Origin of the sequence: Enterobacter asburiae (assembly GCF_008080435.1) — a bacterium.
GTDB classification, from domain to species: domain Bacteria; phylum Pseudomonadota; class Gammaproteobacteria; order Enterobacterales; family Enterobacteriaceae; genus Enterobacter; species Enterobacter asburiae_C.
Genome location: NZ_VRKN01000006.1, coordinates 230,687 through 287,738 on the forward strand (window position 1 = coordinate 230,687; position 57,052 = coordinate 287,738).

Annotated in this window: 57 protein-coding genes and 3 tRNA genes (1 of these 60 only partly in view); 37 read left to right on the forward strand and 23 right to left on the reverse strand. The window is 56.4% G+C overall.

Translation table 11 applies throughout. The features are described from left to right. Positions 1-142 precede the first annotated feature (142 nt). Positions 143-1,810 carry an energy-dependent translational throttle protein EttA gene (ettA, locus tag FU672_RS14120; protein WP_148243690.1) on the forward strand — a complete coding sequence of 556 codons (1,668 nt, stop codon included), beginning with the start codon at positions 143-145 and terminating at the stop codon, positions 1,808-1,810. Between the two features lie 91 nt (positions 1,811-1,901). Here the strand turns inward: ettA and FU672_RS14125 are convergent, their stop codons facing one another. After that, positions 1,902-2,801, reverse strand: coding sequence for a LysR family transcriptional regulator (locus tag FU672_RS14125; RefSeq protein ID WP_148243691.1), 900 nt, complete (start codon positions 2,799-2,801; stop codon positions 1,902-1,904). A gap of 108 nt (positions 2,802-2,909) precedes the next feature. Between FU672_RS14125 and FU672_RS14130 the strand changes: the two genes are divergently transcribed. Beyond that, positions 2,910-3,911, forward strand: a complete 1,002-nt coding sequence (locus tag FU672_RS14130; protein WP_148243692.1) for a zinc-binding alcohol dehydrogenase family protein — start codon at positions 2,910-2,912, stop codon at positions 3,909-3,911. A gap of 100 nt (positions 3,912-4,011) precedes the next feature. Here the strand turns inward: FU672_RS14130 and nadR are convergent, their stop codons facing one another. From nadR to serB, 3 genes are all read right to left on the reverse strand, one after another. Continuing rightward, positions 4,012-5,244 carry a multifunctional transcriptional regulator/nicotinamide-nucleotide adenylyltransferase/ribosylnicotinamide kinase NadR gene (gene nadR, locus FU672_RS14135; RefSeq protein ID WP_148243693.1) on the reverse strand — a complete coding sequence of 411 codons (1,233 nt, stop codon included), beginning with the start codon at positions 5,242-5,244 and terminating at the stop codon, positions 4,012-4,014. 35 nt (positions 5,245-5,279) lie between these two features. Beyond that, the gene (radA, locus tag FU672_RS14140) at positions 5,280-6,665 is read right to left on the reverse strand and encodes a DNA repair protein RadA (protein ID WP_126816009.1); all 1,386 of its coding nucleotides are present in this window, start codon (positions 6,663-6,665) and stop codon (positions 5,280-5,282) included. Between the two features lie 74 nt (positions 6,666-6,739). Then, positions 6,740-7,708, reverse strand: coding sequence for a phosphoserine phosphatase (serB, locus tag FU672_RS14145; protein WP_148243694.1), 969 nt, complete (start codon positions 7,706-7,708; stop codon positions 6,740-6,742). A 117-nt stretch (positions 7,709-7,825) separates the two neighbouring features. Between serB and FU672_RS14150 the strand changes: the two genes are divergently transcribed. After that, positions 7,826-8,470 (forward strand): YtjB family periplasmic protein, encoded by a 645-nt coding sequence (locus tag FU672_RS14150; RefSeq protein WP_032643995.1) that lies wholly within the window; start codon positions 7,826-7,828, stop codon positions 8,468-8,470. A gap of 39 nt (positions 8,471-8,509) precedes the next feature. Next, positions 8,510-9,526, forward strand: a complete 1,017-nt coding sequence (gene lplA, locus FU672_RS14155) for a lipoate--protein ligase (protein ID WP_148243695.1) — start codon at positions 8,510-8,512, stop codon at positions 9,524-9,526. Positions 9,527-9,611: 85 nt separating this feature from the next. Here lplA and deoD read toward each other — a convergent pair whose 3' ends face one another. The 4 genes from deoD to deoC form a co-directional block, all read right to left on the reverse strand. Beyond that, on the reverse strand, positions 9,612-10,334 hold the full coding sequence (gene deoD / locus FU672_RS14160; RefSeq protein WP_010427122.1) for a purine-nucleoside phosphorylase: 723 nt from the start codon (positions 10,332-10,334) through the stop codon (positions 9,612-9,614). Between the two features lie 125 nt (positions 10,335-10,459). Continuing rightward, positions 10,460-11,683 (reverse strand): phosphopentomutase, encoded by a 1,224-nt coding sequence (gene deoB, locus FU672_RS14165; protein WP_148243696.1) that lies wholly within the window; start codon positions 11,681-11,683, stop codon positions 10,460-10,462. Positions 11,684-11,736: 53 nt separating this feature from the next. Further along, positions 11,737-13,059 carry a thymidine phosphorylase gene (gene deoA, locus FU672_RS14170; protein ID WP_148243697.1) on the reverse strand — a complete coding sequence of 441 codons (1,323 nt, stop codon included), beginning with the start codon at positions 13,057-13,059 and terminating at the stop codon, positions 11,737-11,739. A 109-nt stretch (positions 13,060-13,168) separates the two neighbouring features. After that, complete coding sequence (gene deoC / locus FU672_RS14175; protein ID WP_023310320.1) at positions 13,169-13,948, reverse strand: deoxyribose-phosphate aldolase; 780 nt, start codon at positions 13,946-13,948, stop codon at positions 13,169-13,171. Between the two features lie 262 nt (positions 13,949-14,210). Here deoC and FU672_RS14180 point away from each other — a divergent pair, with 262 nt between their 5' ends. Next, positions 14,211-15,758, forward strand: a complete 1,548-nt coding sequence (locus FU672_RS14180; RefSeq protein ID WP_148243698.1) for a YjjI family glycine radical enzyme — start codon at positions 14,211-14,213, stop codon at positions 15,756-15,758. After that, positions 15,733-16,593, forward strand: coding sequence for a YjjW family glycine radical enzyme activase (locus tag FU672_RS14185; RefSeq protein WP_148243699.1), 861 nt, complete (start codon positions 15,733-15,735; stop codon positions 16,591-16,593). Before FU672_RS14180 ends, FU672_RS14185 begins: the two co-directional genes overlap by 26 nt. Here FU672_RS14185 and FU672_RS14190 read toward each other — a convergent pair. The 8 genes from FU672_RS14190 to FU672_RS14225 all read right to left on the reverse strand — a co-directional run bounded on the left by FU672_RS14190 (position 16,588) and on the right by FU672_RS14225 (position 22,950). Beyond that, positions 16,588-17,370, reverse strand: a complete 783-nt coding sequence (locus FU672_RS14190; protein WP_148243700.1) for a TatD family hydrolase — start codon at positions 17,368-17,370, stop codon at positions 16,588-16,590. The genes FU672_RS14185 and FU672_RS14190 overlap by 6 nt on opposite strands. After that, positions 17,367-18,419, reverse strand: coding sequence for a patatin-like phospholipase family protein (locus FU672_RS14195; protein WP_134349587.1), 1,053 nt, complete (start codon positions 18,417-18,419; stop codon positions 17,367-17,369). The genes FU672_RS14190 and FU672_RS14195 overlap by 4 nt, the downstream gene beginning before the upstream one ends. Positions 18,420-18,539: 120 nt before the next feature. Continuing rightward, positions 18,540-18,701: a DUF1328 domain-containing protein gene (locus FU672_RS14200; RefSeq protein WP_003856556.1), complete on the reverse strand. Its 162-nt coding sequence runs from the start codon at positions 18,699-18,701 to the stop codon at positions 18,540-18,542. Between the two features lie 127 nt (positions 18,702-18,828). Next, a complete protein-coding gene (gene osmY, locus FU672_RS14205; RefSeq protein ID WP_028016591.1) occupies positions 18,829-19,446 on the reverse strand; it encodes a molecular chaperone OsmY in 618 nt (205 codons plus the stop codon). A gap of 299 nt (positions 19,447-19,745) precedes the next feature. Then, on the reverse strand, positions 19,746-21,335 hold the full coding sequence (gene prfC, locus FU672_RS14210; RefSeq protein ID WP_148243701.1) for a peptide chain release factor 3: 1,590 nt from the start codon (positions 21,333-21,335) through the stop codon (positions 19,746-19,748). A 91-nt stretch (positions 21,336-21,426) separates the two neighbouring features. Next, positions 21,427-22,104: a pyrimidine 5'-nucleotidase gene (gene yjjG, locus FU672_RS14215; protein ID WP_148243702.1), complete on the reverse strand. Its 678-nt coding sequence runs from the start codon at positions 22,102-22,104 to the stop codon at positions 21,427-21,429. A gap of 20 nt (positions 22,105-22,124) precedes the next feature. Next, positions 22,125-22,568: a ribosomal protein S18-alanine N-acetyltransferase gene (rimI, locus tag FU672_RS14220; RefSeq protein ID WP_125914397.1), complete on the reverse strand. Its 444-nt coding sequence runs from the start codon at positions 22,566-22,568 to the stop codon at positions 22,125-22,127. Next, positions 22,537-22,950, reverse strand: coding sequence for a DNA polymerase III subunit psi (locus FU672_RS14225; RefSeq protein WP_029740017.1), 414 nt, complete (start codon positions 22,948-22,950; stop codon positions 22,537-22,539). Before FU672_RS14225 ends, rimI begins: the two co-directional genes overlap by 32 nt. Positions 22,951-23,052: 102 nt before the next feature. Between FU672_RS14225 and rsmC the strand changes: the two genes are divergently transcribed. The 4 genes from rsmC (at position 23,053) to FU672_RS14245 (ending at position 24,575) form a co-directional block, all read left to right on the forward strand. Next, complete coding sequence (gene rsmC / locus FU672_RS14230) at positions 23,053-24,081, forward strand: 16S rRNA (guanine(1207)-N(2))-methyltransferase RsmC (protein WP_032660827.1); 1,029 nt, start codon at positions 23,053-23,055, stop codon at positions 24,079-24,081. A 174-nt stretch (positions 24,082-24,255) separates the two neighbouring features. Beyond that, a tRNA-Leu gene (locus FU672_RS14235) sits at positions 24,256-24,341 on the forward strand. A gap of 28 nt (positions 24,342-24,369) precedes the next feature. Further along, positions 24,370-24,456: transfer RNA gene (locus FU672_RS14240), tRNA-Leu, on the forward strand. Between the two features lie 33 nt (positions 24,457-24,489). Next, positions 24,490-24,575 (forward strand) — tRNA-Leu (locus FU672_RS14245). A gap of 41 nt (positions 24,576-24,616) precedes the next feature. Here the strand turns inward: FU672_RS14245 and FU672_RS14250 are convergent. After that, complete coding sequence (locus tag FU672_RS14250; RefSeq protein ID WP_187360817.1) at positions 24,617-24,886, reverse strand: DUF1435 domain-containing protein; 270 nt, start codon at positions 24,884-24,886, stop codon at positions 24,617-24,619. A 215-nt stretch (positions 24,887-25,101) separates the two neighbouring features. On the opposite strand from FU672_RS14250, the gene FU672_RS14255 reads away from it, so the two are divergent. Then, complete coding sequence (locus tag FU672_RS14255; RefSeq protein ID WP_148243703.1) at positions 25,102-26,166, forward strand: GGDEF domain-containing protein; 1,065 nt, start codon at positions 25,102-25,104, stop codon at positions 26,164-26,166. A gap of 95 nt (positions 26,167-26,261) precedes the next feature. After that, positions 26,262-27,050: a siderophore-iron reductase FhuF gene (gene fhuF / locus FU672_RS14260; RefSeq protein ID WP_148243704.1), complete on the forward strand. Its 789-nt coding sequence runs from the start codon at positions 26,262-26,264 to the stop codon at positions 27,048-27,050. A gap of 83 nt (positions 27,051-27,133) precedes the next feature. Here fhuF and FU672_RS14265 read toward each other — a convergent pair whose 3' ends face one another. Beyond that, a complete protein-coding gene (locus FU672_RS14265; protein WP_148243705.1) occupies positions 27,134-28,480 on the reverse strand; it encodes a PTS sugar transporter subunit IIC in 1,347 nt (448 codons plus the stop codon). Between the two features lie 328 nt (positions 28,481-28,808). Here FU672_RS14265 and FU672_RS14270 point away from each other — a divergent pair, with 328 nt between their 5' ends. Then, positions 28,809-29,267 carry a YbaK/EbsC family protein gene (locus FU672_RS14270; protein ID WP_148243706.1) on the forward strand — a complete coding sequence of 153 codons (459 nt, stop codon included), beginning with the start codon at positions 28,809-28,811 and terminating at the stop codon, positions 29,265-29,267. Positions 29,268-29,305: 38 nt separating this feature from the next. On the opposite strand, the gene bglJ is transcribed toward FU672_RS14270, so the two are convergent. Together bglJ and FU672_RS14280 are read right to left on the reverse strand one after the other, a co-directional pair. Beyond that, on the reverse strand, positions 29,306-29,941 hold the full coding sequence (gene bglJ / locus FU672_RS14275; RefSeq protein WP_148243746.1) for a DNA-binding transcriptional activator BglJ: 636 nt from the start codon (positions 29,939-29,941) through the stop codon (positions 29,306-29,308). Then, the gene (locus FU672_RS14280) at positions 29,938-30,675 is read right to left on the reverse strand and encodes a helix-turn-helix transcriptional regulator (RefSeq protein ID WP_148243707.1); all 738 of its coding nucleotides are present in this window, start codon (positions 30,673-30,675) and stop codon (positions 29,938-29,940) included. Before FU672_RS14280 ends, bglJ begins: the two co-directional genes overlap by 4 nt. A 410-nt stretch (positions 30,676-31,085) precedes the next feature. Here FU672_RS14280 and FU672_RS14285 point away from each other — a divergent pair, with 410 nt between their 5' ends. From FU672_RS14285 to FU672_RS14330, 10 genes are all read left to right on the forward strand, one after another. Continuing rightward, positions 31,086-31,862: a threonine/serine exporter family protein gene (locus FU672_RS14285; RefSeq protein WP_148243708.1), complete on the forward strand. Its 777-nt coding sequence runs from the start codon at positions 31,086-31,088 to the stop codon at positions 31,860-31,862. Beyond that, positions 31,853-32,326, forward strand: a complete 474-nt coding sequence (locus tag FU672_RS14290) for a threonine/serine exporter (protein ID WP_020885295.1) — start codon at positions 31,853-31,855, stop codon at positions 32,324-32,326. The genes FU672_RS14285 and FU672_RS14290 overlap by 10 nt, the downstream gene beginning before the upstream one ends. A 67-nt stretch (positions 32,327-32,393) precedes the next feature. Continuing rightward, positions 32,394-33,035: a TetR/AcrR family transcriptional regulator gene (locus FU672_RS14295; RefSeq protein WP_029740024.1), complete on the forward strand. Its 642-nt coding sequence runs from the start codon at positions 32,394-32,396 to the stop codon at positions 33,033-33,035. 41 nt (positions 33,036-33,076) lie between these two features. After that, the gene (locus tag FU672_RS14300; protein WP_148243709.1) at positions 33,077-33,529 is read left to right on the forward strand and encodes a MarR family winged helix-turn-helix transcriptional regulator; all 453 of its coding nucleotides are present in this window, start codon (positions 33,077-33,079) and stop codon (positions 33,527-33,529) included. Positions 33,530-33,612: 83 nt separating this feature from the next. Beyond that, positions 33,613-34,041, forward strand: a complete 429-nt coding sequence (locus FU672_RS14305; protein ID WP_023310299.1) for an organic hydroperoxide resistance protein — start codon at positions 33,613-33,615, stop codon at positions 34,039-34,041. 148 nt (positions 34,042-34,189) lie between these two features. After that, positions 34,190-34,735 (forward strand): primosomal protein DnaT, encoded by a 546-nt coding sequence (gene dnaT / locus FU672_RS14310; RefSeq protein ID WP_148243710.1) that lies wholly within the window; start codon positions 34,190-34,192, stop codon positions 34,733-34,735. Then, the gene (gene dnaC / locus FU672_RS14315; RefSeq protein WP_023334409.1) at positions 34,732-35,469 is read left to right on the forward strand and encodes a replicative helicase loader DnaC; all 738 of its coding nucleotides are present in this window, start codon (positions 34,732-34,734) and stop codon (positions 35,467-35,469) included. The genes dnaT and dnaC overlap by 4 nt, the downstream gene beginning before the upstream one ends. A gap of 83 nt (positions 35,470-35,552) precedes the next feature. After that, positions 35,553-36,035 (forward strand): YjjA family protein, encoded by a 483-nt coding sequence (locus FU672_RS14320; RefSeq protein WP_148243711.1) that lies wholly within the window; start codon positions 35,553-35,555, stop codon positions 36,033-36,035. A gap of 270 nt (positions 36,036-36,305) precedes the next feature. Beyond that, positions 36,306-38,597 carry a phosphatidylglycerol--membrane-oligosaccharide glycerophosphotransferase gene (opgB, locus tag FU672_RS14325; protein ID WP_148243712.1) on the forward strand — a complete coding sequence of 764 codons (2,292 nt, stop codon included), beginning with the start codon at positions 36,306-36,308 and terminating at the stop codon, positions 38,595-38,597. Further along, positions 38,597-39,112, forward strand: coding sequence for a GNAT family N-acetyltransferase (locus FU672_RS14330; RefSeq protein WP_148243713.1), 516 nt, complete (start codon positions 38,597-38,599; stop codon positions 39,110-39,112). Before opgB ends, FU672_RS14330 begins: the two co-directional genes overlap by 1 nt. Positions 39,113-39,204: 92 nt before the next feature. Here FU672_RS14330 and tsr read toward each other — a convergent pair whose 3' ends face one another. Beyond that, the gene (gene tsr, locus FU672_RS14335) at positions 39,205-40,869 is read right to left on the reverse strand and encodes a methyl-accepting chemotaxis protein (RefSeq protein ID WP_148243714.1); all 1,665 of its coding nucleotides are present in this window, start codon (positions 40,867-40,869) and stop codon (positions 39,205-39,207) included. 83 nt (positions 40,870-40,952) lie between these two features. Continuing rightward, on the reverse strand, positions 40,953-41,393 hold the full coding sequence (gene hpaR, locus FU672_RS14340; protein ID WP_148243715.1) for a homoprotocatechuate degradation operon regulator HpaR: 441 nt from the start codon (positions 41,391-41,393) through the stop codon (positions 40,953-40,955). Positions 41,394-41,664: 271 nt separating this feature from the next. On the opposite strand from hpaR, the gene hpaG reads away from it, so the two are divergent. The 14 genes from hpaG to yjiA all read left to right on the forward strand — a co-directional run bounded on the left by hpaG (position 41,665) and on the right by yjiA (position 56,613). After that, the gene (hpaG, locus tag FU672_RS14345; protein WP_148243716.1) at positions 41,665-42,942 is read left to right on the forward strand and encodes a 4-hydroxyphenylacetate degradation bifunctional isomerase/decarboxylase; all 1,278 of its coding nucleotides are present in this window, start codon (positions 41,665-41,667) and stop codon (positions 42,940-42,942) included. Beyond that, the gene (gene hpaE, locus FU672_RS14350; protein WP_148243717.1) at positions 42,939-44,405 is read left to right on the forward strand and encodes a 5-carboxymethyl-2-hydroxymuconate semialdehyde dehydrogenase; all 1,467 of its coding nucleotides are present in this window, start codon (positions 42,939-42,941) and stop codon (positions 44,403-44,405) included. Before hpaG ends, hpaE begins: the two co-directional genes overlap by 4 nt. A 2-nt stretch (positions 44,406-44,407) precedes the next feature. After that, the gene (gene hpaD, locus FU672_RS14355; RefSeq protein WP_148243718.1) at positions 44,408-45,259 is read left to right on the forward strand and encodes a 3,4-dihydroxyphenylacetate 2,3-dioxygenase; all 852 of its coding nucleotides are present in this window, start codon (positions 44,408-44,410) and stop codon (positions 45,257-45,259) included. A 9-nt stretch (positions 45,260-45,268) separates the two neighbouring features. Then, positions 45,269-45,649, forward strand: a complete 381-nt coding sequence (locus tag FU672_RS14360) for a 5-carboxymethyl-2-hydroxymuconate Delta-isomerase (protein WP_148243719.1) — start codon at positions 45,269-45,271, stop codon at positions 45,647-45,649. A 122-nt stretch (positions 45,650-45,771) separates the two neighbouring features. Beyond that, positions 45,772-46,575, forward strand: coding sequence for a 2-oxo-hept-4-ene-1,7-dioate hydratase (gene hpaH, locus FU672_RS14365; RefSeq protein ID WP_039262280.1), 804 nt, complete (start codon positions 45,772-45,774; stop codon positions 46,573-46,575). 9 nt (positions 46,576-46,584) lie between these two features. Then, on the forward strand, positions 46,585-47,382 hold the full coding sequence (gene hpaI / locus FU672_RS14370) for a 4-hydroxy-2-oxoheptanedioate aldolase (RefSeq protein WP_148243720.1): 798 nt from the start codon (positions 46,585-46,587) through the stop codon (positions 47,380-47,382). A 21-nt stretch (positions 47,383-47,403) separates the two neighbouring features. Further along, positions 47,404-48,756 (forward strand): 4-hydroxyphenylacetate permease, encoded by a 1,353-nt coding sequence (gene hpaX / locus FU672_RS14375; protein ID WP_148243721.1) that lies wholly within the window; start codon positions 47,404-47,406, stop codon positions 48,754-48,756. Continuing rightward, on the forward strand, positions 48,728-49,618 hold the full coding sequence (gene hpaA / locus FU672_RS14380; protein ID WP_148243722.1) for a 4-hydroxyphenylacetate catabolism regulatory protein HpaA: 891 nt from the start codon (positions 48,728-48,730) through the stop codon (positions 49,616-49,618). Before hpaX ends, hpaA begins: the two co-directional genes overlap by 29 nt. Before the next feature lie 195 nt (positions 49,619-49,813). Next, positions 49,814-51,376: a 4-hydroxyphenylacetate 3-monooxygenase, oxygenase component gene (gene hpaB, locus FU672_RS14385; RefSeq protein ID WP_014168483.1), complete on the forward strand. Its 1,563-nt coding sequence runs from the start codon at positions 49,814-49,816 to the stop codon at positions 51,374-51,376. A gap of 17 nt (positions 51,377-51,393) precedes the next feature. Next, positions 51,394-51,906, forward strand: a complete 513-nt coding sequence (locus FU672_RS14390) for a 4-hydroxyphenylacetate 3-monooxygenase reductase subunit (protein ID WP_148243723.1) — start codon at positions 51,394-51,396, stop codon at positions 51,904-51,906. A 180-nt stretch (positions 51,907-52,086) separates the two neighbouring features. After that, complete coding sequence (locus FU672_RS14395) at positions 52,087-53,004, forward strand: helix-turn-helix transcriptional regulator (RefSeq protein ID WP_148243724.1); 918 nt, start codon at positions 52,087-52,089, stop codon at positions 53,002-53,004. Positions 53,005-53,195: 191 nt separating this feature from the next. Continuing rightward, on the forward strand, positions 53,196-55,349 hold the full coding sequence (locus FU672_RS14400; protein WP_023334384.1) for a carbon starvation CstA family protein: 2,154 nt from the start codon (positions 53,196-53,198) through the stop codon (positions 55,347-55,349). A 96-nt stretch (positions 55,350-55,445) separates the two neighbouring features. After that, positions 55,446-55,649, forward strand: a complete 204-nt coding sequence (locus tag FU672_RS14405) for a YbdD/YjiX family protein (protein ID WP_003856610.1) — start codon at positions 55,446-55,448, stop codon at positions 55,647-55,649. A 10-nt stretch (positions 55,650-55,659) separates the two neighbouring features. After that, entirely contained in the window at positions 55,660-56,613 is a 954-nt protein-coding gene (gene yjiA / locus FU672_RS14410; RefSeq protein WP_148243725.1) for a GTPase, read from the forward strand. A gap of 60 nt (positions 56,614-56,673) precedes the next feature. Here the strand turns inward: yjiA and FU672_RS14415 are convergent, their stop codons facing one another. Next, positions 56,674-57,052, reverse strand: partial view of an esterase-like activity of phytase family protein gene (locus tag FU672_RS14415; protein WP_148243726.1) — the 3' end only. Its footprint extends 980 nt past the window's final position; the window shows 379 of its 1,359 coding nt (coding positions 981-1,359); the start codon falls outside the window, past its right edge; its stop codon occupies positions 56,674-56,676.

The following is a 57,052-nucleotide window of genomic DNA, read 5'->3' on the forward strand; positions in this document are numbered from 1 at the left end:
ACGCGCCACGTCATGGACACTTTTTTACCTTTCTTGCGCGTTTTAACACTCCCAACGTTCCTGGCTGGGATTAGGACGTGAAAAAGGCTACACTTCGAGGCTGAAATTCCTTCTCATTACGATAAAAGAGGCGAAGTCCAACGTGGCTCAATTCGTTTATACCATGCATCGTGTCGGCAAAGTTGTCCCGCCGAAACGTCATATTCTTAAAAATATCTCGCTGAGCTTCTTCCCGGGCGCAAAAATCGGTGTTCTGGGTCTCAACGGTGCCGGTAAGTCCACCCTGCTGCGCATCATGGCCGGGATTGATACAGACATCGAAGGTGAAGCCCGTCCGCAGCCTGGCATCAAGATTGGTTACCTGCCGCAGGAACCTCAGCTGAACCCGGAACACACCGTTCGCGAATCCGTTGAAGAAGCGGTTTCCGAAGTGGTTAACGCCCTGAAAGGTCTGGATGAAGTGTATGCCAAATACGCCGAGCCGGATGCGGACTTCGACAAGCTGGCCGCGCAACAGGGCAAGTATGAAGAGATCATCCAGGCGCACGACGGTCACAACCTGAACGTGCAGCTGGAGCGCGCGGCTGATGCCCTGCGTCTGCCGGACTGGGATGCGAAAGTTGAGAAGCTCTCCGGGGGTGAACGCCGCCGCGTGGCGCTGTGCCGCCTGCTGCTGGAAAAACCAGACATGCTGCTGCTCGACGAACCGACCAACCACCTGGATGCGGAATCCGTGGCGTGGCTGGAGCGCTTCCTGCACGACTTCGAAGGCACCGTGGTGGCGATTACCCACGACCGTTACTTCCTCGACAACGTCGCAGGCTGGATCCTGGAGCTGGACCGCGGTGAAGGTATTCCGTGGGAAGGCAACTACTCCTCCTGGCTGGAGCAGAAAGATCAGCGTCTGGCGCAGGAAGCTTCTCAGGAAGCGGCGCGTCGTAAGTCTATCGAGAAAGAGCTGGAGTGGGTTCGTCAGGGCGCGAAAGGCCGTCAGTCTAAGGGCAAAGCCCGTCTGGCACGCTTCGAAGAGCTGAACAACACCGAATACCAGAAACGTAACGAGACCAACGAACTGTTTATTCCACCTGGAGCACGTCTGGGGGATAAAGTGGTTGAAGTTACTAACCTGCGTAAGTCCTACGGCGACCGTCTGCTGATTGACGACCTGAGCTTCTCCGTACCGAAAGGCGCTATCGTTGGCATCATCGGTCCGAACGGCGCGGGTAAATCGACCCTGTTCCGCATGATGTCCGGTCAGGAACAGCCTGACAGCGGCTCTATCACCCTGGGTGAAACCGTGAAGCTGGCCTCCGTTGACCAGTTCCGTGACGCAATGGATAACAGCAAAACCGTATGGGAAGAAGTCTCCGGCGGTCTGGATATCATGCGTATCGGCAACACCGAGATGCCAAGCCGCGCCTACGTTGGCCGCTTTAACTTCAAAGGCACCGACCAGGGCAAACGCGTGGGCGAGCTGTCCGGCGGTGAGCGCGGTCGTCTGCACCTGGCGAAGCTGCTGCAGGTGGGCGGTAACGTTCTGCTGCTCGATGAACCAACCAACGACCTGGATATCGAAACCCTGCGCGCGCTGGAAAACGCTCTGCTGGAGTTCCCGGGCTGCGCGATGGTTATCTCGCACGACCGCTGGTTCCTGGACCGTATCGCGACCCACATTCTGGACTACCAGGATGAAGGTAAGGTGGAGTTCTTCGAAGGTAACTTCACCGAATACGAAGAGTACAAGAAACGCACGCTGGGCGCCGACGCGCTGGAGCCGAAGCGTATTAAGTACAAGCGTATTGCAAAATAAAAGCAAAACGGCAACTTCGGTTGCCGTTTTTTATGTTTGTTCCCTCTCCCCGTGGGAGAGGGTCAGGGTGAGGGCATCAGGCCGTACAAAATCACCCACCCACGTAATACCGCTTCACCTCATCAAACTGCATGGCAAAGTCGATATAGCTCATCAGCGCCGGCGAATTCAGCTTACGGCTCGGGTAGGCCAGCCACAGATCGTTTCCTTCGACGTTCCACTCAGACAACACCTGAACCAGCGCCCCCTTCTCGACCTTATCTTCCAGTAAAAAAGCAGGTAACAGCGTGATCCCCGCACCGGCAATCGCACACTCACGGGCGTACACCAGATTATCGGTCATGTGCGCGTTATCCGGCAGATAGCGATAATCCTCGCTCTCGCTTCGCAAAAGCCACTCCGACCACGCCCGGTGCGTAATGCAGCGGTGCTCCACCAGTTGACGAGGATGCGTTAACGGTTCCCGGCGGGCCAGATAGTCCGGCGAAGCCAGCATATGGCGCGGGCAGTGTCCGATCATCCGGCCTATCAGGGAGGAGTCCTGCGGCTTGCCGGTGCGCAGCGCCACGTCAAAACCAGACTCGACCAGATCCACCACGTCATCAGAGATCGACACATCCAGCGAAACGTCAGGATAGCGAAGCTGGAACTCGGCATTCATATGCGCCAGCAGCGTCGCCCCAATCCCCGCCGGACAGGTGATGCGCAGCCGCCCGCAGGGGTTTTCGCGCAGCCGCTGAATGGCGTACTCTGCCCGCTCGCTGGCCGCCAGCATCTCGCGACAGTGCACCAGATAGTGCTCGCCCGCAAACGTCAGGCTGATCCTGCGCGTGGTGCGATTGAGCAGGCGGATACCCACCTGCTGCTCCAGCTGGCTGATGCGCTGGCTGATGCTGGATTTCGGCAGTTCGGCCTTCTGAGCGGCAGCGGTAAAGCTGCCCATCTCTGCCACCAGCGCGAACAGCGCCATATCCTGCAGCTGTTTAAACATGATTGTTCATCCTGTACGAACGCTGAGTTCTTGATTGTCCATCTTATCATGCAGCTGACCGCTTAATAGACTAGCCTCAACAAAACGCATTCCATTGAGGAGCACACCATGTCTGTTAAAGCCATTGCCGTTAATCCAGCGAACCCCTCCACTTTTATTGAAATCACCCCGCCGATGCCACAGCCTGGCGAGAACGATCTGCTGGTGGAGGTGAAAGCCGTCTCCGTTAATCCGGTCGATACCAAAGTCCATGCGGGCATTGCCAGGAACGAGCTGAACGAGCCACGCATTCTCGGGTGGGATGCCAGCGGGATCGTCAAAGCCGTTGGGGCTGGCGTCACGGGATTCAAACCGGGGGATGAAGTGTGGTATGCGGGCGACATCACCCGCCCGGGCAGCAACACCACACATCAGCTGATTGATGCGCGGATTGTCGGGCACAAACCGGCGAACCTCGGCTGGGCGGCTGCCGCTGCACTGCCACTGACCGCCCTCACCGCGTGGGAAGGTCTGTTTGAACGGCTGAACATTCAGGATGCCGGGGCGGATAAAACGCTGCTGATCATCGGCGGTGCCGGAGGAGTGGGATCGCTGGCGATCCCGTTTGCAAAACACAACAGCAAAGTCAGGATAATCGCCACTGCATCGCGGGAGGATTCTGCCCAGTGGTGTCGGGATCGTGGTGCGGATGTCGTCGTAAGTTACCGCGATCTGAAAGGTGAACTGGCGAAACAGGGGCTCACCTTTGTGGATTACATTTTCATCCTCAACGACACAGACGGGCACTGGGATGCGGTCAGCGAACTGATTGCGCCTCAGGGACATATCTGTTCCATCGTTGAGAATGCGCATCCGCTGAACCAGGACAAGCTGAAGTCCAAATCCGCCGCCCTGCACTGGGAATTTATGTACACCCGCAGCATGTATCAGACGCCGGATATGGCGCGTCAGGGAGAGATCCTCAATGAGGTGGCGAAGCTGGTGGATAACGGCGTGGTGGAAAGTTCGCTGAGTGAAACGCTGCACGGGCTGAGCGTGGAAAGCATTACCGAGGCGCACCGTAAGGTGCTGGAGGGGCATATGCGGGGGAAAGTGGTGGTTGAGTATTGAGTGGTTTGTTCCCCTCACCCCTGCCCTCTCCCCAAAGGGGCGAGGGTGTAATCGTTCCCTCTCCCCTGTGGGGAGAGGGTTAGGGTGAGGGGTAAGTTTTTTACCCCTGCTCCCCCATCATCTCCTTCACCAGCTCGACGCAGCGCAGGAAGCGGGAGTCGTAGTCCGACTCTTCCACATGCACAAACTCAACGTTGTTCACATTGAGCATCTCCACCAGCATGGTCTGAAACTCTCGCCTGTCCACGGAGCTGCCGAGGCTGCGCATGCCATCAGCGACCCAGGGGGTGTTGTTTTCCAGCAGGATCACCAGGTCAAAGCGGTATTCGTCAATCAGCGCCTGCACGAACGGGTGCTCGCGACCTTCGTATTTTTTACAGAACGCCTGCGTGGTGACGAAGTCGGTATCGATAAACGCCACCTTGTTGGCATATTTCACTGCAAAATCAATATACTGAGCGTGACCAAGCGCGATTTTGTCGTAGTCGGAATATTGCAGTGCCATCTCGTCGCCGCCAAGGTGCGAGAAGACATAATCGCGGCCATACTCCCACGCGCTGGTGGTATTGAAGATGTTCGCCAGCTTGTTGACCAGGGTTGATTTACCGCTCGACTCGCCGCCCAGGATCGCAACGGTACGCACAAAGAACGGCTTCACTTCGGTCGGGACGTAATCCCAGTAGCGGAACGGGTTTTCGCGGATCTGCGCCCCGCTGATGTTCATAAAGGTACGCTTCGGATCGATCAGCACCGTCTCAATACCCAGATGCTCGCGGAACTGCGGCGCGTCGGACTCTTCAGAGGTGTAGATCCAGTTCGGCGCAATACCCTTCTCTTCCATAAAAGCTTTGATGCCGTTACTCCACACGTCCCAGCCGTGCGGATACGGCTCCATGCCCTCTTCGTTAAAGGCATGAATGCGAATATTTTTCTGGTATTTAAACGTCTGGAGCAGCCAGCGCAGGCGGTCCGGCACGGTGGGCTGCTGCGACATGGCGCTGTCTTCAAACAGCTGACGATCGCGGGTTTCGTCGTAGCCCATGATGATGTGCAGCTCGTCAACCTGGCTACAGGCGCGCTGGATCAGATAGATATGCCCGGTATGCAGCGGGTAAAACTTACCGAACACCACGCCGATGTTCTTTTGCATACGCGGGAATTCCAGCCCCAGAAAGCGGTGCAGCGCTTCCAGCTTCTGCGCGCTGGGGCTTTTGATTTTGGCGTTCAGCAGTTGGCTCAGGTAGCCTTTGGTCATGCCGCTGGCGTCCGCCACCTGCTGCAGCGTGCAGCCCTTCTGGCGAATTGCGGTCTTGATGTAGTCAAATGATGACATAAATTACGGTGCCTCCTGCAAAATCGAATACGTAATTATAAGTCGTCAAAGACATTTAACGCATCTGCGAGTTTCTTCACGCCAAAAACCTGCATCCCCTCCGGGATTTTTTTCGGCACGTTAGCGGCCGGTACGATCGCCCGACGGAAACCGTGTTTTGCCGCCTCGGAGATACGCTCCTGGCCGCTCGGCACCGGGCGGATTTCCCCGGCCAGGCCCACTTCGCCGAAGACCACCAGATCCTGCGGCAGCGGCCTGTCACGCAGGCTGGAAACCATCGCCAGGAGCAACGCCAGGTCTGCGCTGGTCTCAGTGACTTTGACGCCGCCGACCACGTTCACGAAGACGTCCTGATCCGCCATTTGCAGCCCGCCGTGACGGTGCAGCACCGCCAGCAGGATCGCCAGACGGTTCTGTTCCAGACCGACCGCCACGCGCCGCGGGTTGCCCATCATCGACACGTCCACCAGCGCCTGAATTTCAACGAGCAGCGGACGCGTCCCTTCCCATAACACCATCACCGAACTGCCGGAGGTGATCTCATCTCCCCGACTCAGGAAGATGGCCGACGGGTTGCTGACTTCGCGCAGCCCCTGCTCGGTCATGGCAAACACGCCCAGCTCATTCACCGCGCCAAAGCGGTTTTTATGGCTGCGCAGCGTACGGAAGCGGGAATCCGCGTCGCCGTCGAGCATCACGGAGCAGTCGATACAGTGTTCAAGCACTTTCGGCCCCGCCAGCGAGCCGTCTTTGGTCACATGGCCGACCATCACAATCGCCACGCCGCGCGTTTTGGCAAAGCGCGTCAGGTAGGCTGCGGTTTCACGCACCTGCGCGACGCTGCCCGGCGAGGACTGAATGTCCGCCATGTGCATCACCTGGATGGAGTCGATCACCATCAGCTTCGGCTGCTCTTCTTCGGCGATCATGCAGATCTGCTCGATGCTGGTTTCGGAGAGCATGTTCAGGTTGCCGGTCGGCAGGCCCAGACGGTGGGCACGCATCGCCACCTGCTGCAATGATTCTTCACCCGTGACGTACAGGGTTTTCATCTGTTCGGCGAGCTTACAGAGCGTTTGCAGCAGCAGCGTCGATTTACCGGCCCCGGGGTTACCGCCGATCAGAATGGCACTGCCGGGCACCACGCCACCACCGAGCACGCGGTCAAACTCTTTGAACCCGGTGGAGAAGCGCGGCAGTTCTTCGAGGCTGATGTCCGAGAGTTTTTGTACTTTCGACACTCCGGCATTGCCCGCGTAGCCACTCAGGCGTTCATTGCGGGCCACGCTCGGCGAAGCCGCCACACCACGCACTTCGGTGATGGTGTTCCAGGCATGACAGGCGCTGCATTGCCCCTGCCAGCGCGGATAATCCGCACCACATTCATTACAGACAAATGCGCGTTTTGGAGCTTTCGCCACGGTTTACCTCGTTATTTCTGTGCGGCCTGCGTGCCGGGTGGCGCTAACGCTTACCCGGCCTACAAAGCAGACCGTTATTTCTGATTAATGCTGCCGGAGAGAATGCAGAACACCCCCATCAGGTCGGCATGACGGATAGTGACTTCCGTCTTTTCATTTACTTTTGGCTTGGCATGGTAGGCAATGCCCAGCCCGGCCGCTTTGATCATCGGCAGGTCGTTGGCGCCATCCCCGATGGCGACGGTCTGGACGACCGGAATGTCGTATTTTTCCGCCAGACGCGTCAGTGTATTGGCTTTGTACTGGGCATCCACAATATCGCCGATTACCTGGCCGGTCAGCTTGCCATCCATAATCTCCAGTTCGTTGGCGACCACGGTGGTCAGATGCAGTTTTTCCCGCAGGTAATCCGCGAAGAAGGTGAAGCCACCCGAGGCAATCGCCACTTTCCAGCCGAGGGACTGCAGCTTCAGCACCAGCTGCGTCAGCCCTGGCATCAGCGGCAGCACGTCGCGCACCTGGCGCAGAATGTTGGCATCGGCCCCTTTCAGGGTCGCCACGCGCTGTCGCAGGCTGGCGGTGAAGTCCAGCTCGCCGCGCATCGCCCGCTCGGTAACTTCCGCAACCAGCTCGCCGCTGCCCGCCAGTTTCGCAATCTCGTCAATACACTCGATCTGAATGGCGGTAGAGTCCATATCCATCACCAGCAGGCCCGGCGTTTTCAGGTGCGGAATTTTACCCAGCGGCGCGACGTCCAGCCCGGCGTCGTGCGCCAGACGCGTTGCGCGTTGCGTCAGGGAACCCGCCAGGCGAATAACCTGGTAGTCTTCCACGCACCAGGCGGCGACGATGACCATCGCCGCACCCAGCTTGCTTTGATACTGGGTCAGGCGTTGCTTATCCAGACCGCGTCCGTAGAGGAGCCAGCCGCTACGACCGGCGTGGTAATCCAGAGGCATCACCTCATCGCCACTTAAAGAGAGCGGCAATCCTGGCCATAAAGAGACATCCGTTGGCAGGTCACACCAGGTAATGTTCGGCATTAAAGCTCCTGTAGTTTCGTTCGCGCCGGAAGGTTGCAGAGGGAAAATAACGCATGAGGCTACCCTGTAACCATCACTTCTGGCAACATTAAGCCGTAAATTTTCAGCAGGTGGAATATGGCTCGCGCAAAACTGAAATTCCGGCTTCATCGCGCCGTGATTGTCCTTTCCTGTCTCGCACTGTTAGTGGTGCTGATGCAAGGGGCATCGTGGTTTAGCCAGAACCATCAACGGCAACGCAACCCGCAGTTTGAAGAGCTGGCCCGCACGCTGGCACGCCAGGTGACGCTCAACGTCGCGCCGTCCATGCGTACCGAAACGCCGGACGATAAGCGGATAGGCCAGGTTTTACGCCTGCTCACGGAGAACAGCCGCATTCTTGATGCCGGTGTCTATGATGAGCAAGGCAACCTGATTGCCCGCGCGGGCGAACACGTCGACGTGCGCGACAGGCTGGCGCTGGACGGTAAAAAAGCCGGGGGCTATTTTAACCAGCAGATCGTCGAACCTATTCAGGGGAAGAATGGCCCACTGGGCTATCTGCGCCTGACCCTCGATACCCACACCCTGCCCACTGAAGCCAAACAGGTCGATAATACCACCAATATTCTGCGCCTGATGCTGCTGCTTTCACTCGCCATCGGCGTTGTGCTGGCACGCACCCTGCTTCGCGGCAAGCGCTCGCGCTGGCAGCAATCCCCGTTCCTGCTGACCGCCAGCCGGTCGGTCCCCGAAGACGAAGAGAGTGAGAAGAAAGAATAGTGATAAAGTGGGCGAACGATTCGGAAAAGGAATTTTACCATGACGACGTTACGCCTGCTTATCTCTGACTCTTACGATCCCTGGTTTAATCTCGCGGTAGAAGAGTGCATCTTCCGCCAGATGCCCGCTACCCAGCGCGTACTGTTTCTCTGGCGTAACGCCGATACGGTGGTGATTGGTCGCGCGCAAAATCCGTGGAAAGAGTGCAACACGCGGCGTATGGAAGAGGACAACGTCCGTCTGGCACGTCGAAGCAGCGGCGGCGGCGCGGTGTTTCACGATCTGGGCAATACCTGCTTTACCTTTATGGCGGGTAAACCGGAATACGACAAAACCATCTCTACCTCGATTGTCCTCAATGCGCTCAACTCACTTGGCGTGACTGCGGAAGCCTCCGGGCGTAACGATCTGGTGGTAAAAACCCCCGAGGGCGACCGGAAGGTCTCCGGCTCCGCCTACCGCGAAACGATGGATCGCGGCTTCCACCACGGCACCCTGTTGCTGAACGCTGATCTGAGCCGTCTGGCGAACTACCTGAATCCGGACAAGAAAAAACTGCAGGCTAAAGGGATTACCTCCGTGCGCGGACGCGTGGCAAATCTGGTGGAACTGCTGCCGGGCATTACGCACGAGCAGGTCTGCGAAGCAATCCGCGAGGCATTCTTTGCCCACTACGGCGAGCGCGTAGAAGCGGAGGTGATATCACCGGATAAAACCCCTGACCTGCCCAACTTCGCGGAAACCTTCGCCCGTCAGAGCAGTTGGGAGTGGAACTTTGGTCAGGCTCCCGCTTTTTCGCACCTACTGAACGAGCGTTTCACCTGGGGCGGCGTGGAGCTGCATTTTGACGTGGAGAAAGGCCATATCACCCGCACGCAGGTGTTTACCGATAGCCTGAACCCGGCACCGCTGGAAGCCCTCGCGGCACGTTTGCAGGGCTGTTTGTATCGGGCGGATATGCTGCAGCAGGAATGCGACGCGTTAATTGGGGATTTCCCAGAGCAGGAAAAAGAGCTGCGGGAGATGTCGGCGTGGATTGCACAGGCCGTGCGTTAGTAAAAAAGCCCGCTGGCGCTGCGCTTAGCGGGCCTACAAAACCGTAGGCCGGGTCAGGCGAAGCCGCCACCCGGCACAACAGGTCTTACTCTTTATCGCCCAGCAGAACGGATTCCAGCGCGATTTTGATCATGTCGTTGAAGGTCGTCTGACGCTCGGCAGCAGTGGTCTGCTCGTGGGTACGGATGTGGTCAGACACGGTGCAAATGGTCAGCGCTTTCGCACCAAACTCAGCCGCCACGCCATAGATACCCGCCGCTTCCATTTCAACGCCCAGGATGCCGTATTTTTCCATCACGTCGAACATTTCGCCACCGTCTGGTGCATAGAACAGGTCAGCAGAGAAGATGTTACCCACGCGCGCTTCAACGCCCAGCGCTTTTGCCGCGTCAACCGCGTCACGCACCATGCCGAAGTCTGCAATGGCAGCGAAGTCATGATCTTTGAAACGCATGCGGTTAACTTTGGAATCGGTGCAGGCACCCATGCCGATAACGATATCGCGCAGCTTAACGTCCATGCGCACCGCGCCGCAGGAGCCAACGCGGATGATTTTCTTCACGCCGAAATCGGTGATCAGCTCTTTGGTGTAAATAGAGCAGGATGGAATACCCATACCGTGGCCCATAACGGAGATTTTGCGACCTTTATAGGTACCGGTGAAGCCCAGCATGCCGCGAACGTTGTTCACTTCACGCACGTCTTCCAGGAAGGTTTCTGCAATGTGCTTCGCGCGCAGCGGATCACCCGGCATCAATACGACGTCAGCGAAATCACCCATTTCTGCATTAATGTGAGGAGTTGCCATCTTCAGTTCCTTTTAACTTGTTGTTTTTGCCGGGTGGCGGCTACGCCTTACCCGGCCTACATTCTGTTCTCCCTCTCCCTGTGGGAGAGGGTCGGGGTGAGGGCATCAGGCCGCACCCAATCCGTTTAGAACATGACCTTGCCATAGTCCATGTCAGACGTACCAAAGTATTTCGCCAGGGTCTGGCCGATATCCGCGAAGGTTTCACGGTGGCCAAGCGATCCCGGTTTTACTTTCGGGCCGTACACCAGCACCGGAATGTGCTCACGGGTATGGTCGGTACCGGTCCAGGTTGGGTCACAGCCGTGGTCCGCGGTCAGGATCAGAATGTCATCTTCACCCACCAGCTCCATCAGCTCCGGCAGACGGCGGTCGAACAGTTCCAGACCGGCCGCATAGCCTGCGACGTCGCGACGGTGGCCCCAGGAGGAGTCGAAGTCCACGAAGTTGGTGAAGACAATGGTCTTGTCGCCCGCTTCTTTCATCTCTTTGATGGTGGCATCGAACAGCGCATCCAGACCGGTGGCTTTCACTTTTTTGGTGATACCGCAGTTGGCGTAGATATCCGCGATTTTACCCACGGAAACCACGTGGCCGTCTTTCTCTTCAACCAGCTTCTGCAGCACGGTTGGCGCCGGTGGCTCAACGGCCAGGTCATGACGGTTGCCGGTACGCTGGAAGTTACCCGCTTTGTCGCCGATAAACGGACGCGCGATCACGCGGCCAATGTTGTAGCCGCCTTCGGTCAGCTCTTCGCGGGCGATTTCGCACAGCTCGTAGAGTTTATCCAGGCCGTAGGTCTCTTCGTGGCAGGCAATCTGGAACACGGAGTCAGCAGAGGTGTAGAAAATCGGCTTGCCGGTTTTCATGTGCTCTTCGCCAAGTTCATCCAGAATCACGGTACCGGAAGAGTGGCAGTTACCGAGGTAGCCCGGCAGGTTGGCACGCTTCACCAGCTTATCCAGCAGCTCCTGCGGGAAGCTGTTCTCGTGATCGGAGAAATAACCCCAGTCAAACAGCACCGGTACACCGGCGATTTCCCAATGGCCAGACGGGGTGTCTTTGCCGGAAGAGAGCTCGTGCGCCCAGGCGTAGGCACCCACGACTTCCGCGTTAGCGTCCATACCGGCTGCGATTTTACCGGTAGAGCCTTCATGCGCTTTCACCAGCCCGAGGCGGGTCAGGTTGGGTAGAGTCAGAGGGCCTTTACGACCGTTGTCCGCTTCGCCTTTCGCACAGGCTTCCGCGATGTGACCCATGGTATCAGAACCCACGTCACCAAAACGTTCTGCATCTTCGGTTGCGCCGATGCCGAATGAGTCCAGCACCATAATAAATGCACGTTTCATAATTGTTCTCCGTACGTAGTGCTTCAAAAATTATCGATCAGATCAGTATACCGCTATTCAGTGATACGGCGATAGACAGTCGGTGTGGTTTCCGGCGCTGTATCGTCAAGCGTAATGGCCGCTTTCACCGCTTTTGCCGCTTCCTGCCAGCTGGCTTCGTCTTTCGCGTGGATCACCGCCAGCGGACGTTGGCCGTCAACGCTGTCGCCCAGACGGGCCATATCGGTAAAGCCGACGCTGTAATCAATGGTGTCTGATGCCTGACGACGGCCGCCGCCCATTGAGACCACCGCCATGCCGAGCGCACGGGTGTCCATCGCCGAGACAAAGCCTTCGCTATCGGCATACACCGCTTTGCTGAGCGTCGCGGTTGGCAGGTATTTCGCGTAGTTTTCGACGAAATCGGTCGGGCCTTTTTGCGCCGCAACCATGCGGCCGAAGATCTCCGCCGCTTTACCGTTGTCCAGCACCGCCTGCAGTTTCGCACGGGCGTCGGCGTCGTCTTTCGCCAGCTTGCCGGAGATTAACATCTCAACGCACAGCGCCATGGTGACGTCGAACAGACGCGGGTTACGGTATTCGCCTGTGAGGAACTGCACGGCTTCACGCACTTCAACCGCGTTACCGGCGCTGGAGGCCAACACCTGGTTCATGTCGGTGAGCAGTGCGGTGGTGCGCACGCCTGCGCCGTTGGAGACGCCAACGATCGCTTCGGCCAGCGCTGCAGAAAGTTCGTAGGTCGGCATAAACGCGCCGCTCCCCACCTTCACGTCCATCACCAGCGCGTCCAGCCCTTCCGCCAGTTTTTTCGCCAGAATAGAGGCGGTGATCAGGGGAATGGAGTCAACGGTCGCGGTGATATCGCGGGTCGCGTAGAAACGCTTGTCTGCCGGAGCAAGAGAGCTGGTCTGGCCGATAATTGCCACACCAACGTCTTTAATAATGTCGCGGAAGCGGTTGTCATCCGGGAAGATATCGAAGCCCGGAATGGCTTCCAGTTTGTCGAGCGTACCGCCGGTGTGGCCCAGGCCGCGTCCGGAGATCATCGGGATGTAACCGCCACAGGCTGCCACCATCGGGCCGAGCATCAGAGACGTCACGTCACCCACGCCGCCGGTGGAGTGTTTATCCACAATCGGACCGTTTAAATTAAGGCTCTTCCAGTCCAGAACGGTTCCTGAATCTCGCATCGCCATGGTCAGCGACACGCGCTCAGGCATCGACATATCGTGGAAGAAAATGGTCATCGCCAGAGCCGCAATCTGCCCTTCTGAGACGGTGTTATCACGAATGCCGTTGATAAAGAAGCGGATCTCTTCGTCGCTTAATGCATGACCATCACGTTTTTTACGAATAATTTCTTGTGCGAGAAACACGGTAACCTCCATGCGGAATCGGGGGAATTGTGGCGGGTGGCGCTACGCTTACCCGCCCTACGATCCTGTAGGCCGGATAAGCAAAGCGTCATCCGGCATTGTCTGGCAATCAGTAGCTGCTTGCGCTCTTACCGTCGCCGTGACCCAGCGCCTTCAGCAGGCTGGCCAGCAGGCTGGATGCACCGAAGCGGTAGTGACGGGAATCGGCCCAGTCTGCGCCGAACAGCTCGTCGGCAATCGCCAGGAACTGCTGCGCGTCTTCGGCGGTACGCACGCCGCCCGCGGGTTTGAAACCAACGGTTTTGGATACGCCCATGTCGCGGATCACTTCCATCATGATGCGCGCGCTTTCCGGAGTGGCGTTAACCGGCACTTTACCGGTAGAGGTTTTGATGAAGTCTGCACCGGCTTTGATGGAGATTTCAGATGCTTTACGAATCAGCGCCTCTTCTTTCAGCTCGCCAGTTTCGATGATCACTTTCAGCAGCACGTTTGCCGCAGCACAGGCGTCTTTACAGGCTTTCACCAGGTCAAAACCGACCTGCTCGTTGCCAGCGATCAGCGCGCGGTACGGGAACACCACGTCAACTTCGTCTGCGCCGTAAGCAATCGCCGCGCGGGTTTCTGCCAGCGCAATCTCGATATCATCGTTGCCATGCGGGAAGTTAGTTACGGTTGCAATGCGCACGTCCGGCGTGCCCTGCTCTTTCAGCGTTTTACGGGCAATCGGGATAAAGCGCGGGTAGATACAGATGGCTGCGGTGTTACCCACCGGCGTTTTCGCCTGATGGCACAGGGCGATGACTTTTTCATTGGTGTCGTCATCGTTCAGGGTGGTCAGGTCCATCAGTTTCAACGCGCGCAGGCTGCTTGCAGTTAAATCGGTCATAACATTCTCCAACGGCAGTGCCGTATAAATTTTACCTTGCGGGTCTGTGAGTATTCTAACATTCACCCGCATCCACACTTCGACATTCATCACAGTTAATGAAAACTGCGTACAAATTTGCATTACTGTAATGAGATCTTCTTCAAACTTTAGCGCGTAAATTGTCGACTAAAGCAGCGATACCCCCTGTCGGATCAAAAGCCCCGACAGGCTGGCTTCCTACAATCCGTGCATCATCCGCAGAACACTCAAGGAAGCGAATATGCCCCACTCCAGCCCCGACGCCCTGCAACAACGTTGCCAGCACATTGTGACAAGCCCGGTGTTAACCCCGGAACAAAAACGTCATTTTCTGGCGCTGGAAGCGGAAAACAACCTGCCTTATCCGGCACTTCCTGAGGCCGCGCGAGCCGCACTGGACGAGGGATTTATCTGCGACATGTTCGAAGGCCATGCCCCTTACAAACCGCGCTACGTTCTGCCGGATTATGAAAAATTCCTGGCTAACGGTTCAGAATGGCTGGAGCTGGAAGGGGCGAAAGACTTTGATGACGCCCTCTCGCTGTTAACCATCCTTTATCACCATGTTCCGTCCGTCACATCAATGCCCGTCTATCTGGGCCAGCTGGATGCAATACTGAACCCTTATGTTAGAATTCTAACACAAGAAGAGATCGATAGCCGAATAAAACGTTTCTGGCGCTATCTCGACAGAACCCTGCCGGATGCCTTTATGCACGCCAATATCGGCCCGGCGGATACGCCCGTCACACGCGCCATTCTGCGCGCTGATGCAGAGCTGAAGCAGGTTTCGCCGAATCTGACCTTTATCTACGATCCAGATATCACCCCAGACGATTTGCTGCTTGAGGTGGCGAAAAACATATGTGAATGCAGTAAACCGCATGTTTCCAATGGTCCGGTGAATGATAAAATTTTCACAAAAGGTCGTTATGGCGTGGTGAGTTGTTACAACTCCCTGCCGCTTGCAGGCGGTGGCAGCACCCTGGTGCGCCTTAACCTCAAAACCATTGCTGAACGCAGCACATCCATTGACGACTTCTTTACCCGCACGCTCCCGCACTACTGCCAGCAGCAAATTGCCATCATCGATGCGCGCTGTGATTTTCTGTATCAACAATCTGGCTTCTTTGAGAATAGCTTCCTGGTAAAAGAGGGACTGATTGATGCCGATCGGTTTGTGCCAATGTTTGGCATGTACGGTCTGGCGGAGGCGGTAAACGCGCTCTGTGAGAAAGCAGGAATAGCGGGACGCTACGGAAAGGATGAACAGGCCAACGCGCTGGGTTATCGCATCAGCGAACAGCTTGCGGCGTTTGTCGAAAACACGCCGGTGAAACACGGCTGGCAGCATCACGCGATGCTTCACGCGCAGTCGGGGATCAGCTCCGACTCGGGCACCACGCCGGGCGCACGTCTGCCCTACGGCGACGAGCCGGATCCCATCAGCCATCTGCTGGCCGTGGCCCCTCATCACAAGCACTACTCTTCCGGGATAAGCGATATCCTGACGCTGGATGAGACGGTAAAACGCAACCCGCAGGCGGTGGTTCAGCTTTGCCTGGGCGCGTTCAGGGCGGGTATGCGTGAATTTACCGCCAACGTAGCGGGTAACGATCTGGTCCGCGTGACCGGTTATATGGTGCGACTATCGGATCTGGATAAATACCGTGAAGCCGGATCGCGTACCAATACCACGTGGCTGGGGGAAGAGGCCGCACGCAATACCCGTATTCTGGAACGTCAGCCGCGCGTGATTAGCCATGAACAGCAGATGCGCTTTAGTTAGTCAGGTGATTCCTTTTTCCTGCGTGGACGGGCCGGGCAGCCGCCTGGCCCTGTTCCTGCAGGGCTGCAACCTGCGCTGTAAAACCTGCCACAACCCGTGGACGATTGGCCGTTGCAACGACTGCGGGGACTGTGTGCCCCACTGCCCGCACGACGCGCTGACCATTCAGGCCGGACGCGTCTGGTGGCAGGAGAGTGACTGCCAGCAGTGCGACACCTGTCTGCACCTGTGCCAGCAGCAGGCAACGCCCATGGCGCACCGCTTCAGCGTGGAAGAGATCCTCACCCAGGTCCGCAAATCCGCACCCTTTATCGAAGGGATCACCGTGAGCGGCGGTGAAGCCACAACGCAATTGCCGTTTTTAGTGACGCTATTCACAGCGATCAAAGCCGATCCTGCCCTGCGTCACCTGACCTGTCTGGTAGACAGCAACGGTCTGTTAAGCGAAACCGGCTGGCAAAAGCTGCTGCCGGTACTGGATGGCGCGATGCTGGATCTGAAGGCGTGGGGGAACGAGCATCACCGCTTCCTGACCGGACGCGAGAACCCGCAGATCAAGCAGAGCATCCGCTGGCTGGCAGATCGTCACCGCTTGACGGAGCTCCGCCTGCTGGTTATTCCGGAGCAGTGTGATTATCTGGAACATCTCAAACCGCTAACGACCTTTATCCACGGCCTTGGGAATGTGCCGGTGCGCATCAACGCGTTTCATGCGCATGGCGTTTACGGTGAGGCAGCATCATGGCGCAGCGCCACGCCCGAGGACGTTGAACCGCTGGCGCGGGCGCTGGAAAAACAGAAGATAACGGTGATCCGTCCGGCGCTTTACCTATAGCGTGATGCCAAATACCGAACGGGTATTCTCAAGCAGCGCGTCGGCAATCACCTCTTCAGGCTCCTTTCGCAGTTCACACAGGGTGGTAAACACGCGCGCCGCCTGTTCCGGGCGATTCGGCCGCCCCTGAAAACCATTCAGCGGCATATCCGGCGCGTCGGTTTCCAGCAGGAACGCCGACAGCGGCAGCTGTGCCATCACGTCCCGGGTTTTACTGGCACGCGGATAGGTGATGGTGCCACCGACGCCGATTTTATAGCCCAGTTCAATAAAACGCTGCGCCTGCTGCAGGCTGCCGGAGAAACCATGCACGACGCCTTTTCGCGGCAGATCGATGCGTTTCAGGTGCATCGCCAGCTTATCGTGCGTGCGTCTTGAGTGGAGGATCACCGGCAGATCGTGGCGCTTCGCCAGCCTGAGCTGCGCGTCGAGGATCGTCTGCTGGCGCTCAAACTGCGGATCCTCGCGATAAAGATCGAGGCCGATCTCACCGATGGCGACAAGTTTGTCTCCTGCGGTCTGCACTACCTCATCAAGCCTCTCAATATGCTCATCAAGATGCCGCTCAATCACAATCGGATGCAGGCCAAGCGCGGCATAGAGCGCGGGGTGCCGCATAGAAAGATCCAGCACGCGGGAAAAATAAGCCGCTTCCACTGACGGCACAATGATGGCCTGAACGCCTGCTTCGGCCGCTTTCACAATGCTTTGCTCTTCATCCCCCGTAAACGGCGGAAAATCAAAGTGGCAGTGGGTATCGACAAAGCGGTGCGTCACGCCAGATCCTCGTTATCCAGTAAAGCGTCATTCGCCTGCGGAATATCCACCAGCGGCATCGTCAGGGCGTCGTTGGCGACAATCGCAGGCGGCATAATAATGCGTTTATGCCGATGAAGCGGCGGTTGCTCCGCCAGCATTTTCCCTACCGTCGCCAGGAAGTAACGCCCGCACAGCCGCCCCGTTTTGTAATCCATGCGCAGCGCAGGGACGCGGCTGCCCAGGGCCATGCTCAGCAGCGGCTTAGGCGGATAGATTTCAAAAATACGCAGCTTACCCGGCGGTTTTTCAATGAAGCGCTGCATCGCGCCGTAGGTGGTTTCATGCTGCTTCGCGATGTTCACCAGCGGCTGCAGGCTGCTGTCGCCCAACCAGCGCTCCATCCGTTTAAACCACTGTGGCGTGTAATACATTTGCGACGGTACGGTACGGATCACCACAATGGTTTTCGCCCCGCGCCGGGCGGCTTCCTGCACCGGCACCGCGTCACTGATCCCCCCGTCCAGATAACTAATGCCATCCAGCAGGGCGCCGGTACGATAAAAACCGGGGATCGCGCTGGAGGCGCGGATGATGTCCAGCCAGTTCTCCTTCTGAGGAGAAAAATAGCCCGGCGAATAATCATCACCCCGGCTGGCGCACATCCAGAATTCTTTGCCGCTATCAAACAGACGGGCGGCGGTATCCATGGCCAGCGGCATCTGGCTGGAGGTCGACTCCAGCAGCCAGTCGAGATCGATCAGGTTGCCGCCGCGCACAAAGCGCACCGGGTTAAAAAATTCTTTCGCCGTGGTGTAGCGCATAATGACCTTTCGCGCGTAGCCAGGCTGGTTACAGACATAGGCAGAGAGGTTCTGCGCCCCGGCAGACGTGCCGAAGTAAAGGTCAAACGGGTTGAACTGCGCGCGCATAAATTCATCCAGCACGCCGGCGGTGAAAATGCCGCGCTGTCCTCCACCTTCGCAGACCAGCGCGAGTTGACCTGCGCGAAACGGCTTTAACGTCAGCGGCGCAATATTGCCGAGCGTAACGGGAATTCGTTGCCCCACCTCTGCTTTCCTGTTTTGATTATTTTATAACACCACAGTAACGCACCCGACCTGTTACGCAAATAAGAAAAAGCCAGTCACAGTGACTGGCTTTTTTTTGTTGAAGGAATATTGCATTTGCTACGGACGTCGACGCCCCGTAAACAGGCTGACCAGGAACAGAATAATACCCACAACGAAGACAATTTTAGCTGCCCATGCCGCTGTACCTGCCAGTCCACCAAAGCCCAATGCGGCGGCAATTAACGCGATAACCAGAAATATAATGCCCCAACGAAACATAAGCTTCTCCTTTACCATAGTTAATGTCGGCCGCTAAATGTGAGCGCTCAGGTCACTCACCGGCGTTTTTCCAGAGTCGTTTTTATTTCGCCCGCAGGTGTTAGCCAGACGGGCGAATGGTCCAGATTTACTTCGTTTTCAGATCGTTTTTAACGCTTTTCACACCATCAATCGCTTTTGCGATGGACTCGGCACGTTCACTTTGCGCCTGCGAATCTACCGTACCGGAAAGCTGAACCACACCATCGGTGGTTTCCACTTTCACCTTACGGGATGGCACGATGTCATCTGCTAAAAGTTTAGCTTTGATTTCGCTGGTCGTAGCGGCATCACCGGCATAACCTTTCACCGACGCGTTTTTGCTGTCACGTACGTGCAGCTTATCGCTGACGGAGGCAACACCTTCGACGCCCTTAGCGACTTTCACCGCCTGTTCGGCCTGAGCCTGGCTTTCCACGAAGCCGCTCAGCGTGACCACTTTCTTGTCGGTCTTAACGGAAATATCGGTGCTCTTGATGGCTTCATCATCCACCAGTGCGGCTTTCACTTTTGCTGTGATTGAGCTGTCATCCATGAAATTGCCGACTTTATTCATAGAGCTATCGATTTTTTGCCCTGCGGTATCGGCCGTGGACTGTGCTTTATCCATTGTGCTGCTTTCCGCCAGGGCGGAACCGCTCACCAGAACGCTACCCAGAGTCACAGCCAGCAGAGTTTTAGAAATCTTCAGTCTTGTCATATTCATCGATCTATTCCTGTGTTGACCCGTTATTCGGGCTACATACTTCCTTAGTAGTTTTATATATTGCGAATAAACACACGGGCAAAATGGATAACCTAAAGTCATGCATTGAACAGTTAATTTATCCACGCCCGGTGTTAAACACTGAGTTAAATATAGATCACTCTCACAGAGCCGCTTTCAGAATTGGGTAAAAAACGCGCGAATAGCGTGAAATTGCGTTGAATTAAGAACATTCCGCAAGGGATTAATAAGACAGGAATTAAAGAAGAGCACGGCGGCAGCCGTGCTCTGAGAGGGGATTAGTGCTCGCGGGTTTTACGGAACTGAACGTCAGGATAACGTTCCTGCGTCAGGTTCAGGTTCACCATGGTTGGCGCGATATAGGTCAGGTTATCGCCGCCATCCAGCGCCAGCTGAATTTCGTTCTTACGCTTAAATTCTTCGAATTTCTTCACGTCGGAACACTCAACCCAGCGCGCCGTCGCCACGTTCACTGACTCGTAAATCGCTTCCACGTTGTACTCGCTCTTCAGACGCGCAACAACCACGTCGAACTGCAGCACACCGACCGCGCCAACGATCAAATCGTTGTTCGCGATCGGGCGGAACACCTGCACGGCACCCTCTTCGGAGAGCTGAACCAGGCCTTTCAGCAGCTGTTTCTGCTTCAGCGGGTCGCGCAGACGGATACGACGGAACAGCTCCGGTGCGAAGTTCGGAATACCCGTGAACTTCATCATCTCGCCCTGAGTGAAGGTATCACCGATCTGAATAGTGCCGTGGTTGTGCAGACCGATGATGTCGCCCGGATACGCTTCTTCAACGTGGGAGCGATCGCCCGCCATAAAGGTCAGCGCATCGGAAATCACCACGTCTTTACCGATACGCACCTGGCGCAGCTTCATGCCCTTTTCATATTTACCGGATACCACGCGCATAAAGGCCACGCGGTCGCGGTGTTTCGGGTCCATGTTGGCCTGAATTTTGAACACGAAGCCGGTGAACTTCTCTTCCTGCGCTTCCACTTCACGGGTGTCGGTTTTGCGCGGCATCGGGCGCGGCGCCCACTCCACCAGACCGTCCAGCATGTGGTCAACGCCGAAGTTACCCAGCGCGGTACCAAAGAAGACCGGGGTAATTTCGCCGCTCAGGAACAGCTCTTTGTCGAACTCGTGAGACGCGCCTTTTACCAGCTCCAGCTCGTCGCGCAGCTGCGCAGCCAGCTCTTCACCGACTGCCGCATCCAGATCCGGGTTGTCCAGACCTTTCACCACGCGGACTTCCTGAATGGTGTGGCCTTTACCGGTCTGATACAGGTAGGTTTCGTCTTTATAGAGGTGATACACCCCTTTGAACAGCTTACCGCAGCCAATTGGCCAGGTGATGGGCGCACAGGCGATCTTCAGCTCGCTTTCCACTTCGTCCATCACTTCCATCGGATCGCGGATGTCACGGTCGAGTTTGTTCATAAAGGTGAGGATCGGCGTATCGCGCAGACGAGTGACTTCCATCAGCTTACGTGTCCTGTCTTCTACACCTTTCGCGGCGTCGATCACCATCAGACAGCAGTCCACCGCCGTCAGGGTACGGTAAGTATCTTCGGAGAAGTCTTCGTGGCCCGGGGTGTCCAGCAGGTTCACCAGGCAGTCGTGATACGGGAACTGCATCACGGAGGTGGTAATCGAAATACCACGCTGCTTTTCCATCTCCATCCAGTCAGATTTTGCATGCTGGCTGGAGCCACGGCCTTTAACGGTACCCGCAGTCTGGATCGCCTGTCCGAACAGCAACACCTTCTCAGTGATGGTCGTTTTACCGGCATCCGGGTGCGAGATAATGGCAAAAGTGCGGCGCTTGGCCACCTCTTGCAGATAAGGAGACAACGTCATAATCAAATCTTCTTTTATAAGCGCGGCAGCACGCCACGCATCATGGAATACAAAATTGCGGCTATTTTACCCATCAATGGGGGGCAGGCAATCATTGTTTACACAGGAGTTGCTCCAGTTCGTTCAACGACGTCACGGTCCAGGTCGGCTCAATGCCTTCAGGCTTCACGCGGCCATGCGCATTGAGCCAGACGGTCGACAGACCGGCATTCATGCCGCCCAGAATATCTGACTCTGCCGTATCACCCACCATCAGTACGCGTTCGCGGTCGGGATGACCGGCCTGCGACAGCGCATAATCGAAAATACGCGGATCCGGTTTAGGTACACCCACCTCTTCCGAGATCACCAGCGCGTCGAAATGATCGCGCAGGCCGGTGCGCTCAAGGCGGATCTGCTGCAGAGCGGTAAAACCGTTGGTAATGATCCCCAGTTTCACCTTGCCTTTCAACGCATTCAGCAGGGAAACCGCGCCCGGCAGTGGCGCACAGATATCGGCCATCGCGTTCAGGAAGGCCTCATTCAGCGTCCCCGGACTGACCTTTAAACGTTCCGCCCAGACGTCAAAACGCTGGTGCTGAAGTTGTAACGCGGTGATGGCACCGTTCTGGTAATCCACCCACAGCGGCTTGTTTACCGCCTGATAGTCCTGAAAATCTTCAGCGGTGAAGGTCACGCTATAGTCGAGAAACATCCGCTGCAGGCCGCCGAACGAATCAAACGTAAACAGCGTTTCGTCGGCATCAAAGAAAATCCAGTCCCATTTCATCGTTACAACCTTATTTTTTATTATCCAATCGGCAGAGCCATTATGATGGCGTCTTCACGTCCCTCTGCGGTGGGGTAGTAGTTACGGCGGATTGTCGCCTCGTTAAAGCCTAAACTTTCATAGAGCGCGATGGCGGCGACATTCGACGCGCGCACCTCCAGCCACAGGGTGAAAACGTCACGGGTTTCGAGCTCACGGATGAGGTGCTCGAGCAGTTCTCTTCCCAGCCCACGGCGCTGGAACGCGGGATCAACCGCGATATTAAACAGCGTCGCTTCATCAAGAACAACCTGCGTGATCGCGAAGGCGGCCAGGGTGCCGTCAACGTCCAGGCGGTAGTTCAGATACCGTTCGCCCTGATTGCTGGCGAAGGTTTTTTCGCTCCACGGAAACGCGTGGGCGCGTGTTTCAATCGCAAACGCTGTGGTCAGGTCAGGCGTCGTGAGGGAAGAAATCGTGTTCATATTCGCAGATTTGTTGCCATAGCGCGCTGCGCGCTTTTGGGTTGGCTTTCAGTTCATCCAGCGCTGGCGTGCAGATCTGGCTCCCCTGGAGGGGGATCTCGTTTGTCTCTCCGATACGCCAGCTGTTACAGCGGCTATCAGGAGGAAGCATCGCGACACGCTCTGGCGTCAGCTGTAAAACCTGATCGGCCGTCATCTTCAGGCTGCGAAGGACATCATCGATCAGGGGTTCATTCAGGGCAGGCAGTTCTTCCGCCACCATCACCAGGCGAACGTGCGCAGGGATGGAAATGGCGATTTCGCCCTGCAACGCCGTCGGGCGACGCAAGGCCCACTGGGTTATGCCCAGCTGCTGCAACTGCCAGTCTCGTCGGGATGTCATAGGGAAAACTCCTGTCTCTCAGGCGCGCAAATATAGCAAATGTGTCGAAAGTGCGCCATCTACCTACTATAATCCCCGCCTGAGTTTATTGAGGAACAATTCATGTCTGCATTTACCCCGGCAAGTGAAGTCTTGCTGCGTCACAGTGATGATTTCGAAGAAAGCCGTATTCTGTTTGCCGGAGATATGCAGGATGACCTGCCTGCGCGTTTCGACTGTGCTGAAAGCCGTGCCCACACCCAATACTACCACCACTGGCAGGTGCTGAGCCGCCAGATGGGCGAGCGCGCGCGCTTTAGCCTGGTGGCGGAGCAGAGCGATATTGCCGACTGCGACACGCTGATTTACTACTGGCCGAAGAATAAACCGGAAGCCCAGTTCCAGCTGATGAACCTGCTCTCCCTGCTGCCGGTCGGCTGCGATATTTTCGTGGTGGGTGAGAACCGCAGCGGCGTGCGTAGCGCTGAACAGATGCTGGAAGGCTACGCGCCGCTGAATAAAGTCGACAGCGCTCGCCGCTGTGGTCTGTACCATGGCCGTCTGGAAAAACAGACAACGTTTGATCCACAGGCTTACTGGGACGAGTACCAGCTTGACGGTCTGACCATCAAAACCCTGCCGGGCGTGTTCAGCCGTGATGCGCTGGATACAGGTAGCAAGCTGCTGCTCTCCACTCTGACGCCGCATACCAAAGGCAAAGTGCTGGACGTGGGCTGCGGCGCGGGCGTGCTCTCTACCGTGCTCGCCAGCCATTCCCCAAAAGTACGTTTAACCCTGTGTGACGTGAGCGCCCCGGCGGTAGAAGCCAGCCGCGCAACGCTTGCCGCAAACGGCATTGAAGGCGAGGTGATTGCCAGCAACGTCTTCTCTGACATCACCGGTCGCTTCGATATGATCATCTCTAACCCGCCGTTCCACGACGGCATGGAGACCAGCCTTGAAGCCGCGCAAACGCTTATCCGTGGCGCAACCCGTCATCTTAACAGCGGCGGTGAGCTGCGTATTGTCGCTAACGCCTTCCTGGCGTACCCGAAAGTGCTGGACGAAACCTTCGGCTTCCACGAAGTGATCGCCCAGACCGGTCGCTTTAAGGTCTACCGTACCGTGATGACGCGTCAGGCAAAGAAATAATTCGCCATGCAATGCTTGCCGGATAAGCGCCAGCGCCATCCGGCAAGCAGGCGTCTCCGTTCCGGCCATTTTTGCAGCAATCAATAAAAGGCGCGCACTTTTCTGTTGACGTAAAGCTGAAAACATCTAGAATGCGCCTCCGTGGTTACGATACTTTTACAGTATCGATGGTATGCGAAGGTGGCGGAATTGGTAGACGCGCTAGCTTCAGGTGTTAGTGTCCTTTGGATGTGGGGGTTCGAGTCCCCCCCCTCGCACCATAAATCACAATGATATTGCTCGCACTGGGCGAAGGTGGCGGAATTGGTAGACGCGCTAGCTTCAGGTGTTAGTGTCCTTACGGATGTGGGGGTTCGAGTCCCCCCCCTCGCACCAACGAGGCGATATCAACAATAGTAAGATGACTGTGCGAAGGTGGCGGAATTGGTAGACGCGCTAGCTTCAGGTGTTAGTGTCCTTAGGATGTGGGGGTTCGAGTCCCCCCCCTCGCACCAATTATCTTACATCCCTTCTGAAGTACCTCTCGTTTTCCCTGTTATTTCAAACTCATCAGTATTACCAGAATTCCGCTGACCAGTGCTACACAGGATGGCAGTAAAACAAAGTGCCGAAGTTGCTTATGCCAGATCATCCCTGACGTGACTAACAGTCCTGACACAATGATCGCTTTCCAGGTATCAAGGGAGAGATCGGCAAACATCAAACCGCCGAGAATGGCTCCCGGTAGCAATACCCCCCAACCACTTCCCAGCGCCCTGTTCAACATGATCCGCCCTCTCACAACGATAATGATAACCAATATCATATGGCAGAGATTATCATTTGTCAGCTGAATGAATCAAAATCCATCGACCTTTACCTTTCCCGTAATGACAGGAATTGCCTAAGGTGATAAATTGCACACCTGTTAACAACATCTAAAGATTTTCTGATAATTACTCTTTGAGTTTTTTGCATATTTTATTGCGAAACAACACCTACTTATTTGTTTTAATTAAATTTTAATAAAAACGCACGACTATGACATCACAATCCTGGCGGTCTTTGGTTCACAGAAAATATCAATTGTCGTTACGTTTGTTTTTATTTCTGAACGCAACCTCAGCAGTGTTCTCGGTAACAAACCCGCTCAATTCTGTACGCCTGTTATCAGCCCCACTTATTGCTATTTTCTCCATCAGCACCGGGCTGTTCGTCTGGCACTGGAGAAAGAAAGCGCGGAAGATAAATATTCCTGTTGTTTCAGGGATCTTCGGTATTTTGTGGGCCTGGCAAATTGTGTCCAAATTCTCCTTAATTTCCCACGACCATGCGACGTATTTGTTAATCGCCCTCTTAACGGTGCTTTTTATCGGAACGCTGGCATTCGCCAGTAATATCAAAGCATTTACGCTGCACTCATTGCCCACCTTTATTGTCTGCCTGTGGCTAAGCGATCACGATATATGGCTGAGAATGACCTATTCTTTCGCACTTCCTGTGGTAGCAATTGCTATTCATAACATTTTGCAAAGACGTAACGATCGTTTCGCTCAGGAATTGCTCTCACGCCTGCTGGAAGAGCGAGAAACCCTTACCGATCTCAGCATGATGGACCCGCTCACCGGGCTCTATAATCGTCGCGGTCTGCAAAGCCGTCTGGAGAACCTGCCGACGGTAGAAAATGGCGAGCACTTTGTCCTGCTGATGGATATCGATCACTTCAAAGCTTATAACGACCATTATGGCCATATGATGGGCGACCAGGCGCTGAAACGCGTCTCTGCGGCAATCCGCGACGCCGTGCGTTCTCGTGATATTGTGGCGCGTTTTGGCGGGGAAGAGTTTATGGTGCTGCTAACCAATATTTCACTCGAACATGCTCGCCAGACGGCCGAGCGGATCCGTCAGAAAGTCTACGATTTGAAAATCCCGCATCTGTTTAACGAGAGTGTCGCGACAAACGTCACCATCAGCATTGGTATTGCTATTTTCGAGGATGAAGACGTGGAAGGCGCGCTGGAAAAAGCGGACAAAGCCCTCTACGAAGCAAAGCATATGGGGCGCAATAATATTCTGTTGAGTGAAGAGCTGCAGTCGGCGTAAACATCACGGCGATGTCACCAGGACAAAAGTCTTGCCATTGGTATGAGCAATAGTTAGGATTGGCAATCATTATCATTTAGATTTCTATCTATACTATGGCCACGCATACCGCACACATCGTCGAACCCCTCCTCTGGCGAGCGCCCCTCACCAGCGGGAATGCTTCGCTTGCGGATGCCATACGGGATAAGATTGCGGAGACTCGCGCCCACCTGCTGGACTTTATCCGGCTTGATGAAGCGCACCCGCACCACGCCATGACGCTCTCAGAGTGGCGACAGCCGACAAAACTGCAATCGCTGCTGGCCACCTATTCCGACCATATCTATCGCAATCAGCCCACCCTTACGCGGGAAAATAAACCTCTGCTCTCTCTCTGGGCACAGTGGTATATCGGGCTGATGGTGCCTCCCCTCATGCTGGCGCTGTTAACGCAAAAGAGCATGCTGGAACTCTCGCCGGATAATTTCCACGTTGAGTTTCACGAAACCGGGCGTGCAGCCTGTTTCTGGATTGATCTCCACGAAGACCACAACGCTGAGCGCCTGACGGCTCAGGAACGTATGGAGCGGCTTATCATGCAGGCCCTGATCCCGGTGGTAGAAGCGCTTGAAGCGACGGGAGAGATTAACGCGAAGCTTATCTGGAGCAATACGGGCTATTTAATCCACTGGTATTTAACGGAAATGAAGCCTCTGCTTGGTGATGAGAACGTTGATGCCCTGCGTCAGTCCTGTTTCTTTGCAAAACAGCTTTCCGATGGCCGTGACAACCCGTTATTCCGTACCGTCGTGCTCCGTGATGGGCTTCTGGTCCGTCGCACCTGCTGCCAGCGCTACCGCCTGCCGGACGTTAAGCAGTGCGGAGATTGCACGCTGAAGTAGTGCAGTGAATTGCCCGGTGGCGCTGCGCTTACCGGGCCTACAAAAACTAAAAACGGCAACATGAGTTGCCGTTTTGCTTTTACCTAGGCCACCTGCTGATTGTCCTCTTCCGCGTTACGCTGCGCTTCTTCCGCTTCCTGCTCCAGCAGCTGCTTCTCGTACACTTTGAAGAACGGGTAGTAGATGATTGCCGATACGCAGGCCAGAACCACAACCAGAATAGCCGCGCGGAAATCCCAGCCCAGAGCCCACGCTGCGCCTATCGGCGCCGGTGCCGTCCAGGGAACCACTGAGATGACGCGGCCAATCAGATCAAACGTCATCGCCGCCCAGGCCAGCACGGCATTTACCATCGGTGCCAGCAGGAACGGAATAAAGAACACCGGGTTCATCACAATCGGCGTACCGAAAATGACGGGTTCGTTGATGTTAAAGAAGCTGGGTACCACGCTCAAACGCCCGATAGAGCGTAAATGCGCTGAACGGCTACGCAGATAGCAAATCACCAGCCCCATCGTGGCTCCCGACCCGCCAATCACGATAAAGAATGTCCAGAACGCCTCCATAAAAATATGCGGCAGAGGCTGGCTGGCGGCCAGCGCGGTCTGGTTAGCGCCCAGGTTAGTCAGCCAGAACATCTGCAGCATCCCGGAGACGATGGCGGCTCCGTGGATCCCGGCGAACCACAGCAGATGGCCAATCAGCACGGCCAGCAGGATCGCAGGCAGAGAATCCGCTGCGGAAACCAGAGGTTTAAAGACCGACATAATGGCCTGCGGGATCAGCATGCCAAACTGAGACTGAATGACCAGGCTCAGAGGATAGAGCGTCAACACCACCACCAGCACCGGGATCAGCAGATCAAAAGAGTTTTTGATCATCGGAGGAACCTGGTCCGGCAGACGAATACCGATATTATGCGCTTTGAGGAAACGCATCATCTCAACGCAGTAGATCGCCACCAGAATCGCGGTAAAAATACCCGTCCCACCCAGGCTGTCGACAGGAAGCGTGCCTTTGGTTTTCGGTGCCGCGACCAGCAGAAACGCCATCAGCGACAGCATGGCGCACATAAACGGGTCTAACTGGTGCGATTTGACATAGTGTTTGCCAAGGTTATAGGCAATGGCCGCACAGATATAAATGGACATAACGCCCATCGTCATATCAAACGGCGTCAGGATCTGGCCTTCAAACTGCTTCGCCATATCCAGCCAGGCGCGGGCGAAACCCCAGGTGGTATCAGGCGAAAACGGTGGGTAAGCGAACACTAACAGAAATGAACCCACAATCATAAATGGCATCGCGGAGATGAACCCATCACGAATAGCCATGACATGACGCTGGGAGGAGATCCGCCCGGCAATCGGGCTAACGTAATTTTCAACAAAACGGAATATCAGGTTAAACGCAGCATGGTTGGCAGACATGGCAGATCTCCTGTCAGACGTTTATTACGGGCACATTTGCGCCGCACGTTGTTCCATAAATCAGCTTCACAACCTTGCTGGCTTGTGTACCAGTGGTACTGCTCAGACGGAATGGTTTCATAATTTGCTCTTATTATTGGATACAGGGGACGTTACGTACTCAGTATTAATCGACGCATCACGCTCTGCAACCGGTTACTGTAACCGGTTTCCGTGATTGTGAAGAGGATCCAGAAATCAGCCGTTCGGGATATTTGTTACGTAAGAGATATTTACAGAGCATAAATTCTTATGACAGATTACGCAGGATATTTGTCAGGAGGAAACAATGAGTTTGCAGTCTGTACAGCAGTTTTTTGCCGACAACGCGCCGGATATAGACGTAATTGAACTTAGCCAGAGTACCGCTACCGTTGCGTTGGCTGCTGCCGCCCACTGTGTTGAACCGGGACAGATCGCCAAGACCTTATCCTTAAAGGTGAAAAATGAGGTGATTCTGGTGGTGGCGAAAGGTGATGCGCGTCTGGATAACAAAAAGCTAAAAGACACGTTTGGTGCGAAAGCGCGCATGCTCAGCAGTGATGAAGTGGTGACCATCACCGGTCATCCCGTTGGCGGTGTGTGCCCCTTCGGACTGGAAAATCCGCTTGCGGTTTACTGCGATATCTCGTTAAAGCAGTACGCCGAAGTGCTGCCCGCCGCAGGTGCAATTCATAGCGCCGTGCGTATTTCACCTGACAGAATGGCAGAGCTGACTTCCGCAAAGTGGGTTGATGTTTGCATCTGATTGATGCGCCAGAGCCTGTCTGGCGCGCAACAGGCAGGTTATAAAAAGGTCGGCTTGCTGAGTGCCGAACTTCGCGGTTCCCTTGCCGGAAGGTGGGTAATAATATCCGCCGCATCAAGCAAGCCCACATCGGAATTCACCCCCAGCTTCACCATCGCATTAAACTTATGCGCCCGGATGGTCTTAATATTGCGTTCAAGCTGTGCCGCGATTTGAGGAATGGAATAGCCGCAAGACATATAACGCAATATTGCCCGTTCCGTTGGGCTTAACATTCTGTTTTGACTCCGGTACCAGTGATTCATCATATTGTCATTGATGCGCAGCGTTTCACTCAACAACACCATGAGTTCCTCCTGCAGATGGTCAAGCGTCAGCGATTTACTGACCACACCGTGAAGTCGTGACGGCGAAAGATGGCTAATTAACCGTGCTTCCGTCTCATCAGCGACCAGGATAATGCGCTGGATATGACCATGCGTAAACGCGAGATCCCGCAGGTGCGCCAGACAGTTACGACGTTCTTCTCGCGCATCGGAAAGTGAATAGATCAGCGAGAAAAAATTGACGTGCTGAAGTGCTTTCTTAAAGCTGTCAAATTCGCTAAACAGATGCAGCTGATAATGATTCAGGCCGGGCATCGCAAAAAGATGCTGTAGCCCAACAGCACTCATCGTGCAATTTTCGACGATGGCGATATGTCTTGTTGAATCGGTTTTTTCCATTCCTCGAACTCTCCATAGGCTGACATCAAACTCAGCTCTCTCATTCCCTGCGAACTGTTGATCCAGGCGTACATATCGGCATTACTGCGTAATGACAGCCGTCGCATCGCACTGTTTTTCTGCGCACTGATGGTTTTATTGCTCTTCTTGAGCAATGTGGCGATTTGGTTAATCCCCCATCCTTTACCTAACAGACGCAATACCTTGCGTTCGGAGTGCGTGAGCGCAATAACGTGTTCGTCTTCATCCTCCGTACTTTTAGGTTCCGGGGTTAATAACGTCTGGCTTATCCGCTCTGCCCGCTCGCTACCTGCCCGAATAGCGTTAACCACGCCTTCAATGGGCTCCATATCAGACAGCAACGTACTTTCCGGGCGCATAAGCAACTCAACCGCAATAGGGTAAAGCGGCCGCGAAACTAAAAAGATCCAGTGAATATCCCGGTATTGATTCAATAAACCGTAATACTCTTCGAGGGTGCCCCGAGGATTCCTGTATTCACCTGAAATATCGGCAATAATGACATCTGCGCGGCGTAACTGGAGCAGCGTTAACTCCTGCAGCGAGCGGCAATAGGTCAATTCAAAATCCGGGAAATGGCGTGCCATCACGCCCCCTAACCCGTTTTGCATTACGGGTATCCGGCTAATGACAACGCCATGTTTACCATGCAATGACAACATAGACCCCTCCGTGTCCATTCTTCATTTGATGAGTCACGTTAAGACGCATCAATGTATGGGTATTTTCGTCCCTGAGTGTAAAACTGATTAATACAAGCAGAAGATGAGATGTGTTCTTAGTTTAAGAAATGCCTAAAACAACGGTAATATCTCATAAAGCGCAAACAAATTTAATTGCGGAGCCATTAAAATAACGACAATATAAAATTAGAATAACTAAATACAAATATTTTATATTTTCACATTAATAATTCACTGCATTGATAAATTAATCCAGCCCCCTTTCGCGATACGGGCTGCAACTGTTTGCATAAACCTTGATCTGGCCCACAGCAAGAGGCACTGCACTTTGTGCTAAAAGTAATCACTATGGGCCAACCGGCAACTTTCCATCTTCTTCAGGACAATACATGCAGGCAGATCGGTCAACGCAGCGTGCTATCACGCGGCTATGTATTCAGTGCGGTCTTTTTCTGCTCCAGCACGGCGCGGAAAGCGCGCTGGTTGAGGAGCTTTCCACCCGGCTGGGACTGGCGCTGGGTATGGATAGCGTTGAAAGCGCGATCTCATCCAACGCCATTGTGCTGACCACGATCAAAGACGGTCAGTGCCTGACCTCCACCCGCAAAAACCATGACCGTGGCATTAACATGCACGTCGTGACCGAAGTGCAGCACATTGTCATCCTTGCTGAACATAAGCTTCTCGATCTCCATGAAATTGAAAAACGGTTCAACCAAATTAAGCCATTACGTTATCCGCGCTGGCTTGTCGTGTTGATGGTAGGGCTGTCGTGCGCCTGCTTTTGTAAGCTCAATAAAGGCGGCTGGGACGGCGCGATCGTCACCTTTTTCGCCAGCAGTATCGCCATGTATGTTCGCCAGCTGCTGACGCACAGACAGCTGCATCCGCAAATTAACTTCTGCATTACCGCGTTTGTCGCCACCACAGTTTCCGGCCTGCTTCTGCGCCTGCCGCAGTTTGCTAACACCCCGACGATTGCCATGGCCGCCAGCGTGCTTCTGCTGGTCCCAGGCTTTCCGTTGATCAACGCCGTCGCCGACATGTTTAAAGGGCACATCAATACCGGTCTGGCACGCTGGGCTATCGCCAGCCTGCTGACGCTGGCGACCTGCATTGGCGTGGTCATGGCCATGACACTCTGGGGGTTACGCGGATGGGCGTGATAGATTTTCTGCTGGCGCTGGCGCAGGACATGCTTCTGGCCGCCATTCCTGCCGTCGGCTTTGCGATGGTATTTAACGTTCCGCAACGCGCGCTGCCGTGGTGTGCGCTGCTGGGCGCGATTGGCCATGGCTCGCGAATGGTGATGATGACCGCGGGTTTTAACATCGAATGGTCAACATTCATGGCGTCTATGCTGGTCGGCAGTATCGGCATCCAGTGGTCGCGCTGGTATCTGGCGCATCCCAAAGTATTCACCGTCGCCGCCGTGATCCCGATGTTCCCGGGCATATCTGCGTATACGGCGATGATTTCCGCGGTGAAAATCAGCCATTTTGGCTACACCGAGCCTCAGATGATCCTCCTCCTGAGCAACTTTCTTAAAGCGTCGTCCATCGTCGGCGCGCTCTCTATCGGGCTGTCGATCCCCGGACTATGGCTATACCGCAAACGCCCACGCGTTTGATATTTGTGTTATTTCGCTGCCATGGAGATAATCCTTCTGGTCCGTTTGGTGAAAATAAGGAAAGGATGTGGCTAACCCTGGCAGCGAACACCCCGAGCACAGTGAAGAATCCAGCCTGAAAGAGAAAATTTTTCAGAGCGCCATCGCGCTTTTTGCCGAGTATGGATTGAACGGTGCCCGCATGGAGCAGATCGCGGAGAAAGCGGGTACCACCAAACGCATGGTGGTTTACCATTTTAAGAATAAAGAGAATCTCTATCTCCTGGTGCTGGAACACGTTTACACCCAGATTCGCGCCAGTGAAAAAGCGCTAAGCCTGGCGGGAATGCCCCCCGTCGAAGCGTTGGTCGACCTGGTTGAAGCCACCTTTGACTATCATGCCGACCATCCAGACTACATCCGGATTATCTGCATGGAAAACATGCAGCGTGGCCGCTTTATGCAGCAGTCGAGCTATCTTCGCCAGGTCAACCGCAGCGCGCTCGACCTGCTGGAGGAGATCCTTCGCCGGGGTAAAGAAAAACAGCTCTTCAGCCAGACGGTCGACGCCCGCGATCTTCACCGCCTGATAAGCAGCTTCAGCTTTCACTACGTAGCCAACAGCTACACCTTCACGCTCCTGTTTGAAGACGGTGCGGACGAACAGGCTCAGCGCCAGCACTACCGCAAAATGGCCGTTCAGGTAGCGCTCCGCTACACCTGCCCATAAAATTGCTTGCAATTAAATCGCGCACTATCTATATTCATTACATGAACGCGAAAACGAACGACGCAACCGCTGCGCTCAAGCTGGATAACCAGCTCTGCTTTGCCCTCTATTCGGCAAATCTGGCGCTTAACAAGCTGTACCGGCAACTGCTGGCACCGCTGAACCTGACCTACCCGCAATACCTGGTGATGCTGGTGCTGTGGGAGCAGGATGATATGACGGTGTCGGACATCGGCGAACGGCTGTTTCTGGACTCTGCGACCCTGACGCCGCTGTTGAAACGGCTGGAAGGCGCCGGGCTCATCAACCGTCACCGTTCGCGTAAAGACGAACGTCAGGTCGCCGTCACCCTGAGTGAAGCGGGACGTGAACTTCAGCAGCAGGCATTGGGTATCCCCCATGCGGTGGGTTGCGCAGCGCAGTGTGATACCGACACCCTGCTGGCGCTCAAACAGCAGCTCGAACTTTTTCGACAACAGCTACACCGCGCGTAAAGCTATACTTTACGCGTGATTATTACCCAGATACATCGCACACTATTCAATAGCGCACATTAAAGTAAGATGAGGAATCTGCCATGTCTTTAGAAAAAGTCGTTTATACCGCCAAAGCCAAAGCAACCGGTGGCCGTGACGGTCGTGCCACCTCTTCCGATGGCGTACTGGACGTAAAACTGGGCGTGCCAAAAGAGATGGGCGGCATGGGGGGAGAAGTGACGAACCCTGAGCAGCTGTTTGCTGCCGGCTACTCTGCCTGCTTCCTGGGCGCGATGAAGTTCGTGGCCGCGCGCGACAAATTTACCCTGCCAAAAGATGCCTTTATTGAAGGCGAAGTGGGTATTGGCCCGCTGCCAACCGGTTTTGGTATCGAAGCAAAACTGAATATCCACGTTGAGGGGATGGATCCCGCGGAAGCCAAAAAGCTGGTCGATGCGGCGCACATTGTTTGCCCGTACTCTAACGCGACCCGCGGCAACATCGACGTGACCCTGAATATCATCGCGTGATAAATGCCTGATGGCGCTGCGCTTATCAGACCTACGACTGTAGCCCCGGTAAGCGCAGCGCCACCGGGGAAATCCCCTCCATCCCCTCATCCTCTCTGTGCTACCATAAGCCTATATCACGCCCGTAGTAATCAGTAGAGTAAGCGTTATGTCCTCCAGAATTCTGACCACCAGCATTGCTGGCATTGATGCCTTTATGCACGACCCACGCGGTGTGTTGACTCACGCCGAAGGCGGCACGGTTGCGGTTTTTGCCGACAACGCTCCGGCGTTTTACGCAATCACACCGGAACGTCTGGCACAGCTTCTGGAGATCGAAGCGCAAGTGTCACGCCCGGCGAGCGATGTCACGCTGGACAACCAGTTCTTTGATGAACCGGTTAACATCCCCGTGACCGTTCCGATGGGAAAATTTGCCCTGTACGCGGGCTGGCAACCGGATGCGGATTTTCAGCGACAGGCGGCGCTGTGGGGCATTGCGTTAACCCAACCGGCCACCGCGGAAGAACTTGCCGCGTTTACTGCCTGGTGGCAGGCGGAAGGTAAAGTCTTCACCCACATTCAGTGGCAGCAAAAGCTCGCGCGTCATCTTCAAATTACCCGCGCCGGCAACAACGGCCAGCCCAAACGCGACATCAACGCGTTTTCAGAACCGGATAAACAGATCCCCAGTGGATTCCGAGGTGCGAAATGAAGAACGTCGGCGACCTGATGAAACGTCTGCAAAAAATGATGCCTGCCAACGTGAAGCCCGCTTTCACCACGGGTGAAGAGCTGCTGGCGTGGCAAAAAGAGCAAGGTGAGATCCGCGCCGCCGCGCTCGCCAGGGAAAACCGGGCGATGAAAATGCAGCGCACCTTTAACCGTTCCGGTATCCGTCCCCTGCACCAGAACTGCTCGTTCGATAACTATAAAGTCGAAACCAACGGGCAGATGAACGCCCTTGCGGCCGCCCGTCAGTACGTGGATGAATTCGACGGTAACATCGCCAGCTTCATCTTTAGCGGCAAGCCGGGCACCGGAAAAAACCACCTGGCAGCCGCCATCTGCAACGAGCTGCTTCTGCGGGGTAAATCGGTTCTTATCATCACCGTGGCCGATATCATGTCCGCGATGAAAGACACCTTCAGCAACCGCGAAACCAGCGAAGAGCAACTGCTTAACGATCTGAGCAATGTTGATTTACTGGTCATTGATGAGATTGGCGTTCAGACAGAATCCCGCTATGAAAAAGTGATCATCAACCAGATAGTCGATCGCCGCTCCTCGTCCAAACGCCCCACCGGCATGCTGACGAACCACAATATCGACGAGATGACCCGTTTACTGGGGGAACGCGTCATGGACCGCATGAAGCTGGGTAACAGTCTCTATGTCATCTTCGACTGGGAAAGTTACCGCAGCCGCGTCACCGGCAAAGAGTATTAAGACAGTTCCAGGAATCGCCGGAAGGGCATAGGTATATACTGGAACCCCTTCGGCCCAAAACGGACCTTTTTGAGAGAGCCATGATGAAAAAACAGATTCTAATCAGCACCTTTTTAGGCGCGCTGCTGGTGACCGGCGCAGCGCAAGCGGCGTCGTGGCAGGAGTCCCTGTCAAGCGCAGCAAATGAGCTGAGCAAAGAGAGCAGCGGCTCTCAGGGCGGACTTTCCGCCTCTTCCCTCACCAGCCTGCTGGGCAACAGCTCCCAGAGCCTTAGCGCGGGCACGATGAACAATGCGGCGGGGATTCTGGAATATTGCGCGAAGCAAAAGCTGGCCTCCGTGACCGACGCGCAAAACGTGAAAAACCAGGTGCTGGGTAAACTGGGTCTGGATACCCAGGAGCAGAAAGCGGACACCAACTATATGGACGGCATTCAGGGCCTGCTTAACGCGCAAAACGGCCAGCAGCTTAACCTGAGCACCCTCGGCAACTCTTCTCTGGCAAAACAGGTGAAAACCAAAGCCTGCGATCTGGTGCTGAAACAAGGCGTTAATTTCCTCTCCTGATCCATCCCATTTTCTGCCACAACGCGCCGCGTTTAATGCGATAGTCTTGCAACGCGGCGCTAAATGAGCGTTTTTCCTACCTGCCACCGTCTCAGCGTCCGTTTGTCAGGATGTGTCCCTCTTCATAAAAACGATTTTCTAAACCAAATCCTAACAACAGCACATTTTCGTGACACTAAAATTGCAGCTTAACGACATCGCAATTACATTGTATGACCCAAAAAATAAACAGTTAGCCAGCGAACCATCTGGCGTCATGAGGATATGCTGTTGTCTGAATTCATGTCTCTTATCCTTTTTCTGGCTTCTGTCGGCGTTTACGCCTGGAAAGCCGGCCGTCACACCTGGTGGTTTATCGCCACGCTGGTGGTGCTCGGCATTTTTATTATTTTAAACATTACCTTATACGCCAGCGATTACTTTACCGGTGACGGTATTAACGATGCGGTGCTCTACACGCTGACGAACAGCCTGACAGGCGCGGGTGTGGGCAAGTACATTCTTCCAGGGCTCGGCCTTATCGTCGCGCTGGTGACGATTTTTGGCGCGCTGGCCTGGGTGCTGCGTCGACGCCGCCATCATCCGCACCATCATGGCTACAGCCTGCTCGCGTTATTCCTTGCGCTGGCCTCCGTCGACGCCAGCCCGGCGTTCCATCAGATCACCGAGCTGGTGAAATCCCAGTCGCGCGACGGCGATCCTGATTTCGTGGCTTACTATAAAGAACCGTCGAAAACGATCGCCAACCCGAAACTCAATCTGGTCTATATCTACGGTGAAAGTCTGGAGCGCACGTACTTTGATAACGATGCGTTCCCGGACCTGACGCCAGACCTGGGTGCGCTGAAAAATGAAGGTCTTGATTTCAGCCACACCATGCAGCTGCCCGGTACGGATTATACGATTGCCGGAATGGTTGCTTCCCAGTGTGGTATCCCGCTGTTCGCGCCTTTTGAAGGTAACGCCTCAGCCTCGATGTCGACGTTCTTCCCACAGAATATTTGCCTCGGCGATATCCTGAAAAACTCCGGCTACGAAAACTATTTTGTGCAGGGGGCAAACCTGCGCTTTGCCGGAAAAGACGTGTTCCTGAAATCCCACGGTTTTGACCACCTGTATGGCTCAGAAGAGTTAAAAACGACGGTTGCCGATCCGAGCTACCGTAACGACTGGGGCTTCTATGACGATACGGTACTCGACGAAACCTGGAAGAAATTCGAGGAGCTCTCCCGCGCGGGCAAGCGTTTCTCCCTCTTTGCGCTGACGGTGGACACCCACCATCCGGACGGGTTCGTCTCGCGCAGCTGTAAACGCAAACGCTATGACGTTGACGGCAAAAACAACACGTCTTTCAGCGCCGTCACCTGCAGCCAGGAGCACATTGCGGCACTGGTCGAGAAAATCAAAGCCTCGCCCTGGTTTAAAAACACCATCATCGTCGTCTCATCTGACCATCTGGCGATGAAAAACAGCGCCTGGGATCAGCTCAACAAGCAGGATCGCAGCAATCTGTTCTTCGTCCTGCGCGGCGATCAGCCGCAGCAGGAGGTGATCGCCACCAAACGCAACTCCATGGATAACGGCGCAACCGTGCTGGACATTCTGGGCGGCGACAACTTTATTGGCCTGGGCCGCAGTACGCTATCGGGGCAATCCCTGTCGGAAGTGTTCCTCAACATGAAGGAAAAAATCCTCGCCTGGAAGCCAGACATCATCCGCCTGTGGAACTTCCCGAAAGAGATGAAAGACTTCACCGTCGATCGGGATAAAAACACGATTGCCTTCTCGGGCAGCAACTTCCGTCTGCCGCTGCTGGTGCGGGTGTCGGAGGGTCGCGTTGAGCCGCTGCCGGAAAGCGAATATTCCGCGCCGCTGCGCTATCAGCTGGCCGATTTTGCTCCACGCGATAATTTCGTCTGGGTCGACAGATGTTACAAAATGGGCCAGCTCTGGTCACAGCCGCTGGCGCTTTCTACCGACTGGTGCATCTCTCAGGGTCAGCTCGGCGGGGAGCAAACCGTGCAGCACGTTGATAAAGCCCAGTGGAAAGGCAAGACCGCGTTTAAAGATACGGTGATTGATACGGCGCGCTATCAGCACAACATCGACATGCTGAAAATCGTCGATAACGATATTCGCTATAAGGCGGACAGCTTTATCTTTAACGTGGCCGGCGCCCCCGAGGAAGTGAAGCAGTTTAGCGGCATCTCGCGTCCGGAGTCCTGGGGACGCTGGTCAAACGCGCAGCTGGGCAACGAGGTGAAAATTGAGTACACCCATCCGCTGCCGGAACAATTCGACCTGGTGATCACCGCCAGAGCGTATGGCCCCAACGCTAACAGGCCCGTACCGGTGCGCGTGGGCGACAGGGAGCAGACGCTAACGCTCGGGAACGATGTGAGCACGCACACGCTGCATTTTGAGAATCCATCGCGCAGCAATACCCTGGTGATCGTGCCACCGGATCCGCAGTCCACCAATGAAGGGAATATTCTCGGCCATTCACCGCGCGAACTCGGGATTGGCATGGTAGAAATTAAAATTGTGAGTAGCGCAGGCTAATGGTCGACCTTAACATCACCGTTCGACCCACGCGTCCCGGCGACGTTGCCGCCCTGCCCGCCATTGAACGCGCGGCGGGCGAGCGCTTTCGTGAAGACCCGGAGCTCGCCTGGCTTGCCGATGGCGAGGTCATTTCCGCTGAGCAGCACCTTGAGTATGCCGAACGTGGGCTAAGCTGGCTGGCGCTGGCGAATGACCGCCCCGCGGGGTTTATCCTCGCCGAAGCGCACTCTTCGTCGCTGTTTATCGTGGAGCTTTCGGTTGATCTGGACTGGCAGGGAAAAGGAATGGGCCGGCAGCTCATCGCCTGTGCGGCTGATCATGCCCGCAGGCTGGGGCTGGCGTCGCTGACGTTGACGACGTTTCGGGACGTACCGTGGAACGCGCCGTTCTATGCGCGGTTGGGGTTTGAATACGTAACGGCACTCACGCCTGAACTGCGTCAGAAAAGAGAAGAAGAGACCGCGCACGGCTTAGCGTATGAAACGCGCTGCGCTATGCGCCTGCCTCTGTAATATCGCCCGGTGGCGCTGCGCTTACCGGGCCTACAAAACCCTGAATCGTAGGCCGGGTAAGGCGCAGCCGCCACCCGGCACAACGCACAGAGTTAGAACGTTTCCCAGTTATCGCCTGAATCGGCCGTCGCGGTTTTACGCGCCATCACCGGCGTGGAAACCGCTTTAGCCGCGGCGAATTCGCGCGCTTTCATCTGCTCCTGCTGAATGCGGAACACCGCCACGGCCTGAGTCAGACGGCTCGCCTGCTCTTCCAGTGCGGCCGCCGCTGCGGCAGATTCCTCAACCAGCGAGGCGTTCTGCTGGGTCACGCGATCCATCTCAGCTACCGCCAGACCCACCTGGTCGATACCGCGGCTCTGCTCGTCAGACGCAGAGGCGATTTCACCCATGATATCCGTTACGCGGGTCACCGCGTTCACGATCTCACCCATGGTTTCACCGGCACTTTCTACCAGCGTTGAGCCCACTTCCACGCGGCCCACGGAGTCTTCAATCAGGCTCTTGATTTCACGAGCCGCCTGGGCGCTGCGCTGGGCCAGGTTACGCACTTCACCTGCCACCACCGCAAAACCACGCCCCTGCTCACCCGCACGCGCCGCTTCTACCGCCGCGTTCAGTGCCAGAATGTTGGTCTGGAAAGCAATGCCGTCGATCACGCTGATAATGTCGGCAATTTTCTGCGAACTGCCCGCGATATCGCGCATGGTCTGCACCACGTTATCCACTACTTTACCGCCTTTCTGCGCGGTTTCAGAGGCGCTCAGGGCAAGATGGCTCGCCTGACGGGCGTTTTCGGCGTTCTGCTTAACGGTCGCCGTCAGCTGCTCCATGCTGGCAGCGGTCTCTTCCAGGGAAGCGGCCTGCTGTTCAGTACGGGAAGAGAGGTCGTTATTGCCCATCGCAATTTCGCTCGCGCCGCTGTAGATCGCATTGGCACCGTTACGCACGTCGCCGACGGTACGCACCAGCTCACCCTGCATATGGCGCAGCGAGTCGGCCAGTTCACCCATCTCGTTGGTGCCCTGAACCTCAATACGCTTCACCAGATCGCCGCTGGCGATATGGCGAATGTTGTCGATCAGACGATTCAGCGGAGAGATCAGGGTCTGCTTGATGTTGAGCCAGACGGCCACGATCACCACCAGCACGGCAATCAGGACGCTGATCAGCACCCAGATAGCCTGGCTGAAGGAGCTGTCGCTGTCTTCGACCGCCATCTGGTAGAGCTTGTCGTTCTGCTGCAGGTAGCTCACATACTGCTTCTCAAAACCATCCTGGTAACTCTGGGTCGGTTGGTCGAAGAAGGCGTTGATTTTGCCTGCACCCAGCAGCTGAATCAGCTCCGCCAGCGCACCGTGGTAAATATCATAGTTACGCTTGATCTCCATGGCATCCGCATCGCTTTGACGCGGATCGCGCGGCAGGGCTTCGTAGGCAGCCCAGTTTTTTTCCGCCTGTTTCAGAGACGTAGACGCGATTTGCATCAAATCGTTAACGGTCGCGCCGCTGCCGATATTGCTCTGATCCATCATGTAGCGGATACCCGCGCGGTTCAGGGTATTACGGGTTTGCAGCAACGCTACCCAGCTGGCGTTCAGCGTGGATTGTTGCTGGCGAATGGTTTGCAGGACGGTGAAATTCTCTTTGTCATTCTTAAGGGCATTAAAGAAAAGACCACCGGATGTGAGTTGTAAAAGGCCAAATATCGCTAAAACCAGCATTAAGCTGGTGACAATCTTGATACGGTTCAACATGTTTTCTCTTTCCTCAGACAGATACAGAATTTTCGGCCTGGAAAGGGAAAACTTTACGAAAATCATCCTGGAATTTGGGGTTTTTACTCTTCTTCCCGCACTGCGTTATGCCGGTTTCCGAGTTCAATAAACTCTTCCAGCAGCGCCGTCAGCTGTTTCATCTTCTCCGGCGTGTATTCCGCCTCAATCTGCTGATACGCCTCTTCGACCTGCGCCTGGGCGTGTTCATACAGCGCATTCCCCTCTTTGGTCAGCGACACGTACAGCTTGCGCTGGTCGTTCACCGGCTTTAAGCGCAGCACCAGGCCGTCACGCTCCATGCGCGTCAGAATACCGGTCAGGCTCGGGCGCAAAATGCAGGTGCGAAACGCCAGATCGTGAAAATCCATCGACGGATGTTCAGCCAGCACGCGCACGATGCGCCACTGCTGCTCGGTCAGGTTATGGCGCTTCACAATCGGGCGGAAGTAAGACATCGCCGCTTCCCGCGCCTGCAGCAGCGCGATGGTTAATGAGTCATGCATAGCCTCTCCCCTTCACATCATTAACAAGTAAACAATCACTAAAAGATGTTTTTATAAGCAACATATTTTCCGTCAAAAAGTCTAACAGAAACCCGTCAATTTTATTAACTCACTAATTTATATATAAATAAAACCCATGATGTAAATTTATTGTTATTCATATCACAAATTTTTCACTTCTGATTGCGAAATGAACAGCAAAAGCATAAAAACAGATCATTAACATATTAATGAAATCATAACCCGGACCGCCGGGGTGAGGAGTATGTGAATGAAAGGTACCGTTTTTGCCGTCGCCCTCAACCATCAAAGCCAGCGTGAAGCCTGGCGTGAGGCATTTGAAAAAGCCCCCTACAGCACGCCGCCGAAAACCGCCGTGTGGTTTATCAAGCCGCACAATACGGTGATTCGTGCGGGCGAGCCGATCCCCTTTCCGCAGGGGGAAACGGTGCTAAGCGGCGCGACGGTGGCGCTGGTGGTGGGCAAAACCGCCAGCAAGGTGCGCGTGGAGGACGCCGCGGAGTACATCGCAGGATATGCGCTCGCCAACGAAGTGAGCCTGCCGGAAGAGAGCTTCTACCGCCCGGCCATTAAGGCCAAGTGCCGGGACGGTTTTTGCCCGCTCGGCGAACCGATCGCCGTTGATAACGTGGATAACCTGACCATCATCACCGAGATCAACGGCCGCGAAGCGGACCACTGGAATACGGCCGATCTTCAGCGTAACGCTGCCGAACTGCTGAGCGCCCTGAGCGAGTTCGCCACCCTCAATCCCGGCGATGCGATATTGCTCGGCACCCCGCAAAGCCGTGTTGAGATCCGCCCGGGCGATCGCGTGCGTATTCTGGCGGAAGGTTTTCCGCCGCTGGAAAACCCGGTGCTGGATGAGCGCAACGTCACTATTGCTCACAGCACGCCGCCGCACGCCACGCTGTTTGCCCTCGGTCTGAACTATGCCGATCACGCCAGCGAGCTGGACTTCAAACCGCCTACCGAGCCGCTGGTATTTATCAAAGCGCCAAACACCTTCAACGGCGACAGCCAGACGTCGGTGCGCCCGAACAATATCGAATACATGCATTACGAAGCGGAGCTGGTGGTGGTCATCGGTAAAACCGCGCGTAAGGTCAGCGAATCCTGGGCGATGGACTATGTTGCGGGCTATACGGTCTGCAACGACTACGCCATCCGTGATTACCTGGAAAACTACTACCGCCCGAATTTGCGGGTAAAAAGCCGCGACGGGCTGACGCCCATTTCCCCCCACATCGTGCCGAAAACGGCGATTCCCGACCCGCACAACCTCGCCCTGCGCACCTTCGTCAACGGCGAACTGCGCCAGGAAGGCACCACGGCGGATCTGATCTTCAGCATTCCGTTCCTGATTGCGTACCTGAGCGATTTTATGACCCTGCAGCCGGGCGACATGATTGCCACCGGCACGCCGAAAGGGCTGTCCGATGTGGTGCCGGGTGATGAAGTGGTGGTGGAAGTGGAAGGCGTGGGACGCCTGGTGAACCGGATTGTCAGCGAGGAGACTGCAAAATGAAAAAGATTAACCACTGGATCAACGGTAAAAACGTCGCGGGAAGTGAGTACTTCCACACCACCAACCCGGCCTCCGGTGAGGTGCTGGCAGAAGTGGCCTCCGGCGGTGAAGCTGAAATTCACCAGGCCGTCGCTGCCGCCAAAGAGGCGTTCCCGACGTGGGCTAACCTGCCAATGAAGGAGCGCGCGCGCCTGATGCGCCGTCTGGGCGACCTGATCGACCAGAACGTGCCCGAGATCGCCGCCATGGAAACCGCCGATACCGGCCTGCCTATCCACCAGACCAAAAACGTGCTGATCCCGCGTGCCTCGCACAACTTCGAGTTTTTCGCCGAGGTGTGCCAGCAGATGAACGGCAAAACCTACCCGGTCGATGACAAGATGCTGAACTACACCCTGGTGCAGCCGGTCGGCGTCTGCGCGCTGGTGTCGCCGTGGAACGTGCCGTTTATGACCGCCACCTGGAAGGTCGCGCCGTGCCTGGCACTCGGAAACACCGCGGTGCTGAAGATGTCTGAACTCTCCCCGCTCACCGCAGACCGTCTGGGTGAGCTGGCGCTGGAGGCGGGCATTCCGGCGGGTGTGCTGAACGTGGTGCAGGGCTACGGTGCCACGGCAGGTGACGCGCTGGTGCGCCATCACGACGTGCGCGCCGTCTCCTTTACCGGCGGCACCGCCACCGGGCGCAACATCATGAAAAACGCCGGGCTGAAGAAATACTCCATGGAGCTGGGCGGCAAATCCCCGGTGCTGATTTTTGAAGATGCCGACATCGAGCGCGCGCTGGACGCCGCCCTGTTCACCATCTTCTCCATCAACGGCGAGCGCTGCACCGCGGGCTCGCGCATCTTTATCCAGCAGAGCATCTACCCGGAATTCGTCAAGCGCTTTGCCGAACGCGCCAGTCGCCTTCGCGTGGGCGACCCGACCGATCCGAACACCCAGATTGGCGCGCTGATCAGCCAGCAGCACTGGGAAAAAGTCTCCGGCTATATCCGCCTCGGCATTGAAGAGGGGGCGACCCTGCTGGCGGGCGGCCCGGACAAACCGACCGATCTGCCTGCGCACCTGAAAGGCGGCAACTTCCTGCGCCCGACCGTGCTGGCGGACGTCGACAACCGGATGCGCGTGGCGCAGGAGGAGATCTTCGGGCCGGTGGCCTGCCTGCTGCCGTTTAAGGACGAAGCGGAAGGTCTGCGTCTGGCGAACGACGTGGAGTACGGCCTGGCATCCTATATCTGGACTCAGGACATCAGCAAAGTGCTGCGCCTGGCGCGCAACATCGAAGCCGGGATGGTGTTTGTGAACACCCAGAACGTGCGCGATCTGCGCCAGCCGTTTGGCGGCGTGAAGGCCTCCGGCACCGGCCGCGAGGGCGGCGAGTACAGCTTTGAGGTGTTCGCGGAGATGAAGAACGTCTGCATCTCCATGGGCGACCATCCGATTCCAAAGTGGGGGATCTGAAAATGGGTAAATTAGCGTTAGCGGCAAAAATCACCCACGTTCCGTCAATGTATCTCTCTGAGCTGCCGGGGAAAAACCACGGCTGCCGCCAGTCGGCCATCGACGGGCATAAAGAGATCAGCAAGCGCTGCCGCGAGCTGGGCGTGGACACCATCATCGTGTTCGACACCCACTGGCTGGTGAACAGTGCGTACCACATCAATTGTGCGGACCATTTTGCGGGCGTCTACACCAGCAACGAGCTGCCGCACTTTATCCGCGACATGACCTACGACTACGACGGCAACCCGGCGCTCGGCCAGCTGATTGCCGACGAAGCGGTGAAGCTCGGCGTGCGCGCCAAAGCGCACAACATCCCAAGCCTGAAGCTGGAGTACGGCACGCTGGTGCCGATGCGCTACATGAACAGCGATAAGCACTTCAAGGTGATCTCCATCTCGGCGTTCTGCACCGTCCATGACTTTGCCGACAGCCGCAGGCTGGGCGAGGCCATCGTCAGCGCTATCGAAAAATACGACGGCACCGTGGCGGTGCTCGCCAGCGGCTCGCTGTCGCACCGCTTCATCGACGACCAGCGCGCGGAGGAAGGGATGAACAGCTACACCCGCGAGTTCGACCGCCAGATGGACGAGCGCGTGGTGAAGCTGTGGCGCGAAGGCCAGTTCAAAGAGTTTTGCAGCATGCTGCCGGAGTACGCCGACTACTGCTACGGCGAGGGCAACATGCACGACACGGTGATGCTGCTGGGCATGCTCGGCTGGGACCAGTACGACGGCAAGGTGGAGTTCCTCACCGAGCTGTTCGCCAGTTCCGGCACCGGCCAGGTCAACGCCGTTTTCCCGCTGCCCGCCTGAGGAGCCACCATGCCGCACTTTATTGCTGAATGTACCGACAACATCCGCGAGCAGGCCGATCTGCCGGGGCTGTTCGCCAAAGTGAACGAGGCGCTCGCCGCCACGGACATCTTCCCCATCGGCGGTATCCGCAGCCGCGCCCACTGGCTGGACACCTGGCAGATGGCCGACGGCAGGCACGATTACGCCTTTGTGCATATGACGCTGAAAATCGGCGCAGGACGCAGCCTGGAGAGCCGCGAGGCCGTGGGCGAAATGCTGTTTACGCTGATCAAAACGCACTTCGCAGAGTTGATGGCGAACCGCTATCTGGCGCTGTCGTTTGAGCTCGACGAGCTTCACCCGACGCTCAATTACAAACAAAACAACGTGCACGCGTTGTTTAAGTAAAACCGTCCCCTCTCCCTTTGGGAGAGGGTTAGGGTGAGGGGAAATCTCTGCGGCCTGATGCCCTCACCCCGTCCCTCTCCCACGGGGAGAGGGAGAAAACAAACATAAAACAGGATATCGCCATGCTCGACAAACATACCCATACCCTGATCGCCCATCGTCTGCATCAGGCGGAACAATCTCGGGAGCAAATCCGCCAGATCTCCCTGGACTACCCGACGATCACCATTGACGACGCCTACGCCGTCCAGCGCGAATGGGTCAGCCTGAAAATCGCCGAAGGCCGGGTGCTGAAAGGCCACAAGATCGGCCTCACCTCCAAAGCGATGCAGGCCAGCTCGCAGATCAGCGAGCCGGACTACGGCGCCCTGCTGGACGACATGTTCTTCCACGACGGCAGCGACATTCCTGTCGATCGCTTTATCGTCCCACGCATCGAAGTGGAGCTGGCGTTTGTGCTGGCAAAACCGCTGCGCGGCCCGAACTGCACGATCTTCGACGTCTACAACGCCACGGACTACGTCATCCCCGCGCTGGAGCTGATCGACGCCCGCTGCCACAACGTTGACCCGGAAACCCAGCGTCCGCGCAAGGTGTTCGACACCATCTCCGATAACGCGGCCAACGCGGGGGTGATCCTCGGCGGCCGTCCGATTAAGCCCGACGAGCTGGATCTGCGCTGGATCTCCGCCCTGCTCTACCGCAACGGCGTGATCGAAGAGACCGGCGTTGCCGCAGGCGTGCTTAACCACCCGGCGAACGGCGTGGCGTGGCTGGCGAACAAGCTTGCGCCGTACGACGTGCAGCTTGAGCCGGGGCAAATCATCCTCGGCGGCTCCTTTACCCGCCCGGTGCCCGCCAGCAGAGGCGACACCTTCCACGTCGACTACGGCAACATGGGCTCCATCAGCTGCCGCTTTGTTTAGGAGATAACCATGCAAAACGCATTCAAAGCGGCGCTGAAAGCGGGCCGTCCGCAAATCGGTTTATGGCTGGGGCTGACCAGCAGCTACAGCGCTGAACTGCTGGCGGGGGCAGGCTTCGACTGGCTGCTGATCGACGGGGAGCACGCGCCAAACAACGTGCAGACCGTCTTAACCCAGCTTCAGGCGATTGCCCCCTACGCCAGCCAACCGGTGGTGCGCCCGTCGTGGAACGACCCGGTGCAGATTAAACAGCTGCTGGACGTGGGGGCGCAAACCCTGCTGGTGCCGATGGTGCAAAACGCCGACGAAGCGCGGCTGGCGGTACGTTCCACCCGCTATCCGCCCGCGGGCATTCGCGGCGTCGGCAGCGCCCTGGCTAGAGCGTCGCGCTGGAACCGCATTCCGGACTACCTGCAGCAGGCTAACGACGCCATGTGCGTGCTGGTGCAGATCGAAACCCGCGAGGCATTGAAAAACCTGCCGCAGATCCTGGACGTGGAAGGCGTCGACGGCGTGTTTATCGGCCCGGCGGATCTCAGCGCCGACATGGGCTTTGCCGGCAATCCGCAGCACCCGGAGGTGCAGGCCGCCATCGAGCAGGCTATCGCGCAGATCCGTGCCGCCGGTAAAGCGCCCGGCATCCTGATGGCGAATGAGCAGCTGGCGAAACGCTATCTTGAGCTTGGCGCGCTGTTTGTCGCCGTCGGGGTCGACACCACCCTGCTCGCCCGCGGCGCGGAAGCGCTGGCGGCACGTTTTATCGAAAAACCGGTTACGTCAGTTAATAACAATAAATCCGTCTACTAAACGTAAGATCTGGAGCGCACCATGACGACCTCTACCCTGCAAACTCATGATAATAAAGCTGTTGAACATCGCGCCATTAACAAACTGTTCCGACGCCTGATCGTCTTTCTCTTTATCCTGTTTGTCTTCTCGTTTCTCGATCGCATCAATATCGGCTTTGCCGGGCTGACGATGGGCAAAGATCTGGGCCTTACGTCGACCATGTTTGGCCTGGCCGCGACGCTGTTTTACGTCACCTACGTGCTGTGCGGGATCCCGAGCAACATCATGCTGGCGAAGATCGGCGCACGCCGCTGGATCGCCGGGATCATGGTGGTGTGGGGCATCGCCTCCACCTGCACCATGTTCGCCACCAGCCCGCATACGCTCTATGTGCTGCGCATGCTGGTGGGCATTGCGGAAGCAGGCTTCCTGCCGGGGATCCTGGTGTATCTCACCTGGTGGTTCCCGGCCTATCACCGCGCCCGCGCCAACGCGCTGTTTATGATCGCCATGCCGGTGACCATGATGCTCGGCTCGATCCTCTCCGGGTACATTCTGGCGATGGACGGGCTGTGGAACCTGAAGGGCTGGCAGTGGCTGTTCCTGCTGGAGGGGCTGCCCTCCGTGGTGCTTGGCGTGGTGACCTGGTTTTACCTCAACGACACGCCGGATCAGGCCACCTGGCTGGACGACGACGAAAAGCAGGCGCTGAAAATGATGATCGCCCGCGAGCAGGAGGTCGCCATTGCCCAATCCGTCACGCCGCGATCGACGCTGCGCGAAGTGCTGACCCCGGCGGTGCTGCTCTACACGCTGGCCTACTTCTGCCTGACCAACACGCTCAGCGCAATCAACATCTGGACGCCGCAGATCCTGCAAAGCTTTAACACGGGGAGCAGCAATATCGTCATCGGCCTGCTGGCGGCGATCCCGCAGTTTTGCACCATCCTCGGGATGATCTGGTGGAGCCGCCGCTCCGACAGGCTGAAAGAGCGAAAAAAGCACACCATCCTGCCGTACCTGTTCGCAGCGGCGGGATGGATGCTGGCCTCGGCAACGGATCACAGCCTGATCCAGCTGCTTGGCATCATCATGGCCTCAACCGGATCGTTTACCGCCATGGCGATATTCTGGACCACGCCGGATCGGGTTATTAGCCTGCAGTCCCGCGCGGTGGCGCTGGCGGTGATCAACGCCATCGGCAACGTGGGATCCGCCGTCAGCCCATTGCTGATCGGCATTCTGCGCGACGCGACCGGCAGCTTCAGCTCCGGGTTGTGGTTCGTGGCTGGGCTACTGGTGGTCGGCGCGCTGGTGCTGACGCGCATCCCGATGACGCAGCGGGCTCAACAGAGGAGCGGCCATGTGCCAGAGCCCCATCGCCAACATTGATATCAGCAAGGAGTACGACGAAAGTCTGGGCACCGACGATGTGCACTACCAGTCGTTCGCGCGCATGGCGGCCTTTTTTGGCCGCGACATGCAGGCGCATCGTCATGACCAGTATTTTCAGATGCACTTTCTCGATACCGGGCAGATTGAGCTCCAGCTCGACGACCACCGCTACTCGGTGCAGGCGCCGCTGTTCGTCCTCACGCCGCCGTCGGTGCCGCACGCGTTTATCACCGAATCCGACAGCGACGGACACGTCCTGACGGTGCGCGAGGATCTGATCTGGCCCCTGCTGGAGGTGCTCTACCCCGGCACACGGGAAGCGTTCGGCCTGCCGGGGATCTGCCTCTCGCTGGCCGACAGGCCGGACGAGCTGGCGGCGCTGAAGCACTACTGGCAGCTGATTGCCCGGGAATCCACGGAACAGCTGCCGGGGCGCGAGCATACCCTGGTTCTGCTGGCGCAGGCGGTATTTACCCTGCTGCTGCGTAACGCGAAGCTCGACGACCACGCTGCAAGCGGTATGCGTGGTGAGCTGAAGCTGTTCCAGCGCTTTACCCAGTTGATAGATGCCCACTACCACCAGCACTGGACGGTGCCGGAATACGCCAGCGAGCTGCACCTGACCGAATCCCGCCTGACCGATATCTGCCGCCGCTTCGCCAACCGCCCGCCGAAGCGGCTGATCTTCGACCGGCAGCTGCGTGAAGCCAGGCGCTTACTGCTCTTTTCTGACAGTGCAGTCAGCGAGATTGCCTGGCAGCTGGGGTTTAAAGACCCTGCCTATTTCGCCCGCTTTTTTAACCGCTTAGTGGGGTGCTCGCCCAGCGCGTACCGGGCACAGAAAGTACCGGTTTCCTGAACGCATCACGGTTCGTAGGGCGGGTAAGCGCAGCGCCACCCGCCGAAAAGCCGCACAGATCACAAAACCACATCCCACCCGAAAAGTACCTGCCGTTGTCCCAATCGTCCCTTCACGTCGCCCCGCTCTCAGGCTTCAATTAAACAACAAAAACAAAACATAAATTTAACAACACAATTCCGATACGAGGTCCCTATGAAGCCTGAAGATTTCCGTGCTGATGCCAAACGTCCGTTAACTGGCGAAGAGTATTTAAAAAGCCTGCAGGACGGTCGTGAGATTTATATTTACGGCGAGCGCGTCAAAGACGTCACCACCCACCCGGCGTTTCGTAACGCGGCGGCCTCCATCGCGCAGATGTACGATGCCCTGCACAAGCCGGACATGCAGGACACGCTCTGCTGGGGCACCGACACCGGCAGCGGCGGCTACACCCACAAGTTCTTCCGCGTGGCGAAAAGCGCCGACGACCTGCGCCAGCAGCGCGACGCCATCGCCGAGTGGTCACGCCTGAGCTACGGCTGGATGGGTCGTACGCCGGACTACAAAGCCGCTTTTGGCTGCGCGCTCGGCGCCAACCCGGCGTTCTACGGCCAGTTCGAGCAGAACGCCCGTAACTGGTACACCCGCATTCAGGAAACCGGCCTGTACTTCAACCACGCCATCGTTAACCCGCCAATCGACCGCCACAAGCCGGCGGACGAGGTGAAAGACGTCTACATCAAGCTGGAGAAAGAGACCGACGCCGGGATCATCGTCAGCGGCGCGAAAGTGGTGGCGACCAACTCGGCGCTGACCCACTACAACATGATCGGCTTCGGCTCCGCGCAGGTGATGGGCGAAAACCCGGACTTCGCGCTGATGTTCGTCGCGCCGATGGATGCCGAAGGCGTGAAGCTGATCTCCCGCGCCTCTTACGAGATGGTGGCAGGCGCAACCGGATCCCCGTACGACTACCCGCTCTCCAGCCGCTTTGATGAGAACGATGCGATCCTGGTGATGGACCACGTGCTGATCCCGTGGGAAAACGTGCTGATCTACCGCGATTTCGACCGCTGCCGTCGCTGGACGATGGAGGGCGGCTTTGCACGCATGTACCCGCTGCAGGCCTGCGTGCGTCTGGCGGTGAAGCTCGACTTCATCACCGCCCTGCTGAAGAAATCCCTGGAGTGCACCGGTACCCTGGAGTTCCGCGGCGTGCAGGCGGATCTAGGCGAAGTGGTGGCCTGGCGCAACATGTTCTGGGCGCTGAGCGACTCCATGTGCTCCGAAGCCACGCCGTGGGTCAACGGTGCGTATCTGCCGGATCACGCCGCGCTGCAAACCTACCGCGTGATGGCGCCGATGGCCTACGCGAAGATCAAGAACATCATCGAGCGTAACGTCACCTCCGGACTGATCTACCTGCCGTCCAGCGCCCGGGATCTGAACAACCCGCAGATCGACCAGTATCTGGCGAAATACGTGCGCGGCTCCAACGGTATGGATCACGTCGAACGCATCAAGATTTTGAAGCTGATGTGGGACGCCATCGGCAGCGAGTTTGGCGGTCGTCACGAACTGTATGAGATCAACTACTCCGGCAGCCAGGATGAAATTCGCCTGCAGTGTCTGCGCCAGGCACAGAGCTCCGGCAACATGGACAAGATGATGGCGATGGTCGACCGCTGCATGTCCGAATACGACCAGCACGGCTGGACGGTGCCGCACCTGCACAACAACAGCGATATCAACATGCTGGACAAGCTGCTGAAATAGCGCAGCGGGAGGTTTCAATGCATTTAGATGAACAACGCCTGCGTTTTCGCGACGCAATGAGTAGCCTGTCGGCTGCCGTCAATGTAATCACCACCGAGGGCGAGGCGGGTCGCTGCGGCATTACCGCCACCGCCGTCTGTTCGGTCACCGATACCCCGCCGTCGGTCATGGTGTGCATCAACGCCAACAGCGCCATGAACCCGGTATTTCAGGGCAACGGCAGGCTGTGCGTTAACGTGCTGAATCACGAGCAGGAGATCATGGCTCGCCATTTTGCCGGGATGACCGGTATGACGATGGAAGAGCGCTTTGCTCTCTCCTGCTGGCAGAAAGGCCCGCTGGCGCAGCCGGTGCTTAAGGGCGCGCTCGCCAGTCTTGAAGGCGAGATTAGCCAGGTGCAAACCATCGGCACACATCTTGTATACCTTGTTGAAATTAAAAACATCATCCTGAGTGACGCGGGACACGGCCTGATCTACTTCAAGCGCCGTTTCCACCCGGTCATGCTGGAGGCGGAAGCCGCTGTGTGATCCCCCCTCGCGCTGGCCTTTTTTTTCCGGCCAGCGCCGCTTTCTACAAAAACTCCTAAGGTTTCCGCTAAATCACGCCGTTATATAACCATAAGAGAAATTTTCTGTGACTGAATACTGACACCGCTTGTCAGTGCACCCGCATCATTCAGCGCATACCTAAATATACAGGATGACCTTATGGCTAAAACGACGCGGAGCCGCTCGGCTGAACGTCTGGTCGATATTCTCCTTGAGCTACATTTAAACGGTGTGGTAAACCGCAGTGCGCTAATGGAAAAATTTAAAATTACCGAGCGTACCGTCTACAGGGATTTAAATGCCCTCTCTCCCATTGTTGAACATACCGGTAACGGGCTATATCGTCTGATCCATTCTGCACAATCGCCCGGCGGACAAGGCTTACATCATACCCTTGCTAACTTCCTGAATGCTGACAGCTTTTTCCCTGAAAGAAATACGGAATTCTGGCAGAATCTTGAAACGCGCGTTGACGAAAACCATATTCTTATTCTTGCGAATGAAGCCGAACACACGGTCCAGCGTGATATTCGCCGTCATTTAACGAAAATGGAGAGATCGATTAAAAACCATAATGTTTGTCAGATTGTTTATAAGGGGAAAAACCGTCTGATTAATCCCTATAAACTCATTAACAAAAAAAATATATGGTATTTACAAGCCACCGAAAATAGCCGCCTGAAATCCTTCTCATTGAGCCAGATTAGCTGGTTTGATATTCAGAAAACGACCTTCACCCCGGAAGAAAATGTCCTTGAGCTGCTGGAAAAAAGCCTCGACCCCTGGGTGTCTGAAAATACTTTCGCGGTGAAAATATTCATTAAAGATAATATTTCGCATTACTTCCTGCGCCGCGATCTTCTGCCGGAACAGGAGCTGCTGGAGGAGCAACAGGGCGGCGTCACGCTGCGCTGTCAGGCGGCGCACGAGAACCAGATCCTGCCGCTGCTGTTCTACTGGCTGCCCCATATTCAGATTCTGGAGCCGAACTGGCTGAAGGAAAAACTGATCGGAACGCTGGAGAGCTATCTGGCCGTGGAGCGTAACCCGAATAATCAAGTGATCTCAATCACATAATTTCGCCCCCTGGCGGCGAGCCGGAACCGCTCGTCGCCCCCTTTGACCGCTCACCTGGCACTTTCAACCACTCATTCATTTACCGTCCTTTACACGTGCGACCGTCTGGCACAATCCCTCCAGCATTAATCAATACCTCCTCACAACGAACCCTGACCCTTTTTTCTTTACATAAAAAACCAGGTCTTACTATGGATACTAAAAAACTACTGAAGCACGTGCCCTGGGCCTTACTCGGGATCCTCGGCGCTTTTTGTCTGGCGGTTGTCGCATTACGCCGGGGCGAACACGTAAGCGCCCTGTGGATCGTGGTCGCGTCGGTTTCCGTCTATCTTGTTGCTTATCGCTACTACAGCTTGTACATCGCGCAGAAGGTCATGAAGCTCGACCCGACGCGTGCCACCCCGGCAGTCATTAACAATGACGGCCTGAACTATGTGCCAACCAACCGCTACGTGCTGTTTGGTCACCACTTTGCCGCTATCGCCGGTGCAGGCCCGCTGGTGGGCCCGGTGCTGGCCGCGCAGATGGGCTACCTGCCGGGTACCCTGTGGCTGCTCGCCGGCGTGGTGCTGGCGGGTGCGGTGCAGGACTTTATGGTGCTGTTTATCTCTTCTCGCCGTAACGGCGCCTCTCTGGGTGAGATGGTCAAAGAAGAGATGGGCCGCGTGCCGGGGACCATCGCCCTGTTCGGCTGCTTCCTGATTATGATCATCATCCTTGCGGTGCTGGCCCTGATCGTGGTGAAAGCGCTGGCCGAAAGCCCGTGGGGTGTCTTCACCGTCTGCTCGACCGTGCCGATTGCGCTGTTCATGGGGATCTACATGCGATTCCTGCGTCCGGGCCGCGTGGGTGAAGTGTCGGTGATTGGTATCGTGCTGCTGGTGGCCTCCATCTACTTCGGCGGCGTGATTGCGCACGACCCGTACTGGGGCCCGGCGCTGACCTTCAAGGACACCACCATTACCTTCGCGCTGATTGGCTATGCGTTTATTTCCGCGCTGCTGCCGGTCTGGCTGATTCTGGCCCCGCGTGACTATCTGGCGACCTTCCTCAAAATCGGCGTTATCGTCGGCCTGGCGATCGGCATCCTGGTGATTAACCCGGATCTGAAAATGCCTGCGGTAACCCAGTATATCGACGGTACCGGTCCATTGTGGAAAGGCGCCCTGTTCCCGTTCCTGTTCATCACCATCGCCTGCGGTGCGGTCTCCGGCTTCCACGCCCTGATTGCATCCGGTACCACGCCTAAGCTGCTGGCGAACGAGAAAGACGCGCGTCTGATCGGCTACGGTGCCATGCTGATGGAGTCCTTCGTGGCGATCATGGCGCTGGTTGCCGCCTCCATCATCGAGCCAGGTCTGTACTTCGCGATGAACACCCCTCCTGCTGGCCTCGGCATTACCATGCCAAACCTGCACGAGATGGGCGGTGACAACGCGGCGCTGATTATGGCCCAACTGAAGGATGCGAGCGCACACGCGGCAGCGACCGTCAGCTCCTGGGGCTTCGTGATTTCGCCAGAGCAGATCATGCAGACGGCGAAGGACATCGGCGAACCGTCCGTGCTGAACCGCGCCGGTGGTGCTCCTACGCTTGCCGTCGGTATCGCACACGTGTTCCACAAAGTGCTGCCGTGGGCGGACATGGGCTTCTGGTACCACTTCGGTATTCTGTTTGAAGCGCTGTTCATCCTGACCGCACTGGACGCCGGTACCCGTGCGGGCCGCTTCATGCTGCAGGACCTGCTCGGTAACTTCGTGCCGTTCCTGAAGAAAACCGACTCTCTGGTGGCGGGTATTCTCGGTACTGCTGGCTGCGTCGGTCTGTGGGGTTACCTGCTGTATCAGGGCGTTGTCGACCCACTCGGCGGCGTGAAGAGCCTGTGGCCGCTGTTCGGTATCTCTAACCAGATGCTGGCCGCCGTGGCGCTGGTGCTCGGTACCGTGGTCCTCGTGAAGATGAAACGCACCAAATACATCTGGGTCACCGTGGTGCCTGCGCTGTGGCTGCTGCTCTGCACCACCTGGGCGCTTGGCCTGAAACTGTTCAGCGCCAACCCGCAGCTGGAAGGCTTCTTCTTCATGGCTAACCAGTACAAAGAGAAGATTGCCGCAGGCGGCGCGGATCTGACCGCGCAGCAGATTGCCAACATGAACCATATCGTGGTGAACAACTACACCAACGCGGGTCTGAGCATTCTGTTCCTGGTGGTGGTGTACAGCATCATTTTCTACGGTATCAAAACCTGGCTGAACGTGCGCAACGCCGACGGCCGTACGGATAAAGAAACCCCGTACGTGCCGGTACCGGAAGGCGGCGTGAAGACCTCTTCACACCATTAAAAAAATGGCGGGTGGCGCTGCGCTGACCCGCCCTACACAGAAACTGTAGGCCCGGTAAGCGTAGCGCCACCGGGCTTTTTCTGTCTGGAACCCACAATGTTTGGTAACTTAGGCGAAGCAAAAAAATACCTCGGTCAGGCGGCGAAAATGCTGATTGGCATTCCGGACTATGACAACTACGTTGAGCATATGAAGACCAACCATCCGGATAAGCCGTACATGACCTACACCGAATTCTTCCGCGAGCGTCAGGAAGCGCGCTACGGCGGAAGTGGAGAAGGCGGCGTCCGCTGCTGCTAAAGGAGAGACCATGACCCCGATTGCCGTTACCCTGCTGACCGGTTTTCTCGGCGCCGGTAAAACCACCCTGCTGCGCCACATCCTGAATGAACGGCACGGCTTCAAAATCGCCGTCATCGAAAACGAATTCGGTGAAGTCTCGGTAGACGATCAGCTGATCGGCGATCGCGCCACCCAGATCAAAACCCTCACCAACGGCTGCATCTGCTGCACCCGCTCTAACGAATTAGAAGACGCCCTGCTGGACCTGCTCGACAGCCGCGATCGCGGCGAGATCGACTTTGACCGTCTGGTGATCGAGTGCACCGGCATGGCAGACCCCGGCCCGATTATCCAGACCTTTTTCTCTCACGAGATCCTCTGCCAGCGCTATCTGCTGGACGGCGTGATTGCCCTGGTCGATGCGGTCCATGCTGACGAGCAGATGAACCAGTTCACCATCGCCCAGTCACAGGTGGGCTACGCCGATCGCATCCTGCTGACCAAAACCGACGTGGCGGGCGAAAGCGTTAAGCTGCGCGAGCGCCTGACGCGCATTAATTCACGCGCACCGATTTATACCGTGACGCACGGCGATATCGACCTGTCCCAACTGTTCAACACCAACGGCTTTATGCTGGAGGAAAACGTCACGTCGAAACCGCGCTTCCACTTTATGGGAGATAAGCAAAACGACGTGGCGTCGATTGTGGTGGAGCTGAACTACCCAGTGGACATCGGTGAGGTTTCGCGCGTGATGGAGAACCTGCTGCTGTCGTTTGCCGACAAACTGCTGCGCTACAAAGGGATGCTGTGGATCGACGGCGAGCCGAACCGTCTGCTGTTCCAGGGCGTGCAGCGCCTGTACAGCGCCGACTGGGACAGACCGTGGGGCGATGAAGCGCCGCGCAGCGTGATGGTGTTTATTGGCATACAGCTGCCGGAAGAGGAAATTCGGGCGGCGTTTGCGGGGCTAAAAAAATAACCGCCATGCATCCCCTCTCCCCTGTGGGGAGAGGGTCAGGGTGAGGGGTGAGCGGGAAACTTATTTCACCGCTTCCGGCAGCGTCACAATCCAGAGCTCGCTGTCCGACTCCGGTTTCTTCAGCGGCTTCACGCTGAGGGTGGTTTCAACCGGTTTATCATCCAGCGTCAGCGTGCCTTCCGCGTTCACTCGATAATCCTTGAGCTTCTTGCCCTCGACCGGGTTTTGCATCGCCACCTTCACGCCAAAGTCGTTATCATTCGCCACCGCAAGCCGTTTGCTGTCGATCAGCGCCAGCCCTTCGGCCTTCTCCTGCTGCCAGCCGAGCGCGCGCAAATCGACAACCTGCGTTTTCTCCGCAAGGGTTATGCCGCGCTGCGCCAGGGTTTTCTCATCATCAAACTCCGGGTACTCGCCCGGCTTGTCAAAGGCGGAAAGG

Coding starts and splice junctions, on each gene's coding strand:
- FU672_RS14125 (WP_148243691.1), bottom strand. CDS start 2,801: ATGTTTAAACAGCTGCAGGATATGGCGCTGTTCGCGCTGGTGGCAGAG.
- FU672_RS14130 (WP_148243692.1), top strand. CDS start 2,910: ATGTCTGTTAAAGCCATTGCCGTTAATCCAGCGAACCCCTCCACTTTT.
- nadR (WP_148243693.1), bottom strand. CDS start 5,244: ATGTCATCATTTGACTACATCAAGACCGCAATTCGCCAGAAGGGCTGC.
- serB (WP_148243694.1), bottom strand. CDS start 7,708: ATGCCGAACATTACCTGGTGTGACCTGCCAACGGATGTCTCTTTATGG.
- FU672_RS14150 (WP_032643995.1), top strand. CDS start 7,826: ATGGCTCGCGCAAAACTGAAATTCCGGCTTCATCGCGCCGTGATTGTC.
- lplA (WP_148243695.1), top strand. CDS start 8,510: ATGACGACGTTACGCCTGCTTATCTCTGACTCTTACGATCCCTGGTTT.
- deoD (WP_010427122.1), bottom strand. CDS start 10,334: ATGGCAACTCCTCACATTAATGCAGAAATGGGTGATTTCGCTGACGTC.
- deoB (WP_148243696.1), bottom strand. CDS start 11,683: ATGAAACGTGCATTTATTATGGTGCTGGACTCATTCGGCATCGGCGCA.
- deoC (WP_023310320.1), bottom strand. CDS start 13,948: ATGACCGATTTAACTGCAAGCAGCCTGCGCGCGTTGAAACTGATGGAC.
- FU672_RS14180 (WP_148243698.1), top strand. CDS start 14,211: ATGCCCCACTCCAGCCCCGACGCCCTGCAACAACGTTGCCAGCACATT.
- FU672_RS14185 (WP_148243699.1), top strand. CDS start 15,733: ATGAACAGCAGATGCGCTTTAGTTAGTCAGGTGATTCCTTTTTCCTGC.
- FU672_RS14200 (WP_003856556.1), bottom strand. CDS start 18,701: ATGTTTCGTTGGGGCATTATATTTCTGGTTATCGCGTTAATTGCCGCC.
- osmY (WP_028016591.1), bottom strand. CDS start 19,446: ATGAATATGACAAGACTGAAGATTTCTAAAACTCTGCTGGCTGTGACT.
- prfC (WP_148243701.1), bottom strand. CDS start 21,335: ATGACGTTGTCTCCTTATCTGCAAGAGGTGGCCAAGCGCCGCACTTTT.
- yjjG (WP_148243702.1), bottom strand. CDS start 22,104: ATGAAATGGGACTGGATTTTCTTTGATGCCGACGAAACGCTGTTTACG.
- rimI (WP_125914397.1), bottom strand. CDS start 22,568: ATGAACACGATTTCTTCCCTCACGACGCCTGACCTGACCACAGCGTTT.
- FU672_RS14225 (WP_029740017.1), bottom strand. CDS start 22,950: ATGACATCCCGACGAGACTGGCAGTTGCAGCAGCTGGGCATAACCCAG.
- rsmC (WP_032660827.1), top strand. CDS start 23,053: ATGTCTGCATTTACCCCGGCAAGTGAAGTCTTGCTGCGTCACAGTGAT.
- FU672_RS14250 (WP_187360817.1), bottom strand. CDS start 24,886: ATGATATTGGTTATCATTATCGTTGTGAGAGGGCGGATCATGTTGAAC.
- FU672_RS14255 (WP_148243703.1), top strand. CDS start 25,102: ATGACATCACAATCCTGGCGGTCTTTGGTTCACAGAAAATATCAATTG.
- fhuF (WP_148243704.1), top strand. CDS start 26,262: ATGGCCACGCATACCGCACACATCGTCGAACCCCTCCTCTGGCGAGCG.
- FU672_RS14265 (WP_148243705.1), bottom strand. CDS start 28,480: ATGTCTGCCAACCATGCTGCGTTTAACCTGATATTCCGTTTTGTTGAA.
- FU672_RS14270 (WP_148243706.1), top strand. CDS start 28,809: ATGAGTTTGCAGTCTGTACAGCAGTTTTTTGCCGACAACGCGCCGGAT.
- bglJ (WP_148243746.1), bottom strand. CDS start 29,941: ATGAGTGCTGTTGGGCTACAGCATCTTTTTGCGATGCCCGGCCTGAAT.
- FU672_RS14280 (WP_148243707.1), bottom strand. CDS start 30,675: ATGTTGTCATTGCATGGTAAACATGGCGTTGTCATTAGCCGGATACCC.
- FU672_RS14285 (WP_148243708.1), top strand. CDS start 31,086: ATGCAGGCAGATCGGTCAACGCAGCGTGCTATCACGCGGCTATGTATT.
- FU672_RS14290 (WP_020885295.1), top strand. CDS start 31,853: ATGGGCGTGATAGATTTTCTGCTGGCGCTGGCGCAGGACATGCTTCTG.
- FU672_RS14300 (WP_148243709.1), top strand. CDS start 33,077: ATGAACGCGAAAACGAACGACGCAACCGCTGCGCTCAAGCTGGATAAC.
- FU672_RS14305 (WP_023310299.1), top strand. CDS start 33,613: ATGTCTTTAGAAAAAGTCGTTTATACCGCCAAAGCCAAAGCAACCGGT.
- dnaT (WP_148243710.1), top strand. CDS start 34,190: ATGTCCTCCAGAATTCTGACCACCAGCATTGCTGGCATTGATGCCTTT.
- dnaC (WP_023334409.1), top strand. CDS start 34,732: ATGAAGAACGTCGGCGACCTGATGAAACGTCTGCAAAAAATGATGCCT.
- FU672_RS14320 (WP_148243711.1), top strand. CDS start 35,553: ATGAAAAAACAGATTCTAATCAGCACCTTTTTAGGCGCGCTGCTGGTG.
- FU672_RS14330 (WP_148243713.1), top strand. CDS start 38,597: ATGGTCGACCTTAACATCACCGTTCGACCCACGCGTCCCGGCGACGTT.
- tsr (WP_148243714.1), bottom strand. CDS start 40,869: ATGTTGAACCGTATCAAGATTGTCACCAGCTTAATGCTGGTTTTAGCG.
- hpaR (WP_148243715.1), bottom strand. CDS start 41,393: ATGCATGACTCATTAACCATCGCGCTGCTGCAGGCGCGGGAAGCGGCG.
- hpaG (WP_148243716.1), top strand. CDS start 41,665: ATGAAAGGTACCGTTTTTGCCGTCGCCCTCAACCATCAAAGCCAGCGT.
- hpaE (WP_148243717.1), top strand. CDS start 42,939: ATGAAAAAGATTAACCACTGGATCAACGGTAAAAACGTCGCGGGAAGT.
- hpaD (WP_148243718.1), top strand. CDS start 44,408: ATGGGTAAATTAGCGTTAGCGGCAAAAATCACCCACGTTCCGTCAATG.
- FU672_RS14360 (WP_148243719.1), top strand. CDS start 45,269: ATGCCGCACTTTATTGCTGAATGTACCGACAACATCCGCGAGCAGGCC.
- hpaH (WP_039262280.1), top strand. CDS start 45,772: ATGCTCGACAAACATACCCATACCCTGATCGCCCATCGTCTGCATCAG.
- hpaI (WP_148243720.1), top strand. CDS start 46,585: ATGCAAAACGCATTCAAAGCGGCGCTGAAAGCGGGCCGTCCGCAAATC.
- hpaX (WP_148243721.1), top strand. CDS start 47,404: ATGACGACCTCTACCCTGCAAACTCATGATAATAAAGCTGTTGAACAT.
- hpaA (WP_148243722.1), top strand. CDS start 48,728: ATGTGCCAGAGCCCCATCGCCAACATTGATATCAGCAAGGAGTACGAC.
- hpaB (WP_014168483.1), top strand. CDS start 49,814: ATGAAGCCTGAAGATTTCCGTGCTGATGCCAAACGTCCGTTAACTGGC.
- FU672_RS14390 (WP_148243723.1), top strand. CDS start 51,394: ATGCATTTAGATGAACAACGCCTGCGTTTTCGCGACGCAATGAGTAGC.
- FU672_RS14395 (WP_148243724.1), top strand. CDS start 52,087: ATGGCTAAAACGACGCGGAGCCGCTCGGCTGAACGTCTGGTCGATATT.
- FU672_RS14400 (WP_023334384.1), top strand. CDS start 53,196: ATGGATACTAAAAAACTACTGAAGCACGTGCCCTGGGCCTTACTCGGG.
- FU672_RS14405 (WP_003856610.1), top strand. CDS start 55,446: ATGTTTGGTAACTTAGGCGAAGCAAAAAAATACCTCGGTCAGGCGGCG.
- yjiA (WP_148243725.1), top strand. CDS start 55,660: ATGACCCCGATTGCCGTTACCCTGCTGACCGGTTTTCTCGGCGCCGGT.